Source organism: Parvibacter caecicola, assembly GCF_003725335.1.
GTDB lineage: Bacteria > Actinomycetota > Coriobacteriia > Coriobacteriales > Eggerthellaceae > Parvibacter > Parvibacter caecicola.
Window position 1 is genome coordinate 1 of sequence record NZ_QIBY01000011.1, and the last position, 57333, is coordinate 57333.

A 57333-nucleotide genomic window follows, 5' to 3' on the forward strand; every position below is an offset into this window, starting at 1 on the left:
TCGGCAGTTAAGCCCCTCTTCGCCGAAAGTACTGCGGCGCCAGGCCGTGGGAGGATAGGGCGTTCTGCTCGCAGGGGATGCTTTTTTGCGTTCGGGGAGGGCCCTCCGGGGCCCTTCCTGGCTTTTTAGGGGGCGGCCTCAATGAGCCGGCGGCGTAGCGCCTGGAAGCCCCGGGCTCAGCCCCGTCTGCGGTTGCCAATGCGACCGCGCTGCCAGTTCTTCGCTCTTGCACCGAATGCCCCCTTCAAGGGGCTTTTTTGTTTTGGGCGGCAGCCTGGTGTGCCGTCAGTCTTCTCCATAAAGGCCGAGAGCTTTGGTCAGATGGGATTCGGCCAGCTGATGGCACTGCTTTCGAGCTGGAACAGGCCGTTGATTCCGAGTTACCTCCATGATGCACCACGCGTAGCTGCACCAGGCGGCCAGCCCCACCATGGCCCAGAAGTGCCGCCACTCGCCTGGGCTGGGGGCGCGATCGAGGTATTCCTCTAAGACGGCGCGGGCTTCATCGTCGCTGAGCTTTCGCGCCACCGTATAGGTTCCCAGGTCGGTGCCGTAGTCGGAGCTGCGCAGGCCGCCATTGGCCTGGCGGGCAAGTTTATCGGACTCTAGCCCCGAATCTGCCAAGAGGAAAAGGCGGTGCGATAGGGTGAGGGAGGAATTGTCGCGGCAGGCGTAATCGGCCACTTCGGTAGCCAGGTGCTTCAGTTTGGCGAACTCCTCGGGCGGTTTTGGATTGAAGAGCAGCAGCTCCTCTTCGTATGTGCGGGCAATGGCCAAGAGATCGAGAAGTTTGGCATTGTGGACGGGCAACTGGTGAGCCGCCGCCAGGACGTGCATGTCGCGCGAGATGAGGGCGCGGCCCTGGAGAGGCGGGGCGTCAGCGCCAGCCTCATGGAGCAAAGGTTTTTCGGAGCCAATCTTGAAATGGGAATCGCTCATATCGCCTCCTTCCGCGGCATTGTCCTTCGATGGCGCGAGGAGGGGATCGAGCAGGGGGCCGGCTTGAAGCGAGGCCCGTGGTGGTGCCCAGTGCGCAATTTCGATATCCCGCCCATTGCGAACTGAAGGACAGAAGTTCTCTGTCTTCAAGCCGTATTGTACTGACGCAGGGATTTTTTTCAACAATGATTTACTTGCATGCAGATACGGGGTAAATGCACCGTGAACCGTCGGGTGCGGGGATGGGGACTGGGAGGGCGCGCGGCGTCTGCGCCCATGCGCTGGACGCAAATGCTTCATCGGGACGGGCGGTGGTGCCCTACTCGGCTAATTGCTCCAATGCTGCCAGCTTGACGCAGGTTACGAACACGTCCATCGCCTGGTCCAGTTCGTCCAGTGGCGGCATGGAAGGGGCGATGCGAATATTGGAATCCTTCGGGTCTTGGCCGTAGGGCCAGGTGGCTCCGGCTCCGGTAAGCTGAACGCCGGCGTCTTTCGCCAGTGCAACGATGCGCTTTGCGGTTCCGGCGGGCGCTTCAAAGGAAATGAAGTAACCGCCTTGAGGCGAAGACCAGCTGCACTCCACCGTGCCTTTCAGTCCCTCGGACAACTTGCGGTCCACCAGTTGGAACTTGGGGGCCAACAGTTTGCCATGGGAGGCCATGTGGTTTTGAAGCGCCTCGTCGGTGGAGAGGAACCGCCCGTGACGCAGTTGGTTCAGCTTGTCGGGTCCCACCATTTGGATGCCCATCACCTTCAGAGCCTCCTGAATGTTGGAGGGGCTGGCGGCCAGGCCAGAGATGCCTGCGCCGGGGAAAGTGATTTTCGACGTGGAGGCGAACTTCAAATAGCGATTGGGATTGCCGGCAGCGACGCATGCGGCAGCGATGTCGGCAACCTGTACCGGATGCTGGGGATACAGGTGATGCACGCTGTAGGCGTTGTCCCAGAAAATGCGGAAGTCGGGAGCGGCGCAGGCCATGGATGCCAGCCGGTTCACCACCTGGCTGCTGTACACGATGCCGGTGGGGTTGGAGTACTGGGGCACGCACCAAATGCCCTTGATGGAGGGGTCGGCCGCAGCCAGCTGTTCCACCATGTCCATATCGGGGCCCTCGTCGGTGAGGGGAACGGGAATGAGCTCCATGCCGAAGGTTTCACAAATGGCGAAGTGGCGGTCGTAGCCAGGGGAGGGGCACAGCCATTTCACGCGCTCCAACGTGCCCCAGGGGGCATTGCCCTCAGTGCCGAAGGTCCACAGTCGCGCAATGGCGTCGAACATCAGGGTGAGGCTGGAGCTGCCGCCGGCGATGATGTTCTCCGGATCGTCGTCGAGCAGGCGGGCGAGCAGCTGCTTGGCCTCGGGGATGCCGCTCAGACCGCCGTAGTTGGCGCAATCGGTGCCGTCGCTGCTGGTGAGGCTGGCCTCTTCGCCCAGTACATCCAGCATGGGGCGCGAAAGGTCCAGTTGCTCGGCCGAGGGCTTCCCGCGGGCCATGTTCAGCTTCAGGCCCTTCGCTTTGAAGCCCTGGTAAGCCGCGTTCACTGCGGCCAATTCGGCCGAAATCTCCTCAGAGGTGAAGCTGTTGTAGCGAGCCATGTTCGTCCTTTCGCCGCGACAGGCGCTTTATTGCCCTGGAGTACATGAGCATAGCGCAAATCACCCCTATAATCGATGAATTGAAGAGAAAAGGGGGCTTTGGCTCTGACTGGCGGCGGCGCGCTGCGCGGGCGGAGGTGGGTCCCAGGTTTCCGGAAAGGCGTCACATGATCAACAACGACTGGCTGGTGATGCTGGCCATGCTGCTCTACTTCGTGGTAGTGGTGGTAATTGGCTTCATTTATACCAAGCGTTCCAACTCCTCGTCGGAAGAGTACTTCCTTGGCGGCCGCGGCCTGGGGCCGTGGTTGACGGCGCTTTCCGCCGAGGCCTCCGACATGTCCGGCTGGCTACTGATGGGGCTTCCCGGCGTGGCCTATTTCACCGGCGCATCCGATGCCATGTGGACGGCCATCGGCTTGTTCATCGGCACCTACCTCAACTGGAAGTTCGTGGCGAAGCGGCTGCGGAAGTATTCGGAGGTGGCAAACAACTCCATCACGGTGCCCGATTTCTTCTCGAACCGCTTCCATGATAAGAAGCACATCTTGATGACCATGGCCGCCATCATCATCCTGGTGTTCTTCTGCATCTACACCGGCAGCTGCTTCGTTACCTGCGGCAAGCTGTTCGCAACGCTGTTCGGCTGGGATTACACCACCATGATGGTACTGGGAGCCCTCATCGTGTTCTTGTACACCTTCATGGGCGGTTACCTGTCGGTGTGCACTACCGACCTCATTCAGGGCGCCATCATGTTCTTCGCCTTGGCCACAGTGTTTATTGGGTCGGTGACGGCGGCCGGCGGCGTGGAGAACACCGTGCAGTTCTTGCAGAGCATTCCCGGGTTCCTGTCGGGCACCGAGATTGCCGCCCCCGTCACCGACGAGCTGGGCAACCAGATAATGGAGGGCAACGAGCCTCTGTTCGGGCCCGCGGGCACTTACGGGCTCATCACCATCGTGAGCGGCCTGGTGTGGGGCCTCGGCTACTTCGGCATGCCCCAGGTGCTGATTCGCTTCATGTCGGTGCGCCACTCCAGCGATATCAAGAAGTCCCGTATCATCGCCATGATCTGGCTGTTCGTGTCCCTTTCCAGCGCGGTGTGCATCGGCCTCATTGGCCGCGCCGTCATCCCCACCGCCTTCGCCACTCAAGCGGCGGCGGAGAGCGTGTTCATCGTGCTGTCCCAGATGCTTCTGCCCTCGTTCTTCTGCGGCCTGGTGGTTTCCGGCATCTTTGCGGCGGCCATGAGCTCTTCTTCTTCGTACCTGCTGATTTCCGGTTCCGCGGTGGCCAACAACATCTACAAGGGCCTGTTCCGCCGCAACGCCACCGACCGTGAGGTGATGATTGTGGCCCGCATCACGTTGGTGTGCGTGCTACTGTTCGGCATTTTCATCTCCCTGGACCAAAACTCTTCCATATTCAACATCGTGTCCTATGCGTGGGCCGGCTTCGGCGCCTCGTTCGGCCCGCTGATGCTGCTATCGCTGTACTGGCGCCGTACCACCATGCAAGGGGCGGCTGCCGGTATGGTTGCCGGCGCACTTACCGTGGTGGCGTGGAAGAACCTCATCGCCCCTCTGGGCGGCTGGTTCGCCATCTACGAGCTGGCGCCTGGCTTCTTGGTGTCGCTGCTGGTAATCGTGGTGGTGTCGCTGCTGACGAAAGAGCCCAGCGAAGAAGTGCTGCACGAGTTCGATACCTACATGGACGCCGACGTGTAAGGTTCAGGCATGCTCCTCGAAGGCCGCGATGCGCATCGCGGCCTTTTTTATGAGCTTTGGGGAAGATTGGGTAACAAGATGGGCCTCCTATGCTAGAAAGCGGCGCCAGGGTAATATGCTGCGAAGAAACGTTGGAGTGAAGATGAGGAAGGATGATGGCCATGTTGCGAGCTGCCGAGGTGAAGCCAGACGTTTGGTGGGTTGGGGGAATTGATTGGAATGAGCGCAACTTTCACGGATACACCACCGAGCGTGGGTCTACCTATAATGCCTATTTGATTTTGGACGAAAAGACAACTCTGGTGGACACTTGCAAAGGGGAGTTCGCGCAGGAAATGATGGAACGTATCCGCACCATCATTGACCCGGCGGAAATCAGCTACATCATCGCCAACCATGTGGAAATGGACCACTCCGGCGCGCTGCCAGTGGTGGCCAAGGCGTGCCCCAACGCCCAAATCGTGTGCAGCGGCCCTCAGGGGCTGAGGGGGCTTTCAGCCCATTACGGCGAGAACTTTAACTTCTTGCCAGTGAAATCGGGCGACACCCTTTCCATTGGCAAACGCACGCTGCAGTTCGTGCACACCCCCATGGTGCATTGGCCCGACAACATGGTTACCTATTCCGCCTACGACAAGGTGCTGTTCTCAAACGACGCCTTCGGACAGCACTTCGCCTCTTCCAAGCGCTTCGACGATGAGGTGGGGCTGCCGGAGGTGATGGCCCAGGCGAAGAAGTACTACGCCAATATCGTGATGCCCTACGGCAAGAACGTGCGGGCGGCGCTAGACGGGCTTGCAGGGCTTGAATTCGACATGATTGCCCCTTCGCACGGGGTAATTTGGCGCAGCCATGTGAAGGACGTGCTGGAGAAATACGCCCTGTGGTGCTCGGGGGAGGCGGAAGAATACGCGCTGGTGATTTACGACAGCATGTGGCACACCACCGAGGCCATGGCCCGCGCCATCACCGAGGCTTTCATGGAGATGGGAATTCCCGCGCGGCTGTTCGATTTGAAGGCGAATCACATGTCCGACATCATGACTGAGGTGCTTTCGGCCCGCTACGTCGCGGTGGGTTCCCCTACGCTGAACAAGCAGATGATGCCGACGGTGGCGGCATTTTTGTGCTACATGAAGGGGTTGGCGCCAGAGGGGCGCGTGGGTATTCCGTTTGGCTCGTACGGATGGATGCAGGCGGGGCCGAAGGATGTGGCCACCGCTTTGGAGGCCTGCAAGTTCCAGCTTCCCTGCGGGGTGATTACTCATCAGTGGGTGGAAACCCCCGAAGGGCTGGACGCGGTGCGCGATGCGGTGATGGCTGCCATAGGGCCGCTGCATGACGAGGCCCGCTAGCGATTGTTCGACCAGGGAAATGAGAAGGGGCGGCCCCGCGGAGCCGCCCCTTCTTTATGGTTCTTGCGCGCGGGCTCTTAGCCGCGGTAGCGCACGTAAATCATGTCGCGGAACACCGACCCCACCTTTACCACGTCACCGCGTTGTGGTGCGTGCACCATCTGGCCCCCGCCGATGTAGATGCCGCAATGGTAGCTGTTGGTAACCACGTCACCCGGTTGCGGGTTGGAAACCCGGGGCCAGCCCATGAAGGTATAAGTGGTGCCAATGCGGCTGTGGTGCCCGGTGAGGGCATAGCCCACGAGCCCGGAGCAGTCGTAGCTGTTGGGGCCGGTGGCGCCCCATACGTAGGGCTTGCCCATCTCGGCGTAGGCGCGCGCCACCACGCTGTTGCTGGCGGCGGGCAAATCGTCGCCGCCGTAAGTTTTCTTGGCTTCCTCGGCCGCTTGGGCCGCTCGCTCGGCTTCCTGCTGGCGCCGGCGCTCTTCTTCCGCTTCGCGCCGCTGCCGCTCTAGCTCCTCTTCCGCGGCCAAACGTTCCGCTTCCTCCTGGGCTGCCTGCTGTTGGGCCAGGAGTTGGGAAACCTCGGCGCTCAGACTGTTGTAGATGGCTTCTTGGGCGTCTTGAGCCGCCTGGGCCTGCTGCGCGATGCGCTCGCACTCCTCCGCTTTTTCCTCGGCAATCTGCTCTTGCTTGATGAGCTCTTCGTGCTGGGCCTCCGCCTCGGCTTTGAGGTCTTTGGTCTGCTGCACGGTGTCGGCATCTTGCTGGTTCATTTTGTTCAGCAAATCCCAGTTCTGGGTAAAAGCGCTAAAGCTGGTGGCCCCGAGCAGCAGGTCGAGGAAGGTGAGGCTGCCGGAGCGGTACATGGAGCGGGCGCGATCCCCAAGCCGCTCTTGAAGGGCGGCCAGTTCGCCGGAAATCTCTTCGATGCGCGCCTGGCAGGCATCCATGCGGTCCTGAGCCGCTTGCTGCTCATCCAATGCGGTGAAATAGTCGGCCGATGCTTTGTCGGCTTCTTGGGCCAGGGCGGTGAGCTGCACCATGGCCTCGTTGGCTTCGGCTTGCTTCGACGCGGCCGCTGCGGCGGCTTCTTCGGCTTCTTTCTTCTTGTCGGCAGAGGTGGGTTCGCCAAAAGCGGCGGTGGGGGAGAACAGGATAGCGGTACCGAATATGGCCGCAGTGCCCCCGATGAAGGCCCGTCTGCTGAGCTGCGTTTGTTGCTCTCTCATGAGGAAAACCTTTTCTGTTCGAGCGTGTGGTGTGATTAGCAAACTTGTTGGTAATGGTAGCACCGGAAAGCCCCCGCGCAGGCGGCTGTTGGCGCGGTTTGCCTATATTACTTGCCAAAAGGGGAAAGAGGAACCGTGCCTACAGGATGTTCAGAAACTTTTAACAGGGAAAGGGTTTCTCTAGGGTCTGGCCTTGGGCTGCAACGGAAAACGGCCCGCCGTGAGGGCGAGCCGTCGGAAAGCCGTGGATGGTGCGGGTTATCACCATGGGGGGCGTACAAAGAACATGCCCTTGTGGTACTGCACGCCGCCCACTTTCACGTTCTGGCCCGGTTGCGGCGCGTGAATCATGTTGCCGCCGCCGATGTAGATGCCGCAGTGGGTGGAGTTGGTGCAGATGTCACCCGGTACCGGGTTGGATACACGGGGCCAACCGATGAAGGTGTAGGTGGTGCCCACGCGCTGATGCTTGCCGGTGATGCAGTAGCTCACCAGGCCGGAGCAGTCGTAGCTGTCGGGGCCCACGCCGGCCCTCACGTAGGGTTTGCCGATTTCCGCCTGTGCGCGGTTGACGGCCGCCTGGCCCGGACTGGGATATTTATCGCCGGCGTAGCTGCCGCCGGAGGAGCCGCCAGAGCTGCTGCCGCCAGAGGAGCTGCCGCTAGAAGAGTTGGATCCGCCGGAGGAACTGGAGCCGCCAGAGTTGGAACCGCCGGAAGGGTTGCCGCCGCTGTTGGAAGAGCCGGAATTGCCGGAGTTGGAGCCGCTGCTTCCGGAATTGCTGGAGTTGCCGGAATTCGAGTTGTTGGAATTGTTCTGGGACGCCTGCTGCTCTTCGCGGCGCCGTTGCTCTTCGGCCTCCCACTGCATGCGGGCCACTTCCTCCTCGTGGGCCAAGCGATCGGCTTCTTCGCGAGCAGCTTCTTCTTGTGCAAGCAGATCGGATACCTCGGCGCTCAGGCCGTCATATACCTGCTGCATGGCAGCGGCGGCGGCGTCGGCCTTCTTGCTGTTCTCTTCTGCTTCGGCCGCTTTCTGGGCAGCGATTTCCTCTTGCTTCGCAAATTCCTCGTGCTGGGCTTCAGCCTCGGCTTTGAGGTCTTTGGTCTGCTGCACCAGTTTGGCGTCGTTCTCGTTCATCTGGTTCAGCAAATCCCAGTTCTGGGTGAAGGCGCTGAAACTGGTGGCCCCCAGCAGAAGATCGAGGAAGGTGAGGCTGCCGGAGCGGTACATGGAGCGGGCGCGGTCGCCCAGTTGCCCCTGCACGGTGGCTATTTCGCCGGAAATCTCCTCAATGCGGTTGGCGCAATTGTCCATGGCGGTCTGGGCCGTCTCTTGGGCCATTTGGGCTTCCACGAAATCGGCGGCCGCCTTATCGCTTTCGTCGCGCAGGGCGTCCAGCTGCACCAAGGCGTCCTGGGCCTCGGCCTTCTTGCTGGCCGCCGCCGCCGCGGCGGCTTCCGCTTCTGCCTTTTTGTCGGAAGCGGAGGGCGTGGCGAAAGCCACGGCAGGGGAGAAGAGGATGGCGGTGCCGAAGATGGCGGCACTGCCCCCTACGAACGCGCGCCTGCTGAGTAAGGTTTGATGCTCTCTCATTAAACGAAGATCCTTTTCTGTTCGAGCACGGAGTGTGTATGCAAACTGCGTATCATCCTATCACGGCCCCGAGGCCTTCACAGCTTGTCCGCGATGCCTACATATATTACTCCTTATTAAAATCAGGTTTTTGGTAATTCAGTGATTAGGGGCTCGCCAAACTCCTCGCCGCCAGCGCCTATACATATATATAAGCAGGAAAAGCGGGCTCGAAAACCGCCATATACGCCGTTGACCTGCCGTTGAAAACCGTTGATATGGGAATTGTGGATAAGATACGCCCGGTGGCGTGTCGGGTGTTGACAGCGTTTTGGGGGTAGCGTATTATTCTTTCGCTCACTTACCCCGCCTGGGGAATTTGAGCGGCAGCTTGAAAAGTACACATGAATTTCATTGCCGAAATGGGCGTGTGCCCGAGTGGTTAAAGGGGACGGGCTGTAAACCCGTTGGCTCTGCCTACCTAGGTTCGAATCCTAGCGCGCCCACCATTTCATCTTTGAAGCTTTTTAATCTGCTTCGCCTCATGCCTGTGTAGCTCAGTCGGTAGAGCACTTCGTTGGTAACGAAGAGGTCACCGGTTCAAGTCCGGTCGCAGGCTCCATTTATTTTTAATGCTTCCGCAAGCGATTGCTGTTCGGTTGCATCGGGCCTTTAAGGTTTCCAGGTGTGCCGAATGCAAGGAAGGCGAAGCCGCGAACGAGGGAGCAGCCTTCGCGCTGTGACCGAGTGAGTGGCGAAGCCTGACGCGGCAATCGGTGCGCATAGGAGCCTTAAAGATGGCGGTGTAGCTCAGTTGGTCAGAGCACACGGTTCATACCCGTGGCGTCACTGGTTCAAATCCAGTCACCGCTACCATACCAATTCAAGCGTCCTTCGTGGGCGCATTTATTTTGTTTGTTTTTTTAAGTTGTGAATTCATTCTAAGGAGGATGAAACATGGCCAAGGAGAAGTTCGAACGCTCGAAGCCGCATGTAAACATCGGTACGATCGGACACGTTGACCACGGCAAAACCACCCTGACCGCCGCCATCTCCAAGACCCTGTCTGAGAACGACGGCTCTCACGGCACCGCTACTGCTGACTTTACCGCCTTCGATCAGATCGACAAGGCTCCCGAAGAGCGCGAGCGCGGCATTACCATCTCCATCGCTCACATCGAGTACCAGACCGACACCCGTCACTACGCTCATGTTGACTGCCCCGGCCATGCCGACTACGTGAAGAACATGATCACCGGTGCTGCTCAGATGGACGGCGCCATCCTGGTTATCGCCGCCACCGACGGCCCCATGGCTCAGACCCGCGAGCACATCCTGCTGGCCCGCCAGGTGGGGGTCCCCTACATCGTGGTGTTCCTGAACAAGTGCGACATGGTGGACGACGAGGAGCTCATCGAGCTGGTTGAGATGGAAGTTCGCGAGCTGCTGGACAGCTACGAGTTCCCGGGCGACGACACCCCGATTATCCGTGGCTCCGCTCTGAAGGCCCTGGAGGGCGACAAGGAGTGGCAGGAGAAGATCTGGGAGCTCATGGACGCCGTGGACAGCTACATCCCCACCCCCGAGCGCGACGTGGACAAGCCGTTTCTGATGGCTGTGGAGGACACCATGACCATTACCGGCCGCGGCACCGTTGCCACCGGTCGTGTGGAGCGCGGTGTGCTGCACCTGAACGATCCGCTGGAGATCGTGGGCATCAAGGAAACCCAGAAGACCACCTGCACCGGCATCGAGATGTTCCGCAAGCTGCTGGACGAGGCCGAGGCTGGCGACAACATCGGCTGCCTGCTGCGCGGCATCAAGCGCGAGGACATCGAGCGCGGCCAGGTTCTCTGCAAGCCCGGTAGCGTGAACCCGCACACTGAGTTCGAGGGCCAGGTTTACATCCTGACCAAGGAAGAGGGCGGCCGTCACACCCCGTTCTTCGATGGCTATCGTCCGCAGTTCTACTTCCGCACCACCGACATCACCGGTGTTGCCCACCTGCCCGAGGGCACCGAAATGGTTATGCCTGGCGACAACGTGACCATCACTGGCGAGCTGATTCACCCGATCGCCATGGAAGAGGGCCTGAAGTTCGCTATCCGCGAGGGTGGCCGTACCGTTGGCTCTGGCCGCGTTACCAAGATCATCAAGTAAATTAACTGGTGATTGCCTTCTAGGGAGCCTGCCCCACAGGCGGGCTCCCTTTTCATGGCAGCTCTCTTCATGTGTATGAAAAGGAACTGTCTTACCCTATTGGCATAAAGGAGTATTCATGCGTACTTTGGTCACCCTGGCCTGCACCGAGTGCAAGCGCCGCAACTACACGACCAAAAAGAACAAGCAGACCCATCCGGACCGTATGGAGCTTAAGAAGTACTGCAAGTGGTGCCGTCACCACACGGTGCATCGCGAGACCCGCTAGGTTCGAGTGATTCATAAACAGGCATAGGCCAGTAGTTCAATTGGTAGAGCAGCGGTCTCCAAAACCGCAAGTTGAGGGTTCGAGTCCTTCCTGGCCTGCCAGCTTGTTTGACGAGCAGCCGTGTGGCTGCTTGTTTGGCGTTAAGACATAAAACATTTAAGGAAGACCATGGCAAAAAAATCCAAGACCCAACGCGCTAAAGCCTCTGCTGCCCGGCAGCAGCGCAAGGCTACTCGTGAGGAGATCGGCGATCAGCCGGTTGCCGAGGTAGTTGAAGCCGAGGAGAAGCCGAAAAAGTCTCTTTTCAAGAAATCGGATGCTGCCGATTCCGATGACGAGGCGGCCAAGAAGCCTGCTAAGAAAGCGGACGAAAAGCCCGCTAAGAAGCGCTTCCAATTCCTGCGCGACGTGAAAGCGGAAATGAAGCGCGTCACGTGGCCCACCCGCGTTGACGTTCTGCGCTGGAGCGGCGTCGTCATCGTTGCCCTTCTTTTCTTCGGTATCTTCGTTGCCGTCTTGGACAACCTGATCATCACCCCGGTGCTGGTCGGTATTTCCGGATTGTAGGTTCACAATGGCTAAGAAATGGTATGTGCTTCACACCTATTCCGGCTACGAGAACAAGGTGAAGAAGAACCTGGAAATGCGCATCGAGGCGCTGGGTCTGGAGAACAACATCTTCGCTATCGAGATTCCCACCGAAATGGTTACGGAGATCAAGGATGGCGGCCGTCGCGTTGAGGCGGAGAAGAAGGTGTTCCCCGGCTATGTGCTGGTGCGCATGGAGCTGGACGATCGCAGCTGGGCGGCGGTGCGCAACACCGAGGGCGTAACCGGGTTCGTGGGAACCCAGGGCAACCCCTCTCCGCTCACTCGCGACGAATACAACAAGATCATGCGCCGTACCAACCACGAGGCCCCCAAGAAGACTTCCACTACCCTGGAAGTGGGGCAGTCGGTGAAGGTGGTTTCCGGCCCCTTGGCCGAGTTCGACGGCGTGGTGGCCGAAGTGTCGCCCGAAGCCGGCAAGGTTAAGGTTATGGTGTCAATTTTTGGGCGCGAAACCCCGGTGGAGCTTGGCTTCAACCAGGTGACGCGCATCTAAGCGTTCACGTGCCCTTCTTGGTGCCCGTGTGGACTCGGGGCTTCTCGCCAAGGCGAAAAGGGCTTTGTGATAAGGGAATGTAAACGGTTTATTTGAAAGGTAGTCAAGCTATGGCTGACAAGAAGGTCACCGGCTTCGTCAAACTGCAGATCCCTGCTGGCGCAGCCAACCCGGCCCCCCCGGTAGGCCCCGCGCTGGGTGCCAAGGGCGTCAACATCATGCAGTTCTGCCAGGCGTTCAACGCCCAGACGGCAGATCAGGCGGGTACGGTTATCCCTGTTGAAATTACCATCTACGAGGATCGTTCTTTCACCTTCGTGTGCAAGACCCCTCCGGCCGCTGTGCTGATCAAGGAAGCCCTGAACATCAGTTCCGGCTCCGGCATCCCGCAGATCCAGGCGGTGGGCACCCTCACCGAGGACCAGCTGCGCAAGATCGCCGAGACCAAGATGCCCGACCTGAACGCCAACAGCGTTGAGGCGGCCATGGAGATCATCGCCGGTACCGCCCGTTCCATGGGCGTGCGCATCGAGGGTCGTCCCATGAAGAAGAAGTACATTCCGTCCCGTAAGGTGGCGGCGATGCTGCAGGGCAAGACCATCGAAGAATAAGTGTTTAGCGCTTGGAAAGTCCAAGCGTTTGACAAGTGGAAGAGCGCAAGCGCTCGCCATTACCACGAAAGGAATTGATAGTCATGAAGAAATCCAAGAAGTACCGGGCAGCAGAAGCCCAGATTCCCGAGGCTCCGCTGGCTCCGCTGGCGGCCATGAAGCTGGTGCAGGAGATTTCCTCTGCCAACTTTGATGAGACAGTCACCTGCGACTTCCGTCTGGGCATCGACACCCGTCAAGCGGATCAGCAGCTGCGCGGCACCGTGAGCCTGCCCAACGGTTCGGGCAAGGAAGTGCGCGTGGCCGTGTTCGCCGAGGGCGAGGCTGCTCGCGTCGCCGAGGAGGCGGGCGCCGACATCGTGGGCACCGCTGACTTGATGGAGCAGATCCAGAAGGGCGAGTTCAACTTCGACGCTGCCGTTGCCACTCCCGACCAGATGGGCAAAGTGGGCCGTCTGGGCAAAATCCTGGGCCCTCGCGGCTTGATGCCCAACCCCAAGCTGGGCACCGTGACCAACGATGTGGCCAAGGCCATCAAAGAGCTGAAGGGCGGCCGCGTTGAGTACCGCGCCGACCGTTACGGCATCGCTCACGTGATTATCGGCAAGGTGAGCTTCACCCCCGAGGCGCTGGCCGAGAACTACGGCGCTGTGTACGATGAGATTCTTCGCATGAAGCCTGCGGCTGCCAAGGGCAAGTACGTGAAGTCCATCACCGCTTCTTCCACCATGAGCCCTGGTGTTCCGGTGGATTCCTCGGTGACCCGTGCTTATACCGAGTCGGCCGAATAAGCCAGATTCCCTTATCGGAGAAGCGCCCCGCCTGTGCGGGGCGCTTTTTTTATGCGGCAAAGCGGTTGCCGATTGCTTAGGCGAAGAAGTCTTGGGCGATGGCCTGGTAGAAGGTGTCGGGGCGGGGGCGCAGCAAGGTGACCGACTGATCGGCGCGGGAGGCGATGACGGTTTGCACGGGGCCGGGCAGAAGCACCAGTTCCCCATCGATGAACAGTGCGATGTCGCGGAATTCGTCGGTTTGCCGGGCGGTAACCTCCAACACGTCGTTGGGGTCGGTGACAATGGCCCGCGCCCGCAGGGTATGGGGGGCGATGGGCACCGCCAGGAGCCCGCTGTAGCGGGGCGACACCAAAGGCCCGCCGCTGGAAAGGGCGTAGGCGGTGGAGCCGGTGGCGGTGGACAGGATGATGCCGTCGCCCCGCTCTTTGAACACGGGGATGCCGTTCACTGCGAGGGATATCTCGATGATGCGTCCCATGGCGCCCCGGGTGAGGGAGGCTTCGTTCAGGGCGGTGAAGACTGTCTTTCCCTCCAGCCCTTCGCTGTTCACACCGTAGTCGTCGGCCTGGGCGGCGCCGTTGTGCTCGGGGCCGCCGTCTTGGCAGGTGACCTCCAGCTGCAAAAGGGCGCGGCGGTCTTCCCCCAGCTCGCCTGCCAGGGCAGACGCCGCCAGCGGGATGATGCCGTCCTCGTCGTCGTTGGTGAGAAAGCCCATGCGCCCGAAGTTGATGGGCAGAATGGGACACAGCCGCCCCTCCAGCAGGTGTACGGTGTGCAGCACGGTACCGTCGCCCCCCAGCACGAAGGCCAGTTGCAGCTGTTCCGGCAGCTGCTGGGCGATTTGGGCCCGGCGCCGGCTGTTGCCCAGGTCTGAGGAGTCGGCCATGTAGGTGCTGGCCCCCACCGAGTTGAGATAGGACATCAGCAAAAGCGAGGCGTCGAGGGCTTTGGAATTGGAATTATTCCGCACGATGAGTATGTGCATGAAGGGGGCCTTTCGGGTTTGGTATCATGGGCAATTATATCCGATTAAGAAAAGGTTTCCCCTATGGCAGACAAGCTGTCCCGAGCGCGTCATGCTCGCCCGGCTGCCTCCGAGCCCTGCTCGGAGAATCCCTCGGTGGAGCGCCCGGCTACGCGCGGACGGCATGCCGGGGTTCAAAAAACCTCCCATGAGGAATTTGCCCCCGGAAAAACGGGGCTCATTCCAGTGGTGGGGGGCCATGCGGGGCTGGACCGCACCAACCCTTCCTGGAGTTTCGAGCAAGCGGCCCAAGGGCAGATGCTGCTGGAGGAAGAGGAGGCGCAGCTGCGGCGCCTGTCGCGCTACGGAGGTGCGGCGGCGAAGCGGGCAGGGGCTGGCGTGCAGGCCCAGGCCCCGGCCCAAAAGAGCGCGGCGTCTTCGGCAGCCCTCATAAGCATCTGCGTCATCATCTCCCGCATCACCGGCTTCGGCCGCACCTGGGCCATGGCCTTTGCCTTGGGCTCCACCTTCACCTCCAGCGCCTACCAGGTGGCCAACAACCTTCCCAACATGCTGTTCGAGCTGGTGATGGGCGGCATGCTGGTAACCGCGTTTTTGCCGGTGTACGTGTCCACGAAAAAGAAGCTGGGGGAGCGGCGCGGCAACGATTATGCCTCCAACCTGCTTACCATCGTGGTGCTTTTGCTGGGAGCGGTGAGCGTGCTGTGCATGATCTTCCCGGCGCAAGTGATCTTCACCCAAACGTTCTACTCCGACCAGCAGGAAATGGCGCTGGCGGTGTTCTTCTTCCAGTTCTTTGCCATCCAGATAGTGTTTTACGGCGCCTCCACCATCGTTTCGGGGTTGCTGAACGCCAACCGCGAGTATTTTTGGTCGTCCATCGCGCCGGTGTTCAACAACGTCATCGTCATTGCGTCGTTTTTGGCCTACGCCTTCGTGGCCCAGCACAACCAGCAGATGGCGTTCTTCGTCATCGCCATCGGCAATCCCTTGGGGGTGTTCGTGCAGATGGCCATCCAGGTGCCGGCGCTGGCGAAGCAGGGCATCCGGTTGCGGCCGCGCCTCAACTTGCGCGACCCGGCCCTGCGGGAAACGGTGTCGCTGGGAGTGGGCGCCCTGTTCATCACGTTGTGCGCGTTCGCTACGGTGTCGGTGCAGAACGCCGCCAGCTACTGCTTCGCCGACAACGGCCCTTCCGTCATCGCTTACGCGCGGCTGTGGTTCACGTTCCCGTATTCGTTTCTGGTGGTGCCGGTTACCACTTCCATGTTCACCGAATTGGCCGACATGCAGGCGGAAGACGATGTGGACGGCGTGGTGCGGGGCATCATGGACGGCGCCCGCCAGGTGATATTCCTCATGGTGCCCATGACCATGTACCTTATCGTGTTCGCCACCCCGCTGGTGACGCTGTACCACGTGGGGGCGTTCACTCAGGATGCCATCGGCCAGATTGCCAGCTACCTGGCGGTGATGGCGGTGGCGCTGCCCTTCTACGGCCTTAGCTGCTACCTGAACAAGGTGTTCAGCAGCATCCGCCGCATCGGGCTGTTCTCGTGGATCAATTTCGCTGCCGTGGTTGTGCAGGTGTTGCTCACCCTGGCGGCCGCGTGGGGGGTGCAAAACGGCTATCCGGTAACCATTGAGTCCATCGCGGCGGTGACCATCGTGTCTTACCTGCTGGGGGATGTGGCGGCGTTCGTGTACCTGAAACATCATTACGCGCAGTTCCGTTTCGGGCCTTTGGCCCTCAGCACGCTGCGGGGCCTGGCGCTGGGGGCCGTCGGCGCCGCTGTGGGCTGGGCCGTGCTGGCGGGGCTGCAGTTTTTCCTGGGGCCGCTTGACGGCAGCATCGGCAAGTCGCTGCTGTTTATCTTGGCCGGCGGCCTGTTGGCGCTGGTGGTCACCTTCGGTCCGGCCGTGGCCGCTCGCTGGCCCGAGGCGTCGCTGGTGATGGCCGCCACCGATAAGGTGGCCCGCCGTTTGCGGCGATAGCGCGGCGGCATGGAGTTTTCGAAAAGGAGAGCAGCCATGAGAAGGCGTCGCGAGTGGCCCATTTTGAAAAGTCCTGGCGAGATTGAGGCCATGAAGGAAGCAGGGCGCGTTTCCGCTTTGGCGTTGCGCCAGGTGGGACGGGCGGCAAGGCCCGGCGTGAGCACGTGGGAGCTGGACCTGTTGGCCGAAGAGGTAATTCGCAGCGAAGGGGGAGTGCCGGCTTTCAAGGGCTATGGCGGCTTCCCCGGATCCATCTGCGCCTCGGTGAACGAGCAGATAGTGCACGGCATTCCGTCCCGGGCGGTGAAGCTGGCGGAGGGGGACGTGTTGTCCGTTGACACCGGGGCCATTGTGGACGGTTGGGTGGGGGACAACGCCTGGACCTTCCCCATTGGCGTCATAGACGAGGAAAAGCAGCGGCTGCTGGACGTGACGGAGCGCTGTATGTGGGAAGGCATCGCCGCTGCCCGGTCCGGCAACCGCCTGGGGGACATCGGGCACGCGGTGCAATCGCTGGCAGAAGCCAACGGGCTTGGGGTGGTGCGCGAGTACGTGGGCCACGGTGTGGGCCGTGCCATGCACGAGCCCCCCAACGTGCCCAATTACGGCCGCCGCGGCACCGGCATCGAGTTGTGCGCCGGCATGGTGCTGGCCATCGAGCCCATGATCAACCTGGGCACCCACAAAACCCGCCCCATGCCGGACGGCTGGCTGGTGTGCACCCGGGACGGGCGCCCGTCGGCCCACTTCGAGAAAACCATCGCCATCACCGAGGACGGCCCCGTTCTGCTGACGGTGGAACCGGGTCGCGAAAAGCCGCTGTAGGGCGGCGGCGCTGTTTTGGGGCAAAAGAAAGCCGCCCGGACGGGGCGGCTTGAACGGGCAACGGTGATGGCGGCTCTCTACTTGTGGTAGAAGCGATGCTGCTCGTATTTCGGCTCGCAGCAAACGTTGATGCCCAACGTGCGATACAGCTTTTCATCGGCGGCGGAAATAATCACCGAGAAGTAGGCGTCGCAGCCCCGTAGCTTGTCGGCGTTGTCGATGAGCTTTTCCGCCAGCGGGTTGTCCACCGAGGAAATGGAAAGCGCCAGCAGCGTTTCATCGGAGTGCAGGCGCGGGTTGCGGCTCTTCAGGTGCGCTGTCTTCAGGTGGCAGATAGGCTCCAGCACCTCGTCGGAAATCACCCGCAGCTCGTCGTCCACGTTGGCCACTCCCTTGAGGGCGTTCATCAGCAGGGCCGAGGCCGCTCCCAGCAGGTTGCCGGTTTTGCCGGTTACCACGCGGCCGTCCGGCAGCACCATGGCGCCGGCGGGGGCGCCGGTGGTTTCCTCTTTCAGCAGCGCCGCCGAGCGGGCAGGGGAGAGGTTGGGGGTGATGGCCGCCTTGTTCATTAGCCGCTCGATTTTCTCCAACGCCGCTTCGCCGTTGCCGGTGCGCTTAAGCTCTTCGGCGGTGGCGAAGTAGCGGCGCACGATTTCGTTGCGGCCGGCATCGCGGCAGGCCTCGTCGTCGCAGATGGCCATGCCGGCCATGTTCACGCCCATGTCGGTGGGGGACTGGTAGGGACACTGGCCGGAGATGCGCTCCATGGTGGCCCGCAGCACCGGGAATATCTCCACGTCGCGGTTGTAGTTCACGGTGGAGGTGCCATAGGCTTCCAGATGGAAGGGGTCGATGATGTTGTCGTCGTCCAGGTCGGCCGTGGCCGCTTCGTAGGCGATGTTCACCGGATGCGACAGCGACAAGTTCCAGATGGGGAAGGTCTCGTACTTGGCGTATCCCGCCTGCACGCCCCGCTTGTTCTCGTGGTAGAGCTGGGAAAGGCAGGTGGCCATCTTGCCCGAGCCGGGGCCTGGGGCGGTTACCACTACCAGCGGGCGGGTGGTTTCGATGAATTCGTTTTTGCCGAAGCCCTCGTCGCTCACAATGAAGTTGATGTCGTTGGGGTAGCCGGGGATGGGGTAGTGCAGGTAGCTGGTGATGCCCATGGCGGTGAGCCGTTTGCGGAACAGGTCGGCATCCGGCTGGTTGGCGTAGCGGGTGATCACCACGCTGCCGATCATGAAGCCCATGGAGCGGAAGATGTCCATCAGCCGTAGCACGTCCTCGGCGTAGGTTATGCCCAGATCGCCGCGCACCTTCGAGCGCTCGATGTCATTGGCGTTGATAGCAATGACAATCTCCACGTCGTCTTTCATGGAGCGCAGCATGGAAATCTTGGTGTCGGGTTTGAAGCCTGGCAGCACGCGGGAGGCGTGGTAGTCGTCGAACAACTTGCCGCCGAACTCCAAGTACAACTTGCCGCCGAACTGGGCAATGCGCTCGCGGATATGCTCCGCCTGCAACTCGATGTACTTGTCGTTGTCGAAACCTTGGCGCATGGGCGTCTCGCTTTCTAGTGCTGAAATTTACCTTGGGGATTATATCCCACCGGCGGTGAGGACAGAAGGCCGCAGGTGAACCGTATGCCCCAAAGGTTTTTAAAGCTGTTGCGCACGGGCGGCTTTGATGAAGCCGCAAAACAGGGGGTGGGGGGAGGTGGGACGGCTTTTGAATTCCGGGTGCGCTTGGCTGGCCACGAACCAGGGATGGTTTGGCAGCTCCACCATTTCCACCAGGCGCCCATCGGGCGAAGTGCCGGAGAACTCGAGCCCCGCCTCTTCCAGCTGGCTCCGGTAGCTGTTGTTCACTTCGAAGCGGTGGCGATGGCGCTCGGATATGAGCGGGGAGCTGTAAGCGGCCGCGGCGCGGGTGCCTTCCTGCAGCACGCAGGGGTAGGCCCCCAGGCGCATGGTGCCACCCTTGTCTTCCACCCCTTCCTGCTCCGGCATGAGGTCGATCACCTTATGGGGCGCCCCTTCGTCGAATTCGGCGGAAGTGGCGCCCTCGAGTCCTGCCACATGGCGGGCGAATTCGCACACCGCCGCCTGAAGCCCCAGGCAAATTCCCAAATAAGGCACGTTGTTCTCGCGGGCAAATCGGGCGGCCTCTATTTTGCCCTCGAAGGCGCGGTTGCCAAAACCGCCGGGCACCAGGATGCCGTCCGCCTGCCCCAGCACCTCTGCCGCGTTGGCGGCGGTTAGCTCTTCGCCGTCCACCAGCCGCACGTTCACCGCCACCCCGTTCGCGGCGCCGGCATGGTGCAGCGCCTCAATCACCGAGAGGTAGGCGTCGGGCAGCGAAACGTACTTGCCCACCACGGCGATGTCCACCTGCCCTTTCACGTTGCGGCTGGCGTCGATGAAGCCGCGCAGGGGGGCGAGGTCTATCTTGCGCGGCGGCAGGCCCAGCTTCGCCAAAGCCGACACATCGAAGCCCTGCTCGTACAAGCTGATGGGCACCTCGTAGATGGAATCGCAGTCCTCGCAGGCCAGCACGTCGTCGAAGTCCACGTCGCAGAAGGAGGCGATCTTGCGGCGAACGCCGTCGGTTATCTCGTGGTCGGAGCGGCAGATGATGAAGTCCGGCTGCACCCCTAGGCTGCGCAGTTCCTTCACCGAATGCTGCGTGGGCTTGGTTTTCACCTCATGGGCGGCGGCGATGTAGGGCACCAGGGTCACGTGCACGAACAGCACGCTGCCGGCAGGTTGCTCTTTTTTGAACTGGCGGGCCGCCTCGATGAAGGGCAGCCCCTCGATGTCGCCCACGGTGCCACCGATTTCCGAGATGACCACATCGGCTCCCGTCTGGCGGGCGATGGAGCGCAGCTTGTCCTTGATGGCATCGGTCACGTGGGGGATAACTTGCACAGTGCCGCCCAGGAAGTCGCCGTGGCGCTCGCGGGCGATGAGGGTTTTATATATGGAGCCTTGGGTGAAGTTGGAGTCGCGGGTGAGGTTCTCGTCGATGAAGCGTTCGTAATGGCCCAGGTCCAAGTCGCCCTCGTGGCCGTCTTCGGTTACGAACACCTCGCCGTGCTGGAACGGGCTCATGGTGCCCGGATCCACGTTCAGGTAAGGGTCCATCTTCTGCATGGTCACCTTGTAGCCGCGGGCCTTCAGCAAATGCCCCAGCGAAGCGGCGGTAATGCCCTTTCCCAGCGACGACACCACGCCTCCCGTTACGAAAATGTGCTTGGCCATGCGGGCTCCCCTTTCCGGTTTCGGGCATAAAAAATGCGCCTGACCTGGCTTGCAAACCGTTCTCAAACGCTTGTCTATGATACGCCCCGCCAATGCGCGCCGCTGCTGGGGCCCCTCTGATTTAACGGAGGCGAAACAGAGAGGACCCACCGGCGAAACCGCCCCTCGGGCGGGAAAGCCCCCGCGGCTTTCCGCTTCAGCCGACCCTGTGCACTGGGGGCTTTTTGGAGTTTCTGCGAAACCGGACAAGGGCATTGGCGGCGGCCCTCGGGGTCCCCTCGTGAGAATCGACGGCGAGTGCTATACTTTGCCGTTGCCAAACGTCATAGAGGCGACACTTGCCTTGCCGTATATTTTTCGACTCAAGAACCTAGGCTGAAGGGCGCCTGCCCGCAAAGGTTCTTGGTCTGCGCGTTCTGCGCTGCTATGGCTTTTGACGTTTGGCGACGACGGGTGGGTGCCTTTCATCTTGCGGCTCTCTCAAATGGGGTTCTTTCCTACAGCCATCGTCATTGCTTCTTTGGTCCTGATTCCAATCTACTCCGATTTCCGAGCCGCAGGCAGTTGCCTCTAGTTTTCCGTTTGTCCCTCAGCGGAGGCATGCTATACTTCCGAATTGCCAAACGTCATAGGGCCTGGTAATCGGGCCTACCATAGTCATAGCTTATTGCTCACCCAACTTTTCAGGCGACTCGTTTCGCCTGTCCGAGCATTCATGCCCCCGCATGTCGCCATGCCTATCTATGCCGTTTTGCAGCGAGGGATGGGGTGCCTTTTTGCACAGCCTTCCCTTACCGAATGCGATGAACGGTCCGGTCGAGGCGCCGGGGGAAGGGTGTGTACGATGAAGGCGCAGTTTGGTTGTGGCAAAGCGCTGTGTTGTGCGCCGCTTAGTTGCGCGCAAAAAGCTTGTTTTGTCCTTGTCTGTGTGGCTCTTTTTGCTGCAATAGCATGCTTGTCGAGTTGTGGCGGCGGCCTAATGACATCTCAGTTGTCGGAAGATGAAATCCTTGATAGCGTTGATGCTGAAGATGTTGCTGATCATGTGATTCTGCCCGACGAATGGTGTTCCAGTGAAGTGCCTGCGGTTGTATCAAAAACCCTTGAAGGGGTGGAAGACCAGAAGCTTGATGATGCCTTGTACAAGGAGGCGACGGTGATGGTGGTGTGCGAGACGAGCCAGTTTCGTATATCGTCCGATTGGGTGACCCAATTCAAGCTAGTTGGAAACCAATGGCAACATCTTGATAGTTATCCAATGGATGAAAGCATCGAGTGGGTTGGTGGCATTCCGAATGATTTGCTGGCATCCCGGGCAACGGCGTTCATGCAAATGGTTGACGAGAATTCTGAATCGTCAAAGAGGGACACGAGGCTTCTTGATTTATACAAGGAGGGCTTTTCCGCCGAGGTGATCGACAATAAAACAGCAGAGGATGGTACTGCTCTTTTGGCTGTATCGGCCCAGCAGGGTCTGACGAAATACCAAGGTACCCTTGCGGCATCGTTTGCGTGGACGGGTACGGATTGGCAGGTGACTTGCACTGCTGACAAGGGCGCTTACCAGGCGGACTATTCGCCATACGAGGGAACTTGGATCGGAAGCTTTGTTGAGACCTCCGGATGGTGGGATGCGGCCGGCCATGAAGGAAAATGCTATGCAGCAAAAGAAACGAGTCCGTCGATTACATTCAAAGAGGTCGATCCCGTGTCGCTGACGGCAAAAGCGGACCTCTCGTTTGTCGTGCATGCTCACGACGATACGTTGGACAATGACGTTGCTTCGGTTGAGGGCGATACGACCATAGAACTTAAAGATGCCCTTATTACCCTCGAGCCAGACAATAGCAATTCTTACAAAATACTAGATAAAGACTACGGAGACTATAACTATACGGTCTATCTCGAGAATGACGATTCGGGAAATCTGAAGCTCATGGTCAAGGTATTCAATTTCTTGGTTGCCAATGTTTCTGACTCATATTCCCTTTCGAAGCTCGAAGAGGCGTGATTGTCCTCTGTTTGGAGGGATTGTGATTACAGGGCGAGATGGCAAAGGAGAAGCTTGGATGGGAATACTCGATAACGTTAAAGGGGCAGCAAACCGCGGGACGGCTACTGCCGGTCGCGCGGCTGAGCGTTTGAAGATCAATACGCAGTTGAGCGATTTGGAACGAAGGCGAAAAGGTCTCGCGGCGCAGCTGGGTGCTGCGCTTTATGTCGCAACGAAGGATGATCCGGCGTTTTCAGGAGGTGAGCAGAAGTCGCTTTACGAAGCGATAGGGCGCTGCGATGCCGAACGTGCGGTTTGCCAAAAAAGACTGGACCAGATAGATGCTGCAGAACGGGCGCAAGCGCTTGAGGCAAAGACTTTCACGTGCGTGCTGTGCGGCTCTCAAATGAGCGAGAGAGATTTGTTCTGCAGCGGATGCGGCGCGTCTGCCGACAAGGCTCGCCCAGCGCTTTCTGTTCCGAAGACGACTATCTCGGCTTGCCCCAACTGCGGGGCGGCTGTCGGAAAGGACGACCTGTTTTGCTTTGATTGCGGGTTCCGCCTCGCGGCACCTGCCAATGAGGGCAAGGCGAATCTCCCGTCTTCTGACTCAGACGGTGGGGAGATGCAATTGGTCTGCTCCGACTGTGGAGAGCCATTCGAAGAGGGAGACGCCTTCTGTATGCATTGCGGTCGCGCGTTAGCCGTTGGGCATGGCGATAAAGCCGCAGCGGAATAATAGAGGGGAGTCGGTATAGTGTTTTGCGAGAAGTGCGGAAATGGTCTTGCAGAAGGCGCGTCTTTCTGCTCTGCCTGCGGCGAGAGAGTGTCCGCCAAACCACACAATTCGGAATCGACCGTAATATGTGACGTTTCCAAAGATGTTCGGCGACATGAAAGCGACATTCACGCTGCTGGGCCGGAATCTACATCCTCCGATAACGCGAAAAAGCCTGTCTCAAGGAAAAAACTGGCTTTGATTGTTGTGGCGATTGCGCTGGCCGTAGTGGTTATTGCTGTGATAGTTGTGCGTGCTTTGACGGGGTCAGACACCAGTCAGTCAGAGCAAGACCCAATAGTGGGCGATTGGACGGTAGTCGTGAACCAGTCAGATGTTGAAATCTCTTTCGAGGTGAGAGAAGACGGTTCTTTTGCTCTGACGAAGCCTTTGCCTGGCGGAAAGTTTCTGGGGATCCCCATGGATGGGGACGGTTGGAATGATTTGGTGAGTGGGCTGAGGTGGGAAAGGGGACCGTTTGAAGAGGGAGTGCAGCGATATCGTTTGCGTTTCGATGGCGACTTAGCAAGCGTGCTGGGTTCGGCTGCGGTTTTCGAATCTACGGCCATCGGTTTAGACATTAATGCTTTCGTGCGGGACAGTACGCTTGAATTCTGGGTGCCGCTTGGTTTTCCGGAGTCAGCCGACGGGGAGTGGGGATTTTGTTTTGCTCCCGCGTTTCATGACGCTTCTTGGGATGGATTGCTCGAGTACGCGGAAATTGAAATGCGGTTTGACTTGGATTCGCAAGGAGAAATTAACTGTTGGCGCAAGTTTGAGCCGTCCGATGGTGCACCACCCGAGGAAAGCCAGTTTGCGCTTGGCAAATGGAGCGAGACTGCGAACCATGACGGCACTTCGGACGCTGCTCTTTCAGTGAAGCTGAATCATGAAGAAGCCTATGGCGTAGAGGTCGATTTTTCCCCGAAGCAGGTGAGGTAGGCGATGGGCATAGGGGTTGCGAGTCGGATTCCGGCCTCTTTTGTGTCAAGGGGTCATGAGGTTGGGAAGGCTGCGGTACGTTGTTTGATGGCAATTGCACTGGTTCTCGGCGCTGCACCGTTCATGGGAGGATGCTCGCACGACGGCTCCGTTCCTGTTGGCGCTGCGTCAAATGTATCCAATGAAAAAGAAGTTGCAGCTCCGGCTGAGCCGCCGAAGTGGCTCCTTGTGGCGAAATACACGGACGACCTCCCACCATTTCACGATAACTGGACAACTTACGAATACTCTGAAGAGGGATTGCTGCTTCGCGAGTATTGCATCAGGGAAGGCAACGAGGAGGTGGGGAACGACAACCTTGTTACCAATTATGGCTACGACGATTCGGGTGCGTGTACGGAGCGCATCTTTGTCTCGCCACACGACAATGGCTCGGAGTTTACATACTGGGGGTCGCGAATCGGAGCTTATGACGATTTGGGTCGTCCATGTGGGCTGATCGATCTGGCGGGAGACGAATCAGGGGAAAGCAAATCGGTCCTAAACACCTGGGAATATGTTTCTTCTGACACCAATCCGCTTCCTGGCTATACGGCCTATGGTGAAGACGGCAGCCTCAAATCTCAGGTGACTCGCGAGTACGACGCCAATGGCAACAAGACCTATGAAGAAGTCTATGTTGATGACGAGAATTACCGTACGTACGAATACGAGTACGATGAAAACGGAAACATGATTTTTGAGAAATACGAAAACGTTCTTTCTGGGCGCCAGCAGTACTATCACGAGATTTCGTATTGGTACGACAATGCAGGGAATCTTGTGTTCCAGGGCAACCGCGAAGACCCATCTTCGGGTTGCTACTACGCATACGATGACAGGGGAAATAGGCTGCAGGAGCTAACGTTCGATAAAGGCGTGATTGTTGGGAACACTATTAGGGTCTTTAATCCGGATGATCTCCTTCTTATGGAGCTGGAGTGCAGCAGCAATGACGGCTTGGGTGGTAGCTACCTTCCGTGGTCTTTGACGACGTATGAGTATGTGGACGAGGGACGCTCTCGGATTGTCTCGGGGGCTAGGTACTGTCGCGACAAATTCCACACAGGGTTTGCGGTCGAATATCCGTGGAATACGGAATCGTTGGTGGACGTTGCAAGTGTTTATGAAGGGCTGTTTGGAGAAGACGCCTCGTTTCTCCAGGAGCAGTATGACTATGTTCCAGATGGGGGCTCTCTTGTTTTCGATGCGACCATTTCTACCGACCTCGATACGGATGTCTTGCCAAAGAGAATCGTCGACTATTTGTCGGTGGGCGATTGCGGATTGGGCCGAACTGGCTATCCGTTCGAGTTGGACGGAAAAGGATGGAATGAACTGAAAAAGGCTGTGGACGACGGGCGCCCTGAAAATGGGACTGCCGAAGTTCCTGGGAACGCATACGATGTTCAGACAGGGCTCTTTGCTTTCAACCTCCCTGATTCGTGGAAGGGCAAAGTGGATGTGGATATACGGGATGCCGATGGGGAGTATCCGGTTGTCATCATTTCTCTTAAGTTGGGTGATTGCCCACCCATTTTGTGCGCAAGCGTTCGGGATTCATCAGAGGAACTCCTGGGGGGAGATATTTCTAGCTCGATTTTTGAGCGGCTGGAAATACCTAATGGGAAAAGAATAGATTTCAGCACGTGCTATTTTCTCGCAACGCTCATGGAGGCGCGGGAGTTCGGGGCGGATTCGCCCTTTTCTCTTACGGATGGTCAATATGAAGACATATTCGAAATGACTCTAGGAAGCTCTTTCGAATATGACGCTGTTTCCGAGGAACAGATTGAGGAAATCAGGCTCGCATCCTTTGATGTGCAAACGGATCACCTGAAAAGCGAGATCGTTGACAAAGTAATTGTGGGCAACTTTGCCTAGTGGGGCCGCAAAAAGAGAGGAAAGGTGAAATATGTCATTTTGTAGTAACTGCGGAAAACAGGTGCCAGGTGAAAGCCGTTTTTGTCCTGGGTGCGGAACGGAAGTGAGGAGCGCTCAACCGGCGCCAGCGTCACCGGCCGCTGCTCCAAGCCCGAAAAAAGGTACTGCGAAGACTGGGGTTCTTGGGACGGAAGTGGGGAAGGCTCGTCGGATAATTGGCTGCATGGACGTGGCTCTTATCGTCCTTACGCTCTTTCCCTGGGTGAAGATAAACCTCTATCTTTGGTCAGGAGAGTACTCTCTGCCGTCTCTGATTCAGTTGATTGGAAATGCTCAGAGCCAGGCGTCGTCTCTGCTTGGTTCATATTGGAGTGGAAGCGAAATCGGTGCCAATGTAACCATGTTCGTTGTCGTTCTCGCTCTTGCATGGGTGGGACTGGTTGCTTCACTTGGATTTGATGCGTATAGCTATCTTGCTTCGGGTACGCGCAAATTTCGATCCGTGGGCCCGGTTGTGGCAATCGTTTTGGCCTTGATTGTCTTAGTGGCCTGTTTCGAGTTGGACGTGACCATTTCGGGCGGTTCCGGTTCGGGCCTTGCTGGGATGATTACTGCAACTGGATGGGTGTGGTTGACGCTCGGAGTTGCGGCTGTGGAGCTTATTTACATTGGTGCCACCGACCCTGCGCGAGCTTAACCGGCGCCCTTTTTTATAGAAGCATTAAACAGGGAAAGGAAGTGAAGATCAATGGCATTTTGTAAGCAATGCGGTGGCCGTCTTGATGGGGGGATCAAGTATTGCCCTGCATGCGGTAAGGAGGTGGGGGGCGCCGTTCCCACATCGGTCCAGATGTCGGGTCGGGACAGCGGGCTGACCGCCGCATCGCCTCGATGGATTTTCGCTGCCATTTATGCGCTTCTAGCCGCTACCATGCTGTTTCCCTGGGTGGAGGTTGGCTTCTTTTTGGGGACGAATGCTTACTCGCTGCCGATGTTGGGCGCGCGCCTGTGGTCTCTGGTCGACTCTGCGGGCGCCTACTTGGACGAAGGAACCGGTGTTGTTTTTGCTGTGACTGTTTTTGCGATCGTTGTTGCATGGGCTGTCGTCTTCGTGCTCTTGATGAAGGGGATTTACGACATCGTGAAGCGCCCTGGCCAGAGCCCAGAGAAACCGGTGACGTTCCTTATCGCCCTCGCGAGCATGACGGGGCTTGTGTGCTTGATGCTGGGCGCGTCAGGGCAAGATTTGGGACTTGGGCAAAGCGGCCTTATTTCGGTCGGAGCCAGCCCATGGCTCTGGGCGTCTTTGGGGCTTTCCGTGCTTGCGCTTTTCGTGATTGAGCTTCTTCCAAGTGAAAAATGATTCTTGGCGGCTTTGCGTGTTTTTTCGTCAGAATAGGGATTGGAGAAAAAGCTATGTTTTGTAAAAAGTGCGGAACCAAAGTTGAGGAAGGGGCCTGGTTGTGTTGTGGATGCGGTGCCCAAGTTGGCGGGAGGCCGGTCAATGCCCAGGCGGATGAAGAGGGGAATCCTTCTAAGAAAGTGGTTTTAATCGTTGGTGCCGTGGTGATTGCTGTCCTGCTTGCGCTGCTTCAGCTCCATATTTGCGATTTGTGCGGGAAGCTATTTTTTGGTGAGCCCTCAAGTTTGTTTGGGCAGGGGACGCTTTGTTCTGACTGTGGGTCTGGAAAGACGCTTATGCAGGGCCTCAGTTCAATGTTTGCATAAGCCTCTGTCCGCTCCGGGTGAGCAACCCTCGGGGGGTTTCCCGTGAAGTAGAATGGGGGCATGACTGAAATCGAGGAGTACATACGGGAGTTTCTGGACTACCTGCGCATCGAGCGGGGGTCGAGCGGGAACACCTTGGACGCCTACGGCCGCGACCTGAAGGCTTTTGCCGAGTTTGCCGCTGCCCAAGGGGTGGCCGTGTGGCGGGACGTGGACCGGGATTTGGCGGAAGCGTTTCGGGAGGCGCTGTTCGCGGAGGGCTACAGTGCCTCCACGGTGAAGCGGCGCATCTCGGCGCTGAAGAGCCTTTCCCGCTATTGCACCCTGGAGGGCTATGGCAAGGGCAACGTGGCCTCGGCGGTGCCGCTGCCGAAGCTGACGGCTCAGCTGCCCGATGTGCTGACCATACCCCAAGTGGAGCTGATCATGGAGCGCAGCGACCGGGACGACGCGGCCGGCCTTCGCGACAGGGCCCTGCTGGAAACCTTGTACGGTGCCGGGCTTCGGGCCAGCGAGGCTTGCGGGTTGAACATGGACGACCTGTTTTTGGAAGAGGGTTTTTGCCGGGTACGCGGCAAGGGGGACAAAGAGCGGTTCGCGCCGCTTTCCGGCAGCGCCCATCGGGCATTGGAGCGCTATTTCGCCGAGGGGCGCCCCCATTTCCGCAACGGCCGTGGCGGCCAGGACCGGGCAGTGTTTCTCAATCGCCGCGGCGGCCGGCTGAGCCGCCAGAGCGTGCACCGCATCGTGGAGGAGGCCGGCCAGATGGCCGGCATCGAGCATTTGCACCCCCATACGCTGCGCCACTGCTGCGCCACCCATCTGTTGCAAGGGGGCGCCGACCTGCGCCTCATCCAAGAGATACTGGGGCATTCCGACATATCCACCACCCAGATCTACACCCATCTCGACCGCGAGCACGTGCGGGCGGAGTACATGGCCGCCCATCCTCGGGCCCGCCGCCGGTTCTAGCCCAGGCGCCGTTTACCGCCCACGGGTGGGCGAATGGGGCGAAGTGGGGGCGCGGGACACCCAATCGTTGATTTTCCACCGATTTTGCACGGGCCACTTTATATAGGGCTAAGCCATCAATGTCTACCACAACATTTAGGTGCACTGTTTTTTGACCCCAGCCTGACCTGGGGTTTTATTTTTGTCTGAAAGTGGGACGGTGGTGGGAAAAGTGGGTGCAAGTGGGGGATTGTGTGTTGCGTTGTGGGGTGTTGTGGGGTACTATGCAAACCACGAATTCGGAGAAAGGCCAAAGGACCCGTGGAGGAAACCCAAGCCACAGAGCCACAAGAGGAGCGGGCGAAGGAGCCCGTGAATCTGTATGGGGAATACCCTTACAAGGTGGACGGCAAGGGCCGCGTGGGGCTTCCGGCGGCGTTTCGTCGAGTTCTCAGCAAGGATCTTCTGATCGTTCCCGATCTGAAGCAGGACTGCGTTTTGGTATTCGAGAAGGCGGACTACGATAAATGGTGCGAGAGCATGTTTGTGCAGCGGTTCGGCGGATACGAGTCCAACAACAAGATGCACATCGACCTGCATCGCCAAATGCGTGCACGGGCGAGGGCTGCGGAAGTTGACGCATCGGGTCGCATCATGATTCCCGGCGACATGCGGGGCAAGTGCGACATCGACAAGGACGTGGTGCTGGTAGGAAACGGCGACCGATTCGAGATCTGGGATGCAAAGCGCTACCAGCAGGTGGCGGAAGAAGCCGATCTGAGCATCTTCCTCGTCTAGGTAGGCGTGAGTACCGTGACAAGCGAATACCGGCACATTCCCGTCTTGCTTACCGAGTGCCTGGAACAACTCGAACTCAAAACGCACCCCACGTTCCTGGACTGCACGCTCGGTTTTGCGGGACATTCTTTCGAAGCGGCGAAGGAGCTGGGCTCTTCCGGCCTGCTGATAGGAATCGACCAGGACGAAGTGGCGCTGACCAGCGCCGCGGAGAAACTGGAGCGCATTCCGGCAGCCGAGCGCCCTGCTCTCGAGCTGCTTCGGGGAAACTTCGGCGATTTGGACGACCTTCTGCTTTCGGCGGAAGTGCCCGGGGTGGACGCGATGCTGTTCGACCTGGGCGTGTCGTCTGTGCAAATCGACACCATTGAGAGGGGCTTTTCCTTCAAGGAGAATGCTCCACTGGACATGCGGATGGATCCGGGGAAACAAACCCTAACCGCAGCAGAGATCCTTAACACCTACAACGCAGCAGATCTCACTCGGATCATCCGCGGCAACTCGGACGAGAAATGGGCCTCGCGCATTGCCGCCTTCATCGTGAAGGCGCGCGAGGAGCAGCCGTTCTCCATGAGCGACCAGTTGGTGGAGGTGATAAAAGCGGCAATTCCCTCATCGGCCCGACGGGCCGGGGGGCATCCCGCGAAGCGCACGTTCCAAGCCCTGCGCATAGAGGTCAACTCGGAGCTTACCGTTTTGCGTCGCGGTCTCGACGCGGCGGTTCGCTGGCTGAATCCGCAGGGGAGAATCGCGGTCATAAGCTATCACTCGCTGGAAGACCGCATTGTGAAAGAGACCTTCGCCTCCTTCGCCGACCGTTGCACCTGCCCGCCGGATTTGCCGGTGTGCGTGTGCAGCCGAGCCCCTGTGCTGGACATCGTGAATCGCAAGCCCATACTTCCCACTGCTGAAGAGATTGCCCGGAACCCCCGGGCGCGTTCGGCGAAGTTGCGCGTGGCCCAGAAGCGCGGCTGACAAGAGAAAAAACCATGGGCCCTATAGTGAAAATCCGCAATCAACTCCCGTGATGGGCGTTGATTTTTTATCCTAAGGAGGGATGCCCGTGAGTGCGCAACCGGCATATTCGCGCCCGCGCTACAATGCGCAGCCCTCTTACACCCCCTCCATCACCGTTGTGCGGGGCAAGGGGAAGTCCCAAGCCCCTCAGACCTTGCCGTCGGTGCTGGTGCAGGCGGCCGTGGTGGCGGTTGTGGTGTTCGTGCTGTTGTCAGCGGTGGGCTTTTGCCGCGTCACTTTGACGTCTGCCAGCGCCAGCGCCGCCATCCAGGCGAAGAACCTCGATTCCGAGATTTACGACGCCCGTACCTCTGGCGCCGATTTGGAGGTGCTGCAAAGCTCGCTTTCCAACCCCTCCCGCATCCGCATTCAGGCGGCTTCTTTGGGGATGGTGGAACCGGAAGTGGTGACCAGCATCAATCTGGCCGGCGACGTAGTGACCGTTAACGAGCAGGGGGCCCTCTCCCTGTCGGGCAGCGCTCAGGCGCTGTTGGCCCTGTAGGCGCGCGCCATGGCCAGGCAGGGATCGGGAAAGCGCCCCGGGCGCCCGCGGGCTGCGGCCCGCAATAGCGCGCGCGGCTTCGCTTCCCAGCGCTTACCTCGCAAAAACGATTTCAGCATCGGCCGGCGCTCGTTTCTGGCGATGGCCTCGTTTGCCGCTTGCTCGGTGGTGTTCACGGGGAAGATCTTGTTCCTGCAGGTGATCGACGATGACCGCTACCTGGCCCGCGCCGAGGCCACCCGCGAGCGCAAGTACCCAGTTCCCGCCAAGCGCGGCACCATTTACGACCGCAACGGCATTGTGCTGGCCACTTCCACCGAAACCCGCAACGTGTACGCCGACCCCCGCTTCGTGGAGGACCTCACGGCGGTGTGCGCCAAGCTGGCCCAGCACCTGGGTGGCTCGGTGCAAGAGTATGAGCAGCTGATCCGCAATCCCTCTTCGGAGTCGTTCGTGTACCTGAAGCGTCAGGTGGACATGGCCGTGGTGGATACCCTGAAGGCCGACTTGGCGGAGCTGGAGCTGACCGGCGTGTTCTACGAGCAGAGCTACCGGCGCGATTACCCCAACGGCCAGATTGCCGGCCAGGTGGTGGGGGTGTGCGACGTGGACGGCAACGGCATCACGGGCCTTGAGCTGCAATACAACGAGCAGCTCAAGGGCAAAGACGGCTACTACTGGGGCGAGGTGGGCTACAAAGGCACCCCCATCCCCGATGGCGTGATTGAGGAAACCGACGCGGTGGACGGCGCCGACATCATGTGCACGTTGGACGTGAAGATGCAGGCGGCGGTGGAACAGGCACTGGCCGAGGGCTGTGAGAAACTGGACGCCAAAGACGGCAGCGCGGTGCTGATGGACGCCGCCACCGGCGAGGTGTACGCCATTTGCTCGCTACCCTACATGGACCCCAACGACCTTGCCCATGCCGACAAGGAGTCCCCCAGCATCAAGGCCATCACCCAGGCCTATGAGCCCGGTTCGGTGTTCAAGACGGTTTCCGCCCTCACGCTGCTGGAAACCGGCACCATGACCCCCCAGAGCGAAATCTACTGCCCCGAGACTATCGACGCGGACGAGTACACGGTGAAGGACTCCCACGATCGTCCCGCCGCCACCATGACGCTGCGGGAGATCCTGAACCAGTCTTCCAACGTGGGCATCTCGCTTTCCGTGGAGAAGATGGGGTTTCGCCCCCTGTACAACAACATTTTGAAGTTCGGCCTGAACGAACCCACCGGCATCGATTATCCGGGCGAGTCGAAGGGCTACATGGCCGAGTTCAAGAACTGGAGCCGCATCGCCGGTTACAACATCACCTTCGGCCAGGGCATTTCGGTGACGCCGCTGCAGCTGACCCGCTTCTACGCCATGATCGCCAACGACGGCGTGGCCACCACCCCGCACCTGTTGCTGGAGTATCCGAAGACCCAGGAGATGCCGGAGTACGAAACCAAGACGGTGGTGACCGACGAGGAGGCGCTGGCGAATATCAAGTCGATGCTGCGCACCGTGGTGACCGACGGCACCGGCAAGGTGGCCAACATCGACGGCTTCGACGTGTGCGCCAAAACCTCCACGGCCGAAATTGCCGACCCGGAAAAGGGCGGCTACAAGAAAGAGGTGTACAACCTGGCTTACGCGGGGTTCATCGATAATTCTACGAGTAAATTGGTTTGTTTTGTTGGGGCCAACAACGTTTACGGCATGCGTCAGACCGGAGATATTTTTAAGGCTATAATGACCACTGCAATCGATCAGTACAGTATTACTCCGGAATAGGACGGCAGGGCAATGGCTAAAACGTGCGCAGAACTGATGGCGGGACTGGACTGCACTATTCTGGGAAACTCCCAAGAGGCGGTTGAGGGGCTGGCCTACCGCAGCGACAAGGTTAAGCCCGGCGACGCCTTCTTCTGCATCGTGGGCCTGGCCGTGGACGGCCACTCGTTTGCCCAGGACGCCATCGACCGCGGCGCGAAAGTGCTGGTGGTGGAGCGCAAGGTGTACCTGGCGGACGCCACCGACGTTACCGAGATTGTGGTGGCCGACACCCGCAAGGCCATGGCCCAGGCGGCCGCCAACTTCTACGACCATCCTTCCCGCGCTTTCCAGCTGGTGGGGGTAACCGGCACCAACGGCAAAACCACCACCACCTACCTGGTGGAGCACATTGCCCGCGTGGCCGGGCGTCGCACCGGTGTCATCGGCACGGTGGGCAACTCCATTGGCGATGTGCACGAGAAAAGCGAGCACACCACGCCGGAGTCTCCGGATCTGGCCCGCATTCTGGCGCGGATGCGCGATGCCTCCTGCGACGTGGTGGCCATGGAAGTGAGCTCCCACGCGCTGGATTTGAAGCGCACCTGGGCGGTGGACTTCGCCGTTACCGCGTTCACCAACCTCACCCAAGACCACCTGGACTACCACCACACCTTCGAGGACTACTTCGAGGCGAAGGCCTTGCTGTTCTCGAGGGACTACCCGGCGAAGCGGGTCATTTCCGTGAACGACAAGTGGGGCCGCGAGCTGTGGCGCCGCTGCTCCGAGCGGGGAGATGCGGTGATAACCACCGGCATGGATTCCTCGGCCCAGATTTACCCGGTTGTCGTGGAGCTGGGCCCCCGTTCCACCACGGTGGAGCTGGAGGTGCGCGGCCAGCGCTACCGGTTCAGCTATCCGCTGGTGGGGCGCTTCAACGTGGAAAACGTGATGACCGCGTTCGGCATCGGCCTCGCGCTGGGGTTTGAGCCGGAAGTGATCGTGAAGGCGTTGGCGGACGTGCCGGCCCCTCCGGGCCGCTTGCAGCGGGTGGAGGCGGCGGCCGACGGCGGCGTTTCTGTGTTCGTGGACTACGCCCACACCCCCGACGCCCTGGAAAAGGCCATTTCGTCGGTGCAGGCGCTGTCCGAGGGCCGCACCATCGTGGTGTTCGGCTGCGGCGGCGACCGCGACGCCGGCAAGCGCTCCATCATGGGTCGCGCCGCCCAGGCGGCTGATTTCGCCGTGGTGACCTCGGACAACCCCCGTTCGGAGGACCCGCTGGCCATCATCGCCGACATCACCTCCGGCATGGAGGAGGGGAAGGGCAACTTCGCCGTATGCCCCGATCGCCGCGAGGCCATTGCGTCGGCCATTCGCATGGCGCGCCCGGGGGACTGCATCTTGGTGGCCGGAAAGGGCCACGAGGACTACCAGTTGGTGGGAGGCAAAACCCTTTCCTTCGATGACCGCAAGGTGGCCGCAGAGGAATTGGAGGCCGCTTTCCTTACCAGCAACGGGGGCGAGTAGTCGGTGCGCCTGAACGCCAAGCAAGTTTGCGCTTACACGGGGGGAACCATGGTGGTTCCCCCGTTGGCATCGAAGGAGCTGCTGTGCGGCGTCACCTGGGACTCCCGCGAAGTGGAGCCCGGTTGCTTGTTCGTGGCGCTTATGGGCGAGAAGGTGAACGGCCACAGTTTCGTGGGCAGCGTCCTTTCCGCCGGTGCCGGCGCCGTGCTGGTGATGGAGCCTTTGCCCCAAACCGATTTGATGCTGGCCCGCGAGCTGGGGGCCGCCGTGATAGAGGTGGCCGACACCGCCAGCGCTCTTACCGACTTGGCCTGCGAATGGCGTGGGCACTTGAAGGGGCACGTGGTGGCCATCACCGGTTCCACCGGCAAAACCACTACCAAGAACCTGGTGCGGGACGTGTGCGCCGCCGGCAAAACGGTGGTGGCCACCAAGGCCAACCAGAACAACGAGCTGGGAGTGCCCCGCACGCTGCTTTCCGCTGACGCCGACACCCAAGTGGTGGTGGTTGAGATGGGCATGCGCGGCCGGCGCCAGATTGCCGCCCTGTGCGATTTCGTGCGCCCCGACTGGGGGCTTATCACCAACGTAGGAGAGAGCCACATCGAGCTTCTGGGGAGCCGGGAGAATATCGCCCGCGCCAAGGGGGAGCTGTTGGAGGCGCTGCCCTCCGGCACTGGGGTTGCCTTTCTGAACGGCGAAGACGACGCCACCGCATTCATGGCGCAGCAGACGCAGTTCGCCGCCCGCGGGGTGGAAGAGGTGCGCTTCAACGGGCGCCCTGCCGCCGATTGCCTAGCGCCGGGCCAGGTGCCCGCCGCGGTCGTGTGGGCCGAGGATGCTTCCCTTGACGAAGAGGGGCATCCGCTGTTCACCCTGTGCGCGCAGGGGTTCGAAGGGCTTGAGCCGCTGGACGAGGTGCACCGGGTGCCGGTGGCCATGGCGTTGCGCGGCTATCACAACATATGCAACGGATGCGCTGCCGCGGCCGTGGGGCTGCGGTTGGGGCTGGGGCTTCAGGCCGTGGCAGAGGCGCTGGGGGCGTCGTTGCCGGAGAGCGGCCGCCAGGAAGTGCTGAAAACCCGCGACGGCGTTACCGTGGTGAACGACGCCTACAACGCAAATCCCGACTCGATGCGGGCGGCGCTGCGCACGTTCGCCGCCATGGAAACCTCCGGCCGCCATGTGGCGGTGCTGGGGGACATGGGGGAGCTGGGCGATTTCGCCGAAAGCTGCCACCGGGGCGTGGGGCGGGCCGCCGTCTGCTGCGACCGGCTGATTTGCGTGGGGCCGCTTTCCCGCTTCACTGCGCAAGGGGCGCTGGAGGCGGGGATGGACGCCGCTGCCGTTACGGCGGTGGATTCGGTGGGGCAGGCGCTGGCGCTGCTGGAAACGGAACTTTCCCCCCATGACGCCCTTTTGGTGAAGGCCTCCCACTACATGGGCCTTGGAAGAATAGCCGATGGATTGGTGAATTAAACATGCTGGGATCTTACGCCGCTTATCCGACGTTCATTGTGTTTTTGGCCGTGGTGGTGACCATGGTGCTGACCATGGTGCTGATGCCGGGGTTCATCCGGTTTCTGCGCCGCAGCGCCATCGGGCAGCAAGTGCGCGACGACGGTCCGGAAACCCATTTGGTGAAACAGGGAACCCCCACCATGGGGGGCCTGGTGATGCTGGTGGCGGTTATCGCCTGCACTCTTTTGGTGGGAGTGCCCACCCCTGAGATGTTCCTGCTTTTGGGGGCCACAGTGGCCGCCGGGCTGCTGGGATTGGTGGACGACGCCTCGAAGGTGATGCACGAGCGCTCGCTGGGGCTCACCCCTTCCGCCAAGTTGCTGGGGCAGTTTGCCATCGCCGCCATCTTCGTGCTGGTGGCGGTAAACGTGATAGGCATCAAGCCCACGGTTACCATTCCCTTCGTCTACACCTTCGACCTGGGTATTCTCGAAACGGTGCTGCCGGTTGGGGAAGGGATCTCCATCCCGTGGCTGTACGTGCTGTTCGTGAACATCCTCATGGTGGGCATGTGCAACGCGGTTAACCTCACCGACGGCCTGGACGGTTTGGCGGCGGGCACCGTGATGGTGGTCATGATTGCCATGGCCGGCATCGCGTTTCGCTCCGGCGTGCTGGAACCGGCGGTGTTCTCGGCGGCTTTGGCCGGCGCCTGCGTGGGCTTTCTGTGGTTCAACTCGTATCCGGCCGACATCTTCATGGGTGACACCGGATCGCTGGCGCTGGGCATGGCCTTCGGCGGCTTGGCGGTGCTCACCAAAACCGAAGTGCTGTCGCTTATCATCGGCGGCCTGTTCGTGGCCGAGGCGCTTTCGGTGATGATTCAGGTGTTCTACTTTAAGAAAACCCACAAGCGCATTTTCCTCATGGCCCCACTGCATCATCACTTTGAGAAGAAGGGATGGAGCGAGACCAAAGTGGTGGTGCGCTTCTGGATTGTATCGGGCATGTTGGCCGCTGTGGGCTTCGCCCTGTACTTTGCCACAACGGTGGCGGGGTAGATGGCGGCGGGGCCGGAAGGCCCCTTCTTTTTGCGATGGAATTGCTGGCGCGCGGGCGGCGGCGGATGGGTGGACATGGTGGCGAACACGGTTCAGCAAATGATAGAGGGAAGAAAGCAGGCCCCGGCGCAGCTGGGGCGCGTTGCGGTTTTGGGGCTGGGGAAGAGCGGCCGCGCCGTAGCCGAGTACCTGGTGCCCCTTCTGGGGGGCCGCTTGGAGCAGCTGACGGTGTACGCTGGCCCTTCCAACGCCGATGCGCAGGCGTGGGCCGAGGGGGTGCGCCGGGCGGGGGCCCAGGTGCTCTTCGACACCGAAGAAGTGGCCGGCCCCTTCGAGCTGTGCATCGCGAGCCCTGGCATTTCCCAGTTCAGCCCGTTTTACCAGGCGGCGAAGCGGGCCTCTGGCGAGGTGGTGAGCGAGGTGGAGTTCGCCTGGCGCGAAAGCCGAAGCGACGCCGTGTGGGTGGCGGTGACCGGCACCAACGGCAAAACCACCACCACCGCCCTTGCCCGCCACCTGCTGCAGCAGGCGGGGCTTGCCGCATGCGCGGTGGGCAACATCGGCGACACCTGCATCCAGGCGGTGGCCTCGGGCCGCTACAGCCATTACGTGGCGGAGGTTTCCTCTTATCAGCTGGCTTCCACGGTGAACTTCGCCCCCAACGCGGCCGTAGTGCTGAACATCACCCCCGATCACCTGGCGTGGCACCGCAGCCACGAGGCCTACGCCGAAGCCAAATGGAAGCTGCTGGCAAACCTGCCCTCCGTGGAAGGGGCCGTGGCGGTTATTGGCGCGGTGAACGATGAAACGCGAACGAAAGTGCGTCAGCTGAAGGCAGAAGGCAGCGCTCGCGGGTTTTCCTATGTGCCCATCGGGGCCAAAGGGGGCCTGGGGCAGGACATGCGGAAAGCGTGCGGCTCGGAAAACGCCGCCTTTTTGGACGGGGATGTTCTCACGGTGGCGCTGGACGGCGCCGAGCATGCCCTGATCCCCCGGAACCGGCTTCAGCTGGAGGGCATTCACAACTGCGAGAACGCTCTGGCAGCGGCGACGGCCGCGCTGGCGGTAGGGGTTTCGGCGCAGAGCGTGGCGGCGGGGCTTGCCACCTTCACCGCGCTTGCCCATCGCATCGAGCCGGCGGGCACCGTGGCCGGCGTGGCCTGCTTCAACGACTCCAAGGCCACCAACGTTGACGCTACCCTGGCCGCCATCGGCGCCTTCGATCCCAAGCGCCCCGTCATCTTGCTGGGGGGCCGCGACAAGGGCACCGATTTGGAGCCGTTGGTTCGGGCCTGCAACAGCCATGCCAAGGCAGTGGTGTGTTTCGGGGAGGCGCGGGAGCGTTTCCTGGAGGCGTTCCGGGCCCAGGGGGTGCCGCAGCTGCAGGTGCTGGAGGCACCGGGGATGGAGACGGCGTTGGATGCGGGGCTTAGCGCGGCGGTGCCCGGCGACGTGCTGGTGCTCTCTCCCGCCTGCGCCTCCTTCGACGAGTTCTCCTGCTTCGAAGAGCGCGGCGATGTGTTCAAGGCCCTAGTGGCCCAGCGCGCGGCCGCGAGGGGGGAGTAGCGCCCGTGGCTTCCCGTTCCGACAACTCCGCCCAGTTGCAGGGGCCGCGCATCCTCATGCTGGTATGCGTGGCGGGCCTCACGCTGATGGGGCTGGTGATGGTGTATTCCACCTCCTCCATCGATGCGGTGGCCGGGGGCCGCAACATGTTCCGCGACGTGGGAATGCAGGCGCTCTACGCCGTCATCGGCATTGGGATGGGACTCATTGTGTGGAAGGCGCTGCCCTACCGGCTGTGGGCCACCAACTTCGTGTGGGTGGTGTGGGCCATCTCGGTGGTGCTTCTGGTGCTGACGGCGGTGGTAGGCGTTGATGTGAACGGCGCCCAACGCTGGCTGAAGATCGGCATCGTGCAAATTCAGCCCTCCGAGTTCGCCAAGATAGGCCTGCTGCTCACTTCCATCTACATCTACTACATGTACGACAGCGGCGCCTTCGATCCGAAGGCCACGGCCCTCGCCTTCATCGTGGGGGTGTTGGTGCCGTTGATGTTTCTGTTCTTCACCCAGTCCGACTTGGGCACCACCGCCGTGCTGGCGCTGGCCATCGTGGCGGTGCTGTGGTTCGGCGGCGTGCGGGCCTCCATCGTGGGGGGCGTGCTTGTGGCGCTGCTGGTGTTCGCCGCCTTCGCCATCCTGCGCAGCGGCTACCGCAGCGACCGCTTGGTGTTCCTCGACCCCTTCAACGACGGCAAGGACGGCCTGGGCAACGGGTACCAGATGACCCGCTCTTACATCGCCATCGTGAGCGGCGGCCTGTTCGGACGGGGGCTTGGCGGTTCCCATGAGAAGTTCCAGTACCTGTTCGCCTCCGATTGCGACTTCATCTACTCCATCATCATCGAAGAGCTGGGGCTGGTGGGCGGCTTGGTGGTGCTGGCGCTGGTTTTGGGGCTGCTGGTGTCCGGCTTGCGTATTGCCGAAAGCGCGCCGGATGGGCTGGGGGCCATGATTGCCGGCTCTGCCACCATCATGCTGGTGGGCCAGGCGTTTTTGAACATGGGAAGCGCCATCGGCGCCCTTCCCACCACCGGCAAGCCGCTGCCCTTTGTGTCCAGCGGCGGTTCTTCGGTGATGGCCTCGTTCATTTTGGTGGGGCTCATCCTGTCGGTTTCCCACGGAAGCCGCAGGGCGTCCGTGTACGAGCAGCGGCGCGACAACCTGCGCGTGGTGAAGAGCGCGCCGGCGCCCTCGCGGGCCAGGCGCAGGAGGTAGAAAGGCGGTAGCGCAATGGTGATAGTGCTCTCGGGCGGGGGGACCGCTGGCCACATCAATCCGGCTTTGGCGCTGGCGGAAGAGCTGAAGCGCCGCGGCCACCAGGTGCTGTTCGCCGGCACACCCCAGGGGGTGGAGGCGCGGCTGGTGGGGCAGACCGACATCCCCTTCACGGCCTTCGAGGCCAGCGGGTTCAATCGGCGCCATCCGGCTTCGCTGGCGAAGGGCGTGGCGAAAATTGCCCGGTCCACCGCTAAGGCGAAGAAGTGGTTCGCTGAAGTGAAGCCCGATGTGGCGGTGGGTTTCGGCGGCTATGTGTGCATCCCCGTGGCCCGCGCCGCCGAGCAGCTGGGCATCCCGGTGGTGCTGCACGAGCAGAACTCCCACATGGGCATGGCCAACCAGTTCCTGTCGAAAAAGGCGGCCGCCGTGGCTCTTACCTACGGCGAATGTGCCGGCCAGGCCAAAGGGGCCGGCCGTGTGACGGTTACCGGAAACCCGGTGCGCCGCAGCGTGGCGGAGGCCAGCCGGGCGGAGGGGCGCAGGATGCTGGGCATCCCCGAGGACGATTTGATGCTGCTGGTGTTCGGGGGCAGTTTGGGGGCCCGCTCCATAAACGACGCGGTGGTTTCCCTGAAGCAGCAACTGCTGGGGCGCCCCAATCTGTCGGTGGTGCACATCGCCGGCCCCAGGGAATACGATCGCGTGGCCGAGGCGCTGGCGCTTACGGAAGACGAGAAGCGCCACTGGCAGCTTTTGGCCTATCAGGACCGAATGGGGGAGACGCTGGCGGCGGCCGATGTCATCGTTTCGCGGGCCGGCGCCACGTCGCTGGCGGAGATTTCCGCCTTGGCCATTCCGGCGCTGTTGGTGCCCTATCCTTATGCCACCGAAGACCACCAAACGAAAAACGCCCGCTCCTACGTGGAGGCGGGCTGCGCCGATTGGCTGGCGGACGACCAGCTGGCCGGGGCGGAGTTCGCCGCCAAGCTGAACCGGTTGCTGGACGACGGGCAGCTGCGGGCGCAGATGACGGAGGCGGCGCGGCGCCAGCCAACGGTGAATGCGGCGCGCAACTTGGCCGATGTTGTGGAGGAGTCCGCCAAAGCCTAGCCGATAAAGTAAAATGGCTCATTCGATACGAACGGTACGGCGCGGCGCGAACGGAAAAGGTGCATTGACTATGGAATTTGGCGGCAAAGGGGCCCTTCACTTCATTGGCGTGGGGGGCGTTGGTATGAGCGGCATCGCGCGGGTGGCCAAAGACCAGGGCTTTCGCGTGTCCGGTTCCGATTTGCGCGGCAGCCGCTACACCCAGCAGCTGGAAGAGGCGGGCATCGACGTGTTCATCGGCCAAAGAGCCGAGAACATCCCCGAGGGCGATGTGACTGTGGTGGTTTCCACCGCCATTTTGGACAACAATCCCGAGCTGATGGAGGCCCATCGCCGCGGCCTGCCCATCGTGCACCGGGCCCAGATGCTGGCGAAGCTGGGAGAGGGCCTGGACACCCTGGCGGTGGCAGGCACCCATGGCAAAACCACCACGTCCTCCATGTTGGCCCATACGCTGGACGCTCTGGGGCTTTCGCCTACGTTTTTGGTGGGAGGCATCGTGCGCAGCTGGGCCACCAACGCCCATAGCGGTTCCGGCCGCTATTACGTGGTGGAAGCGGACGAGAGCGACAAATCCTTCACCTACCTTTCCCCTGCGGCGGTGATTGTCACCAACATCGAGGCGGATCATCTGGACCATTACAGCGGCCTGGAGGAGATTTACCGCAAATTCCGCGAGTTCATCGCATCGGTGCCCGATGGGGGCCCGGTGGTGGTGTGCGCCGACGACGCGGCGCTGGTGGAAACCGCCCGCGAAACCAGCAAGCGGGTGATCACCTATGGCTTTGCCGAAGACAGCGATGCCCGCATCGTGGCCGCCAGCGCCGCGGGCGTGGGCAGCCGGTTTACCTTGGCGCTCCCGGACGGCACTCTGGTGGAGGGCAGCGTGAAGCAGAACCCCGGCATGCACAACGTGGCCAACGCCGCTTCGGTGCTCACGCTTCTGTGGGCGCTGGGGGTGGACGTGCGGGCGGCCGCTGAAAAGCTGGCCGAGTTCGCCGGCGTGCGGCGCCGCTTCGATTTGGTGGGGCAGGCCGGCGGCGTTACGGTGGTGGACGACTACGCCCATCATCCCACCGAAATCCGCGCCACCATCCAAGCTGCGAAGGCGCTGGACTTCAACCGCGTGCACGTGCTGTTCCAGCCCCATCGCTATTCGCGGGCCCCGCTGTTCACCGAGGTGCTGCGGGACGAATTCGGCGCTGCTTTCGACGAAGCAGATTCGGTCACCTTCATGGACGTGTACCCGGCCGGTGAAGCGCCGGTGCCCGGCGTGAATGGCGCCACCTTCATGGAGGTGGTTACCAGCCACGGCTATGAGATGGCCCGCTACGTTCCCCGCCGCATCGATGTGGTGCCGGCCATAGTGGAGACGGCCGAGCCGGGCGATTTGGTGATAACCATGGGTGCGGGCGACGTGAACGCCATTGGCCCTCAAATTGTGGACGAGCTTTCCTAAGGGGCGGCAGTGGCACGGCACGCGTCTCCTTTGCAATCGCTTTTAGTGGACGACCGCCTGGATGCGGACGTTTACCCCAACGAGCCCATGGCCCGTCATACCACGCTGCGCATCGGCGGTCCGGCCCGCTTCTACGTGCGGGCGGGGTCGGTGTCGGCGCTGTCGGCGGTGGTTTCGCTGTGCACTCGGGAGGGCATTCCCTGGACGGTGGTGGGGCGCGGCTCCAACCTGCTGGTAGCCGACGAGGGCTTCAGCGGCGTGGTGATCAGCCTGGGGCGCGATTTCCGCAGCATCCAAGTGGATGAAGACGATTGCTCCATCGTGGCCGGCGGCGGAGCGCTGCTGTCGGCGGTGGTGCAGGAGACGTTTCGCCGCAATTGGCAGGGGCTGGAATTTGCCGTGGGCACCCCCGGCACTGTGGGGGGCGCTGTGGCCATGAACGCCGGCACCCGGGAGGAGTGGATGAGCTCGGCGGTGCGCTCGGTAACCGTGATGGATGCCGAAGGGCACCTGGGCAAGCTGCCCGGCAGCGCCATCGCCTGGGGCTACCGCACGTCGGGGATTTCCGGCGTGGTGGTGGAATGCGAGCTGCAGGCCCATCAGTGCGACCCCTTCTACATCCGCGGAAAGATGGAGGCGGCCTTGGCCCGCCGCCAGCAAAGCCAGCCGCTGGGGCAGATGTGCTGCGGCAGCGTGTTCAAAAACCCCGAGGGGGCTTCGGCCGCCCAGCTGATAGAGGGCCTGGGGCTGAAGGGCGTCGCCTGCGGAGATGCCCAGGTTTCCGACAAGCATGCGAACTTCATCGTGAACAACGGTGCCGCCACTGCCGCCGACATGGCGTCGCTGATGCGGGACATCCAGCAGAAGGTGAGGGAGGCTCATGGCATCGAACTCGCGCCAGAAGTCCGCTTCCTCGGCTTCTAGGGCATCCCGTCCTGCGGCATCGAAGCCGTCTGCACGCCGCAGCGCCGGCGCCTCCCGGCCGTCTTCGGCCCGCGGCGGTTCGGCCCGCTCTGCGACCTCGCGGCGCTCCGGCGCGGCGCGCCCTGCTCGCAGCGACTCGCCGTCGGCGCGCCCTGCTCGCGGCGGCGCCCCCCGCTCCGGCACCCCTTCCACCTACCGGCCCAACATAAGCTCCCGTTCCATCGGCGACATTCGCCGCTCCGAGCGGGAGATGCGGCTTCGCCAGAAGGCTCAGAAATCCATCAGCCGCCTGGTGGCAGCGGCGGCAGTGGCGGCCGGCCTCTTGGCCCTGGGGTTGGTGCTGTACTTTTCTCCCATCTTGAAAGTGGAGGACGTGCAGGTGAGCGGCTCTACCCACCTCACCGATGCCGACATCCAGGCGTTGGTGAGCATCCCGGAAGGGGCCACCCTGCTCAGCGTGGACGCCGGGGGAGTGGCTCGCAGCCTTGAGCGGGACGCCTGGGTGGAAACCGCAACGGTGCGGCGGGTGTTTCCCCATACGCTGGTGATAGACGTCACCGAGCGGGACATCGCCGCCGTGGTGGAAGTGATGACCTCCGACGCCAAAGCGGTGCAGCCTTGGGCCATCGCCTCCGATGGCGTATGGCTGATGCCCATCCCCGAGAAGGATTCTGAGCTGGGGGCTTCCATCAGCCCGCAGATTTACGAGGACGCCGAATCGGTGCTCACCATTACCGGCGTTCCCTTCGGGCTCATCCCCGAGATCGGCTCCACCTGCACCGACGAGAACGTGGAAAACGCCCTTTCCATCTTGAACGGCCTTACCACCGACTTGGCGGACGCCATTGTGAAGGTGCAGGCCACTGACGCTGAGTCCACCCTGCTCACCCTGAGCAACGGCATCCAGATCGCCTTCGGCACGGCCGACGACATCCGCGAGAAGGAGCGGGTGTGCCTGCAGATCATGGAGCAGAACCCCGACAAGGTGGCCTACATCAACGTGCGCGTGGTGAGCAAGCCTACGTGGCGTGCGGTGTAGCCCCATCCTGCGAGAGCTAAGCGCCTGGCGGGCCCCGGCTTTTTCCGGCGGTCGCCTTTTGGGTTGAGTTTTAGGTGCCAGATTACTAAATATTAGCGTTTTGAGTTGAATACAAGGCCACTTCTTGTAAAATGCACTTTCACGTGGGCAATGTTCCAAATAGGGGCATATGCCAAAGCAAGCTATCTAAAACGCAGCAGTTAAACGCAACAGGTGTGGAGGAAACAATGCCAAACAATATGGGTGCGGATCACTTGGCGGTTATCAAGGTGGTCGGAGTTGGCGGAGGCGGCACCAATGCCGTGAACCGCATGGTGGAAGCTGGCGTTCGCGGGGTTGAGTTCATTGCCATCAACACCGATCGCCAGGCCCTTCTCATGTCCGACGCCGACAAAACCATCCATATCGGCGAAGAGCTCACTCGCGGCCTGGGCGCCGGCGCAAACCCCGAGGTGGGCTGCCAGGCGGCCGAGGAGAGCCGCAACGAGATTCGCGAGGCGCTGGCCGAGGCCGACATGGTGTTCGTCACCGCCGGCGAAGGCGGCGGCACCGGCACCGGTGCTGCCCCCATCGTGGCCGAAATCGCCCGCGAGGAAATCGGCGCCCTTACGGTGGGCATCGTCACCAAGCCTTTCTCCTTCGAAGGGCGCGTGCGCCGCAACCAAGCCGATCAGGGCATCGATCTTCTGGCCCAGAAGGTGGACACCCTCATCATCATCCCCAACGACCGTTTGCTGGAAATCGTGGACAAAAAAACTTCCATGATCGACGCTTTCCGCATCGCCGACGACACGCTGCGCCAGGGCATCCAGGGCGTTACCGACCTCATCACCATCCCCGGCCTGATCAACCTCGACTTCGCCGACATCCGTTCGGTGATGAAGGACGCCGGCACGGCCATGATGGGCATCGGCATCGCCACCGGTGAGAACCGCGCGCTGGACGCGGCGCAGCAGGCCACCAACTCCAACCTGCTGGAGTCTTCCATCCAGGGGGCCTCGCGGGTGCTGTTCTCCATCGCCGGCGGTCCCGACCTCACCCTTACCGAGGTGTCCGAGGCGGCCCGCACGGTGGAGTCCTGCGCCGACGAGAACGCCAACATCATCTACGGCCAGATTATCGACGAGGGCATGAAGGACGCGGTGCGCATCACCGTCATCGCCACGGGCTTTAAGGCCAACAACGCCGCCGCCCAGAGCTCCTTTGACTTCAGCCCCCGCAAAGACCTGTTCGCTTCCACCGCCGAGCCGGCCGCTCCCGTTTCCACGGTGAGCACCTCCAGCTCCGCCACTTATAGCAGCACTACCACTACGGCGTCCTCTTCGCAACGTTTCTCCGACGAGGACTACATCCCGGACTTCCTGAAGCGTCAGCGCTAAGCTGCTTTGATGCGTGGCTTCATGAAGCTGCCCGAACCTGCACTTCAGGCCTGCACTCGTGCGGGCCTGTCTTTTTTGACCGACGAGCCGCTGTTCGCCGCCACCGGCGTGCGCATGGGCTTCACCCGCCGCATGGGCGGGGTGAGCGAACCTCCCTATGATTCGCTGAACCTGGGGTCGCACGTGGGGGACAGCCTGCCGGCTGTGGAGGAGAACCGCCGCCGGCTTTTGGCGGCGGCCGATTTGGACGCCACGGCGCTGCTCACCCTGAACCAAGTGCACGGTAGCCGGGTGCTGACGGTTTCCAGCGCTGCCCCCGCCGTTCTTGAGGCAACGGCGCGGGCCGGGGCCGAGGGGGCCGACGGGCTTGCTGTGGGGGTGCCGGCCGTTACGGCCCTGCTCTGCTTTGCCGACTGCGTGCCGGTAGTGGTGGTTTCCCCTTCCGGCGCCTTCGCCGTGGCCCACGCCGGTTGGCGCGGGGCGCTGGCGGGCATCCCCGCCAAAGCGGTGCGGGCGGTGGCGCAGTTGGACGCGCAAGCGGCCCGGTCGGATTTTTCTCCATCTGATTACAACGGCTACATCGGCCCCCACATCATGGCAAAATGCTATGAATGCGGTGAAGACGTGATTTCCCGGTTCGTTGACGGCTACGGCAAGGCATGCGCCCCGCTGCCCGGGCATCTCAGCCTGGAGGCCGCGGTGCGGGCCAGTTTCGCAGAGGCGGGGCTGGTGCCGCAGCGCATCGCGTCGGCGGGGGAGTGCACCGCTTGCAGCGCCGATGAGTACTTCTCATACCGTGAAAGCGGTGGGCGCACGGGCCGCCACGGGGCGTTCGCCGGTAGAAAGGAAGAATAGAAATGGGCATTGAGCAGCGCTATCGGGACATGCGCCAAGAGGTGGCCGAAACGGCGGCCGCTTGCGGCCGCGCTGCGGGCGACGTGGCCCTGATAGCGGTTTCCAAAACCGTGGGGCTGGAAGGAGTGCAGGAGGCCATCGAGGGCGGCTGCACCGTGTTCGGCGAGAACCGGCCCGACCAGATAATGGAAAAGTACGCCGCCTTCCCCGAGGTGCAATGGCACTTCATTGGCAACATCCAATCGCGGCGTATCCGCGACATCGTGCCCTGCGCCACTATGATCCACTCTCTCAACCACCTCGATCATGCCGAGAAAATCGGCCGCGTTGCCGAAGGCCTCGGCAAGGTGCAGGACGTGCTGGTGGAGGTGAACGTTTCCGGCGAGGAGTCGAAGAGCGGCATTGCCCCGGCGGACGCCGTCGAGTTCGTGCAGCGCTGCTGCAGCATCGAGGGGCTGCGGGTGCGGGGGCTTATGACCATGGCCCCGCAGGGCAGCCGGGAAGCGGCGCGCCAAACCTTCCGGGGGCTGGCGCGGGTGGCAGATGAGGTGCGGGCGCAGCTGACGCCTCCCGAGGCTGTGGCCTTCGATCAGCTTTCCATGGGAATGAGCGAGGATTGGCCGGTGGCAATTGCCGAAGGAGCCACGATGGTGCGCATTGGTCGTGCTATTTTCAGCGATAATTTCACGGAATAGCCGCGGTATGGTACCGTGGACACAACAGGCCTCTGAATACAGGGTAAACGCAGCAAGGAGGTTGGCCTCATGAGAGACGGAAGAAGCATGTTTGGCGGCATCAAGGCCCGCTTGGGCTTCGCAGACCAACAGGGCGACTACGACGACGAGTACTACGACGACGACTACGACGATTACGACGAGGGTTACGCCGAGTACGACGAGTACGCCACCGCCCCCGATGACGGCTACCTGTCTTCCACATCGCGTCCCACCACCCGGGTGTCTTCTACGCCGCGCCTGGTTTCCTACGAAGACGTGCGCGCCAACACCACGGTGCCCCAAAGCCTGAACCGCGATCCGCTGCCGCCGCGCCATGTTACCAGCGCGGCCGATGCCCGCGTCACCTTGCGTGGGGGTTCGGTGGGGGGCCGCACCATGGTGGATTCCACCCTGCCGCCCCAGATGACCCCCGAGGGCACTGCCGCCGAAGCCGCTGCCGCCTCGCGACGCCGTGGCTCTGAAGGCGTGAACGCCCTGTTTTCCTCTACGGTTCCCGACGGCCGCGCCTCCGGTGGCGAAAGCGCCTCCCGCGGTGCGTCTTCGCTGTTCGGCGCCCCGTCTTCCGGTCGCAAGATGGTGGTTATCACGCCTTCCAGCTATGCGGATGCCGAAGAGGTGGCCAAGGGGCTGAAGGTGGGCAACGCGGTGGTGCTGGTGCTGCGTAACACGGCGCCCGACCTGGCCAAGCGCGTGCTGGACTTCTCGTTCGGCGCCGCCGCCGCCCTGGATGCCTCGGTGGACGTGGTGGCCGAAAAGGTGTTTGCCCTCACGCGGCTGCAAGACCTCACCGATGGCGAGCGGGACAGCCTGCGCGCCCAGGGCCTTCTGTAGCTGAACGGCGTTCTGGCAAGGAGAAAAGATGCTCACGTACCTGCTTATCCGTTTGGTGGACCTGTACTCGATGCTCATTTTCGTGTACGTGCTGATGTCCTGGCTTCCCGTGCACAACGGGGGGCTTTTGGGGGACATTTACAAAGTGCTGGGACAGGTGTGCGACCCGTATCTTAACCTGTTCAAAAAGCTTATACCGCCCCTTGGAGGAATGGTGGACGTTACCCCCATCATCGCCTTGATTGTATTACAATTGGTTGCACGTCTGATTGTTGTCATCCTGTAGCCCCTTCGGGCTGCTCGATGCAAAACCGGCCAAGCTCACCGTGAAGGGAAAAAACATGAGCATTACTTCCAACGATATCCACAACCAGAGCTTCTCCATCGACCGCAAGGGTTACGATGTCGATGAGGTGGATGTGTTCCTTGAGCATGTTGCCGACGAGATTGACCAGCTCAACGACATCATCACCCGTTTGCAGAATCAGCTCTACGATGCCCAGGAAACTTCCGCCGTTGCTCCGGTGGCCATGCAGGCGGCCGTTGTGGAAGAGGTTGATACCTCGCACTTCGACGTGCAGATTGCCGACCAGGCCTCCCGCATCAACGACCTGGAACGCCAGCTGAACGAGAAGCGCGCCGACGACAATGCAGTGGCCCAGGCGCTCATCATCGCCCAGCGCACCGCCGACGAGGTGATCATGAAGGCCAATGCTCAGGCCAGCGAGACCATCGCCGATGCCCGCGAAGAGGCCCAGCGCATCATCGACCGCGCCAATGTGGATCGCCAGAACGTCATCGATTCCATCCGTCGTCTGCAGGACGACCGCGAGACCGCCCGCGATGCCTACAGCGTGATGCTGAAGGACATCATCACCGACGCCTCTCGCAAGCTGGCCTCCATCAGTGCCGACAGCCGCGCGGTGGAGCCCGCCGACTTCGTGCCCGCCGCTGCCCCGGGCGTTACCAACGAGTTCGAAATCGATGAGTACGTGAACCCGGCCCCCCGCCAGGTGAGCTACACCACCCCGCAGGCCACCGACGCCGTTGTGGCGGCTGAGGCGGCTGTGGCCTCTCCTTACGAGAAGGACCTTTCCGGTTTCGGCGATGCCGACGCCTTCGAATTCGAGGACGTGGACTAACCCTGCACAGATCGGCAGCCTTGACGGCCCCCGCCTCGGCGGGGGCTTTTTTGTGTTTTCGCGTCGATGCAGGTACTCCAGTGCTTACGCTCCTTTTGCTTCTGGTGGAGCATTGAACTATCAACCCCGTTTTCGCCATGGGTGTGCTGTTCGGGCTCGTCTCAAAGCCGCAAGTCATTGGGCAACCGGGTTAGAAAGGGGGGCGTTATCCTACGATAAGGTTTTAAGTGGAAGGACGCGTTTTGGGCGAATTTAATAGCGGCAATCAGCAAGAATCATCTTTTGTGACAAGGTTTTGGAGGTCGTTGAAATTTCCGGGAAAGGTTCTTGCCCTGCTTGTTGTGCTTTGGATAGCTAACTGGGTTCTAATTTGCTTTTGGGTAATTCGGGGATATTCGGGCGTTGAACCAAGCAGTCCGACGGCAATCGCCTTTGGTTTCTTCGCCTTTCTTCCGATTGCAATTGTCGTCCTTGTCGTTTCTACGGACAAATTAGCGGTGCATGGTGTTTTTGGCGGCGTGCTCATTCCTATAGTCCAAGTAGCTGGTGCTTTTGCAGATTGGAGAACCGGAAGATCTGCATCGCTCTCCTTTAGAGGAATGGATCCCCTGTGTTTGGCGTATTGATTGTTTTTCGCTGCCTTTATGACGCGGGCTAACGCTTTTCGTCTTGTTCTTAGTCGAATCGTCGATGTTGTCATGTGTCTCTATTGAGCTCAAATAGTCTTGGCATTGAAAATACAATCCGTGGTTTCAACTTCGAGTCAAGGTTTAGCCCAAGGGAGGCTGGGGGGAAGAGGCGTCGCTGGACTTTTTGCAGCACCATCTGCTGAATGGATGAGCGGCTTCGCCGATGGCGGGCAAGAGCACTACGGCGACCGCTTCTACGGTGCCATCGCCTCCATGGCCGCTGCTTACCTGCAAAGGGACAAGGCGGTGCTAGAGGAGCTGTTAAACTGACGCTAGCCAGCCGTGCGAAAGGCGAACGGGCCGCTCCCTTGGGGGCGGCCCGATTTGGCTTGCGGCGGCTTAAAGGCGCACCGGACCGCATTTTGACAGCCTGGCCCAAGCAAAGAAAAAGGTCAGAACCGAAAGTGGTTCTGACCTTGTAGTTTCTGGTAGCTCCGACCGGATTCGAACCGGCGACCTCCGCCTTGAGAGGGCGGCGTCCTAAACCGCTAGACGACGGAGCCACGTTTTAGCGCCAAGCTATTATACACAAACTTATCGCTGCTGCAAGAATGGCTGGGGTGGAAGGAGTCGAACCCTCACATACGGCACCAGAAACCGCTGTCCTGCCATTAGACGACACCCCAAAAAGCATCTTCTTGCGTTTTGCAGTAGCTGCAAGCGCGACTAAATACTTTACTGAAGGCGCCTTTGCCCGTCAAGAAATTTTTTGTCACTGTGCGAAAAATCCCTTCGGGCGCCACCTCTTAGTAGCGATAGAAGCCCTCGCCGGCATTGATGCCCGTTTTGCCCTCGTCAATCTTGGCCTTCAGCAGCGCGGCGATGCGCTGGGCAGTGGAGCCCGGCTCCTGCGCGGCGGGGCTGGCGGCCACGATGTTGTAGGCAGTGGCAAGCCCCACGATGTCTAAAATGCGGAAGGGGCCCAAGGGCGCGCCGGTGCCCAGCATCCAGGCCTTGTCGATGGTTTCCACATCCGCCACGTCGTTGGCCAGCAGCGCCTCGGCCGCATTCAAAAACGGCACCAGCATGCTGTTCAGCAGGTATCCCGGCTGCTCCTTCTTCAGTTCCAGGGGAATCATCCCAATGGCGCGGGCGAAATCCACTACCGCTTGGTACGATTCGGCGCTGGTTTTGGCGGTGCCCATCACTTCTGCGGTGTTGTTCTTCCAAATGTTGTTGGCGAAGTGCAGCGCCAAAAAGCGATCGGGGCGCCCTGTGAACTCCATCATGGCGCTGGGCAGCAGCGTGGAGGAGTTGGTGCAGAGGATGGCCCGCTGCGGCAGCAAGTTGCGGATGGAGCCATAGAACGCCTCCTTCTCCCCAATCACTTCGGCGATGGCCTCAACAACCAAATCGGCAGCGGAAAAGGCCTCTTGCTCGCTGGTGAAAAACCGGATGCTGTCAGCCGCTGCATCCACTTTCGCGATGAGGGCGTCCAGCTGTTCTGTCGGCGTGTCGGGGGAATCCGCCAGGCCGCGGCAATAAGCGGCGGGATTCGTTTTCATCGCTTGCAGCGTTTGCTTGTATATGCCGCGCAACCGCTCCAGTTTCGGTCGCGCCCGCTCCGCAGAAGCTTCGCTGCGCAGCCATACGGACACGTTGAAGCCCTTGTAAGCGCTCTGCAGCGCAATCTGGCTGCCCAGCACGCCGCCTCCGGCCACAACAACGTTCTTGATTTCCATAGTTCATCCTCCAGTGACGTTTGCCGATATTCCGATGGCGATAACTGTAGAGCACGCCGGCGCTCGGAGGCTTTTTCTTTGGGGAGCCGTTGCCCGATTGCCAGTAGTTCTCGACAATGAGGGCTGAGAACCAAAGGAAGCGCTGGTGTCTCTCGGAATTAAGCCCCGTTTTGTCACGGCGGATGAGTTTTGTGCCAAAAAGGACCTTTCTTCCGAGCAGGTCGGTGACAAGAATGCCGGTTTTCCGAGAATCGGGGGGGGGTCGGGCCGATTCGCTCTGAATAACGCCTTCTTTTGCCAGATGCTCCTCGGAAAAACGGAGGTTTTTGACGGGAAAAGCTCGAGGCGTGACAAAACGGCCCTTTATTCAGGGAGGGTTCAGGGGGCCCGAGGGGTGCGTGGTGCCCGGGGCTGCTGTGCCGCCGTTGAATTCGCGCCGCAGGGGGAGCCGCACCGGGCTCGCTGCGAGATTTTGCGGTGCAGGGGAGGCACTGAGGCTCGCCATGGGATTTGCAGCGCAGGGGGGCACGCCGAGGCCCGCTGTGGGATTTGCGTTGCGGGGCTTGCGCCGCGGGTGGAGCCGCTCGAGATTCGCTGCGCGGTTTGCGCCGCAGGGCGCGCGCACCGGGGCTCGTTGCGGGGTTTGGGCTGCAGGGCGGCGTACGGAAAACGTGTGCAATGGGTGAGGGGGCATATTCGCATGTGGTGCGAAGTGAAAATGCTTACAATTAGGAACCGCACCGGGCGGGGCGTGTTGGCTCGGTGCGTTTGTGTGGGAACTGCATAACGACAGACAGGAGAGCTTCGTGAACGAAGTCTTGGAGAGCAGCAAGATCATCTTCGATCGCTCGACGAGGCCCTTTGGCATTGCCCGCGTGCACTTAGACGCCGAAGGGAACCCTGCTGATGTGACCATTGAGTACCTAAACTCGGCGATGGCAGCAACAGCCGACTGCGCCCCCGACGATCTGCGGGGTCGCAACATTTATGAGATATGGCCCGATGGCGATCGCGCATGGCTTGATTACTTCTACCGCGCTGCATATCAAGGCGAGGCGGTGGAGTTTGAAACGGTATCGGTGGCCTATCGCACATTCCAAAACGTGGTTGTCTTCCCTATCATGGAGGGATATTGCGGCTACGAATTGCAAGACATAACCAATTGGATGACCCACTCTCATTCCGCAATGGAAAGCGTGGCGGCGGGTATGTTTTTCTACGAAGCCCGTACCCGGCTTTTGCTGCTCACCGAGCCTGCGCGGGAATCGTGTGGGCTGGACATCAGTTACCTGAGCGTCGAGGAATTCGCAACCGCTTTGTTCGACGGCGATGCGGTTCGGCGGGTGCGTGAGGGCATAGAGGAGCTCCCGTCCCATTGTGCGAAGGTGCTGTTCGAGGAAGAGTTGCGCGATGGCCGCTGGATTCGCATCAGCCTCTCGCGGACAACAGCCGCTTCCCGGTTTGCCACGGGGTTTTTAGAGGACATCACCCAATTGAAGGAGACGCAGGCCGCCAGTGCCCGTCGTTCGGAGATAATTGAAGGCCTGAGCGCAGAGTATTTCATTCTTTACAACGTTGATCTGACTCAGGACAGGATAGAGCCCTATCTGGTGCGCACCGAGGTGGCGGCGTACTTCGCCAAGGTCATTGAAGGGGGGATGGCCTATGGGGACTGGCTGGAGGACTACTGTGCCAACTACGTGGCGCGCGAACACAAGGCAGAGGTTTTTGCCCATCTGAACCTGGAAGCACTGCGCCGTTATGCCGAGGGTGGCCCTGGGGCGCCGGCTGATTTGTCGGTGGTGTTCAAGCGGTTGTTTGGCAGCGAAGAGCAGTTCATCGAGTTGCGGGTGATTAAAACTGGCGAAGGAGCCCGCGGCGTGGTGCTGGCGGCCCGCAACATCAACGATGAGGTGCAAAAGAAGATGGACCAAAGCGAGGCGCTGGAAACGGCACTGGCGGTGGCCAAGCATGCCAACGAGTCGAAGACCACCTTTCTCACCAATATTTCTCATGACCTGCGCACGCCGCTGAATTCAATCATGGGCTATTGCGATTTGGCTCTGGCCCATCTGGATGATTCGGACAGCATGGTTAGCAGTTTGGAGAAAATTCGGCTTTCCAGCAATCATCTGCTGAATCTCATCAACGACATTTTGGACGTGAATCGCATCGAGAGCGGCAAAATGGTGCTGAGCGAACAGGCGATTGACCTGGTGCAGCTGGTGGCAGAGGTACGCGATGTGTTTGCGGGTCAAGCAAAGGAAAAGGGCATCGCCTTTACGGTGGATGCATCCAAGGTGAAGCATCGTCACGTGCTGAGCGATCCTTTGCGGCTTAAGCAGATCATGCTGAACACGGTGGGTAACGCTCTCAAGTACACCGACGAGGGCGGGTGCGTGGACTTGCTGGTGCTGGAGGGGGCGGTTTCCCCCAACGGCGCCGGCATGTACGAAGTGGTGGTGCGCGACGACGGCTGCGGCATGTCGACCGACTTCCTCGACCGCGTGTTTCTGCCTTTCGAACGGGACAGCATGGGGCGTGCGCCACAAACGGAGGGCACTGGCCTTGGCATGACCATTACCAAGAACCTGGTGGACTTGCTGGGAGGCACCATCTCGGTGAAGAGCAAACTGCGGGCTGGCACCCAGTTCGACATCCTGCTGCCGCTGAGGCTGAACCGCTCGAAGCCGGTGGAATCGCCGGGGGCCGCGGGGGAGGGGGATTACCGTTCCATCCGCTTCGACGGCCTGCGAGTGCTGATTGCCGATGACGACGAGCTGTCCCGTGAAATGATGGGGGCGATCCTGGAGGATTTCGGGTTCAGCTTCCAGTTGGCGGAAGACGGCGACGAGGCGGTGGAAGCGGTAGCGGAATCGCCCGAAGGCTATTTCGATGTCGTGGTGATGGACATGCGCATGCCCCGTATGGAGGGGGACGTTGCCACTCGCGCCATCCGGGCGCTGCCGCGGGCCGACGTGGCTCAGATGCCTATTATCGCGCTCACTGCCGATGCTTTCGAGGAGATGTACCGTCGCTCGCGGGAAGCCGGCATGACGGCCCATGCCACAAAACCTCTGAACACAAAAGAGCTTATACTCCTGCTTGATCGATTTTTGCACGGCGTCGGTGAAAACCCGTGGCCGACCGAAGGAGGCAACGCATGACCCAAAGTTATCCCATGCAAATGAAGGAGCGCGAGCTTTCGTGCGAGGAAGCGCTGGAGATACTGGAAGCGGGGGAGTACGCCGTGGTGTCTACGGTAGACGCCGACGGTACCCCCTACGGCGTGCCGCTGTCTTACGTGATGATGGACGGCAAGATGTACATCCACACGGGCAAGCGCCCCGGGCACAAGATTGACGACTGGCAGCGGGATGCCCGTGTGAGCGTGGCGGTGGCCACCGAGGTGGAGCCCATTTACGAGGAAACGTTCTTCACCACCCGCTTCGCATCGGTGGTAGCCGGCGGCACCATCGCGAAGGTGACCGATGCGGTGGAGGTGCGCCAGGCGCTGGTGGCCCTGTGCATGAAGTACTGCCCTCAGTTCAAGCATGAAATCGGCGGCGCCATTCAGCGGGAATGGGACATCACCGACGTGTGGGCTATCGAGTTTTCGGAAATCCGCGGCAAGGCGGGGCGTCGGCTGAAGGGCGGCTCCACTGCCTGAGGACGCCCTAAACCGGCAGAAAAATGGCTAGCGTGCCCTTCTCAACGCCTACCACGGCGGCTTCCCCGTGCAGTTCGTTGGAAAGCCCCAGCGAGGTGCGGTTGGTGAGGGTGCACTCTTCGAGCGGATAGGCCATGCCCACTTCAAACGCCCCCCGGCAGCGGTCGTTCATGGCGAACACCGACACCGTGCCCGCCTCCAGCGCCGGTATCTCGAAGGTGCCGGGCCCGGTGAGGAAGGCAATCTGTTCGTTCAGCCCCACCGCAGTGATGGAAAGCCCCTTTTCGGAATAGGCGGCGAACAGTTGCAGGTTGGCCAGTGTATGGTCCAGCCGCCCGCCCAGGCCGCCGTAAATTACCGCTTCGTCCATTTTGCGCCGCTGCACCCGTTTGAGGGCCAACTCCATGTCGCTTTCGTTCTTGTGAGAAGGGAACACGCAGGTGCGCACGTCTTTGGGGGTGTAGCCCAGCGAGTCGAAGTCCCCCAGCGCGAGGTCGGGCGCAACGCCGATGGCTTTCAGCGCCCCGTAACCGCCATCAACGGCAATCACGTAGTCGAACAGCCCACCCTGGGCCGCTTCGAGGAAGTGAGTGCTGTTGAATTCGGAGGCCCCAACCAGTGCACAGGTGGTCATGATGTTGCTGTTCCAATCTCGGGAGAAACCGTGTTCGATTGATATAAAATACCACAGGCGAGTGGGCCAGGCGGTCGCGCGCTATCAAAGCGTGAGGAAAGTCCGGGCTCCTAAGGGCAAGATGCCAGCTAACGGCTGGGCGGGGCAACCCGACGGATCAGTGCCACAGAAAAGAAAACTCCCTTGCTTTCGGGCGAGAGAAAAGCTGAAACGGTGCGGTAAGAGCGCACCAGTGCGTCGGTAACGGCGCAGCTTGGCAAACCCCATCTGGAGCAAGCGCAAATAGGAACGCCATACGGCTGCCCTTCCGTGCGTTCGGGTTGCGTGCTAAAGGCGGGCGGTGACGTCCGTCGCAGATAAATGGCCGTCCAACGACAGAACCCGGCTTATCGGCCCGCTCGCCATTGGCTGTGAGCTACCAAAACCGACAAAACGTGCATTGCCAATCGCAATTCTGCAATTTTGGTAGGTAGGTTGGTTCAGGGAGCCGAGGGCCGCAACCGGTACAGGCTGTTGAACAGGGAAAACGCAGGCTCCATTCTGGACATTGTGGCCGAGATCGCTTTTTTCCTACCAAAGTTGCTAAATTGTGTCGAAAAACCCTACCAAAGCTGCCAAAACGCGGTACACAACATGTTTTGACGGCTTTGGTAGGGGGGCGCTGTCTGGGGGCATCGATTTGGTGGGGCACCGTCACTTCCCGTGCCGACAGCGCTTACACCACTCCGGTGGGGTGCTGCATTGGGGAAGCGGGGGCGCCGGCGGGCTTGACCGGCGCGGCCCCTGTGAGTTTAGACGCTGTCGGTGCGCAGGGCTTCCACCAGGTTGGCGGCTTTGCAGCGGTGCATGCCGTAAGCCACCGACGCGAGGATGGTGCAAGCGGTGAGGGCCGCCGCTAGCGCTACATAGGACCAGGGCAGGAAGAAGGCCAATCCCTTCAAGGAACCGGCCACCTGCTGGTAGAGCAGGTAAGCCACGGCCAGGGAGATCAGGCTGCCGGGAATGAGACCCCGCAGGCACCAGGTGGCGCACTCGCTGGCAATCATGCGACGGAACTGGCGGTTCGCCAAGCCGATGGAGCGCATGACGGCGAATTCTCTTTGGCGCAGGATAAGGCCGTTGGTTACTGTGTTGAACACGTTGGCCATGGCGATGAGGGCCAAGATAACAGTGAACAGCAAGCAGAACACGTTCACCACTGTGGCCATTATCTGGTTTTGGTTCAGCCCGGTCGCATAGTCGTTCATATACAGGAAGCTCACCGTGAATTGGTCCTGGTCGGCCAGGGTGTCGCCGAGGCGGTCGATGAGCGCCTGCGCCACCTCCGCCGACTCGCCTTCGGGGGTGTTGAAGAGTCCGTGGAACGAGGGGTCGTGGAGGAAGAACGCGTGGGATGATGCCATGGACATGGGCAGTACCAGCTGCACCCCTTCGCCACCCCCGCCTAAAGCGGCTGGTGCCTCGTCGGCAATAGCGGCGATCTCCACGTCGTAGGTGGCCACCTGGGTGCCGGCCAGCAT

50 protein-coding genes, 6 tRNA genes, 1 other RNA gene and 2 pseudogenes (1 of these 59 only partly in view) are annotated in these 57333 nt (G+C 60.9%); 47 read left to right on the plus strand and 12 right to left on the minus strand.

Annotated features, from left to right (window positions below; genetic code table 11):
* Positions 1–285: 285 nt before the first annotated feature.
* The gene (locus tag DMP11_RS06840) at positions 286–939 is read right to left on the minus strand and encodes a hypothetical protein (protein WP_123185769.1); all 654 of its coding nucleotides are present in this window, start codon (positions 937–939) and stop codon (positions 286–288) included.
* A gap of 319 nt (positions 940–1258) precedes the next feature.
* Positions 1259–2539 (minus strand): aspartate aminotransferase type Ic, encoded by a 1281-nt coding sequence (locus DMP11_RS06845; RefSeq protein WP_123185770.1) that lies wholly within the window; start codon positions 2537–2539, stop codon positions 1259–1261.
* 167 nt (positions 2540–2706) lie between these two features.
* Between DMP11_RS06845 and putP the strand changes: the two genes are divergently transcribed.
* Together putP and DMP11_RS06855 are read left to right on the plus strand one after the other, a co-directional pair.
* Complete coding sequence (gene putP / locus DMP11_RS06850; protein ID WP_123185771.1) at positions 2707–4269, plus strand: sodium/proline symporter PutP; 1563 nt, start codon at positions 2707–2709, stop codon at positions 4267–4269.
* 161 nt (positions 4270–4430) lie between these two features.
* Complete coding sequence (locus DMP11_RS06855) at positions 4431–5624, plus strand: FprA family A-type flavoprotein (protein ID WP_123185821.1); 1194 nt, start codon at positions 4431–4433, stop codon at positions 5622–5624.
* A gap of 77 nt (positions 5625–5701) precedes the next feature.
* Here DMP11_RS06855 and DMP11_RS06860 read toward each other — a convergent pair whose 3' ends face one another.
* Both DMP11_RS06860 and DMP11_RS10405 read right to left on the minus strand, forming a co-directional pair.
* The gene (locus tag DMP11_RS06860; RefSeq protein WP_123185772.1) at positions 5702–6856 is read right to left on the minus strand and encodes a coiled-coil domain-containing protein; all 1155 of its coding nucleotides are present in this window, start codon (positions 6854–6856) and stop codon (positions 5702–5704) included.
* Positions 6857–7117: 261 nt separating this feature from the next.
* Positions 7118–8452, minus strand: coding sequence for a coiled-coil domain-containing protein (locus DMP11_RS10405; protein WP_214646949.1), 1335 nt, complete (start codon positions 8450–8452; stop codon positions 7118–7120).
* Positions 8453–8855: 403 nt separating this feature from the next.
* Here DMP11_RS10405 and DMP11_RS06870 point away from each other — a divergent pair.
* The 10 genes and pseudogenes from DMP11_RS06870 (at position 8856) to rplA (ending at position 13366) form a co-directional block, all read left to right on the plus strand.
* Positions 8856–8940 (plus strand) — tRNA-Tyr (locus tag DMP11_RS06870).
* 37 nt (positions 8941–8977) lie between these two features.
* Positions 8978–9053, plus strand: a tRNA-Thr gene (locus DMP11_RS06875).
* A 177-nt stretch (positions 9054–9230) separates the two neighbouring features.
* A tRNA-Met gene (locus DMP11_RS06880) sits at positions 9231–9307 on the plus strand.
* 81 nt (positions 9308–9388) lie between these two features.
* Complete coding sequence (tuf, locus tag DMP11_RS06885) at positions 9389–10591, plus strand: elongation factor Tu (protein ID WP_123185773.1); 1203 nt, start codon at positions 9389–9391, stop codon at positions 10589–10591.
* Between the two features lie 118 nt (positions 10592–10709).
* Positions 10710–10859: a 50S ribosomal protein L33 gene (gene rpmG / locus DMP11_RS06890; protein WP_123185774.1), complete on the plus strand. Its 150-nt coding sequence runs from the start codon at positions 10710–10712 to the stop codon at positions 10857–10859.
* A gap of 25 nt (positions 10860–10884) precedes the next feature.
* Positions 10885–10960, plus strand: a tRNA-Trp gene (locus tag DMP11_RS06895).
* A 67-nt stretch (positions 10961–11027) separates the two neighbouring features.
* A complete protein-coding gene (secE, locus tag DMP11_RS06900; RefSeq protein ID WP_123185775.1) occupies positions 11028–11426 on the plus strand; it encodes a preprotein translocase subunit SecE in 399 nt (132 codons plus the stop codon).
* A gap of 7 nt (positions 11427–11433) precedes the next feature.
* Positions 11434–11964 carry a transcription termination/antitermination protein NusG gene (gene nusG / locus DMP11_RS06905; protein ID WP_123185776.1) on the plus strand — a complete coding sequence of 177 codons (531 nt, stop codon included), beginning with the start codon at positions 11434–11436 and terminating at the stop codon, positions 11962–11964.
* A 110-nt stretch (positions 11965–12074) separates the two neighbouring features.
* A pseudogene (gene rplK / locus DMP11_RS06910) lies at positions 12075–12494 on the plus strand (50S ribosomal protein L11); the annotation flags it as partial.
* A gap of 164 nt (positions 12495–12658) precedes the next feature.
* Positions 12659–13366: a 50S ribosomal protein L1 gene (gene rplA, locus DMP11_RS06915; RefSeq protein ID WP_123185778.1), complete on the plus strand. Its 708-nt coding sequence runs from the start codon at positions 12659–12661 to the stop codon at positions 13364–13366.
* Positions 13367–13442: 76 nt separating this feature from the next.
* Here rplA and DMP11_RS06920 read toward each other — a convergent pair whose 3' ends face one another.
* On the minus strand, positions 13443–14354 hold the full coding sequence (locus tag DMP11_RS06920; protein ID WP_123185779.1) for an NAD(+)/NADH kinase: 912 nt from the start codon (positions 14352–14354) through the stop codon (positions 13443–13445).
* Between the two features lie 63 nt (positions 14355–14417).
* On the opposite strand from DMP11_RS06920, the gene murJ reads away from it, so the two are divergent.
* Together murJ and map are read left to right on the plus strand one after the other, a co-directional pair.
* The gene (murJ, locus tag DMP11_RS06925) at positions 14418–16349 is read left to right on the plus strand and encodes a murein biosynthesis integral membrane protein MurJ (RefSeq protein WP_123185780.1); all 1932 of its coding nucleotides are present in this window, start codon (positions 14418–14420) and stop codon (positions 16347–16349) included.
* Between the two features lie 36 nt (positions 16350–16385).
* Positions 16386–17174, plus strand: a complete 789-nt coding sequence (gene map / locus DMP11_RS06930; RefSeq protein ID WP_123185781.1) for a type I methionyl aminopeptidase — start codon at positions 16386–16388, stop codon at positions 17172–17174.
* A 77-nt stretch (positions 17175–17251) separates the two neighbouring features.
* On the opposite strand, the gene DMP11_RS06935 is transcribed toward map, so the two are convergent.
* Both DMP11_RS06935 and DMP11_RS06940 read right to left on the minus strand, forming a co-directional pair.
* Positions 17252–18733, minus strand: a complete 1482-nt coding sequence (locus DMP11_RS06935) for a DUF1846 domain-containing protein (RefSeq protein WP_123185782.1) — start codon at positions 18731–18733, stop codon at positions 17252–17254.
* A 99-nt stretch (positions 18734–18832) separates the two neighbouring features.
* On the minus strand, positions 18833–20434 hold the full coding sequence (locus tag DMP11_RS06940; RefSeq protein ID WP_123185783.1) for a CTP synthase: 1602 nt from the start codon (positions 20432–20434) through the stop codon (positions 18833–18835).
* 844 nt (positions 20435–21278) lie between these two features.
* Here DMP11_RS06940 and DMP11_RS06945 point away from each other — a divergent pair.
* From DMP11_RS06945 to DMP11_RS10620, 30 genes and pseudogenes are all read left to right on the plus strand, one after another.
* The gene (locus DMP11_RS06945) at positions 21279–22445 is read left to right on the plus strand and encodes a hypothetical protein (RefSeq protein WP_148041105.1); all 1167 of its coding nucleotides are present in this window, start codon (positions 21279–21281) and stop codon (positions 22443–22445) included.
* Positions 22446–22503: 58 nt separating this feature from the next.
* The gene (locus tag DMP11_RS06950) at positions 22504–23166 is read left to right on the plus strand and encodes a zinc ribbon domain-containing protein (RefSeq protein ID WP_161555327.1); all 663 of its coding nucleotides are present in this window, start codon (positions 22504–22506) and stop codon (positions 23164–23166) included.
* A 237-nt stretch (positions 23167–23403) separates the two neighbouring features.
* Positions 23404–24147 carry a hypothetical protein gene (locus DMP11_RS06955; RefSeq protein WP_235869420.1) on the plus strand — a complete coding sequence of 248 codons (744 nt, stop codon included), beginning with the start codon at positions 23404–23406 and terminating at the stop codon, positions 24145–24147.
* Between the two features lie 84 nt (positions 24148–24231).
* Positions 24232–26070, plus strand: coding sequence for a toxin-antitoxin system YwqK family antitoxin (locus DMP11_RS06960; RefSeq protein WP_148041106.1), 1839 nt, complete (start codon positions 24232–24234; stop codon positions 26068–26070).
* Positions 26071–26101: 31 nt separating this feature from the next.
* Positions 26102–26170: pseudogene (locus DMP11_RS10705) on the plus strand (zinc-ribbon domain-containing protein); the annotation flags it as partial.
* A gap of 123 nt (positions 26171–26293) precedes the next feature.
* Positions 26294–26767, plus strand: coding sequence for a hypothetical protein (locus DMP11_RS06965; protein ID WP_235869422.1), 474 nt, complete (start codon positions 26294–26296; stop codon positions 26765–26767).
* Between the two features lie 51 nt (positions 26768–26818).
* A complete protein-coding gene (locus tag DMP11_RS06970) occupies positions 26819–27433 on the plus strand; it encodes a zinc ribbon domain-containing protein (RefSeq protein WP_123185789.1) in 615 nt (204 codons plus the stop codon).
* A complete protein-coding gene (locus tag DMP11_RS06975) occupies positions 27430–27798 on the plus strand; it encodes a hypothetical protein (protein WP_148041107.1) in 369 nt (122 codons plus the stop codon). The genes DMP11_RS06970 and DMP11_RS06975 overlap by 4 nt, the downstream gene beginning before the upstream one ends.
* Positions 27799–27858: 60 nt before the next feature.
* A complete protein-coding gene (locus DMP11_RS06980) occupies positions 27859–28770 on the plus strand; it encodes a site-specific tyrosine recombinase (RefSeq protein WP_170155479.1) in 912 nt (303 codons plus the stop codon).
* Between the two features lie 351 nt (positions 28771–29121).
* On the plus strand, positions 29122–29547 hold the full coding sequence (locus DMP11_RS06985; RefSeq protein WP_148041108.1) for a division/cell wall cluster transcriptional repressor MraZ: 426 nt from the start codon (positions 29122–29124) through the stop codon (positions 29545–29547).
* Positions 29548–29562: 15 nt separating this feature from the next.
* Positions 29563–30522 carry a 16S rRNA (cytosine(1402)-N(4))-methyltransferase RsmH gene (gene rsmH, locus DMP11_RS06990; protein WP_123185824.1) on the plus strand — a complete coding sequence of 320 codons (960 nt, stop codon included), beginning with the start codon at positions 29563–29565 and terminating at the stop codon, positions 30520–30522.
* Positions 30523–30610: 88 nt separating this feature from the next.
* Positions 30611–31066 carry a cell division protein FtsL gene (locus DMP11_RS06995; protein ID WP_148041109.1) on the plus strand — a complete coding sequence of 152 codons (456 nt, stop codon included), beginning with the start codon at positions 30611–30613 and terminating at the stop codon, positions 31064–31066.
* Between the two features lie 9 nt (positions 31067–31075).
* Positions 31076–32848 (plus strand): peptidoglycan D,D-transpeptidase FtsI family protein, encoded by a 1773-nt coding sequence (locus DMP11_RS07000; RefSeq protein WP_214646950.1) that lies wholly within the window; start codon positions 31076–31078, stop codon positions 32846–32848.
* A 12-nt stretch (positions 32849–32860) separates the two neighbouring features.
* Positions 32861–34357 carry a UDP-N-acetylmuramoyl-L-alanyl-D-glutamate--2,6-diaminopimelate ligase gene (locus tag DMP11_RS07005; protein ID WP_123185793.1) on the plus strand — a complete coding sequence of 499 codons (1497 nt, stop codon included), beginning with the start codon at positions 32861–32863 and terminating at the stop codon, positions 34355–34357.
* Positions 34358–34405: 48 nt separating this feature from the next.
* On the plus strand, positions 34406–35836 hold the full coding sequence (locus tag DMP11_RS07010; RefSeq protein WP_194950420.1) for a UDP-N-acetylmuramoyl-tripeptide--D-alanyl-D-alanine ligase: 1431 nt from the start codon (positions 34406–34408) through the stop codon (positions 35834–35836).
* A gap of 2 nt (positions 35837–35838) precedes the next feature.
* The gene (gene mraY / locus DMP11_RS07015; protein ID WP_123185795.1) at positions 35839–36879 is read left to right on the plus strand and encodes a phospho-N-acetylmuramoyl-pentapeptide-transferase; all 1041 of its coding nucleotides are present in this window, start codon (positions 35839–35841) and stop codon (positions 36877–36879) included.
* 99 nt (positions 36880–36978) lie between these two features.
* Positions 36979–38445, plus strand: a complete 1467-nt coding sequence (murD, locus tag DMP11_RS07020) for a UDP-N-acetylmuramoyl-L-alanine--D-glutamate ligase (protein WP_214646951.1) — start codon at positions 36979–36981, stop codon at positions 38443–38445.
* A gap of 5 nt (positions 38446–38450) precedes the next feature.
* On the plus strand, positions 38451–39659 hold the full coding sequence (locus DMP11_RS07025) for an FtsW/RodA/SpoVE family cell cycle protein (RefSeq protein WP_214646952.1): 1209 nt from the start codon (positions 38451–38453) through the stop codon (positions 39657–39659).
* A gap of 15 nt (positions 39660–39674) precedes the next feature.
* A complete protein-coding gene (gene murG / locus DMP11_RS07030; RefSeq protein WP_123185796.1) occupies positions 39675–40772 on the plus strand; it encodes an undecaprenyldiphospho-muramoylpentapeptide beta-N-acetylglucosaminyltransferase in 1098 nt (365 codons plus the stop codon).
* 70 nt (positions 40773–40842) lie between these two features.
* The gene (gene murC / locus DMP11_RS07035; protein WP_123185797.1) at positions 40843–42231 is read left to right on the plus strand and encodes a UDP-N-acetylmuramate--L-alanine ligase; all 1389 of its coding nucleotides are present in this window, start codon (positions 40843–40845) and stop codon (positions 42229–42231) included.
* 9 nt (positions 42232–42240) lie between these two features.
* Positions 42241–43155 (plus strand): UDP-N-acetylmuramate dehydrogenase, encoded by a 915-nt coding sequence (gene murB, locus DMP11_RS07040; RefSeq protein ID WP_214646953.1) that lies wholly within the window; start codon positions 42241–42243, stop codon positions 43153–43155.
* Positions 43112–44194: a cell division protein FtsQ/DivIB gene (locus tag DMP11_RS07045; protein WP_123185798.1), complete on the plus strand. Its 1083-nt coding sequence runs from the start codon at positions 43112–43114 to the stop codon at positions 44192–44194. Before murB ends, DMP11_RS07045 begins: the two co-directional genes overlap by 44 nt.
* A 227-nt stretch (positions 44195–44421) precedes the next feature.
* Positions 44422–45573, plus strand: a complete 1152-nt coding sequence (gene ftsZ, locus DMP11_RS07050; RefSeq protein ID WP_123185799.1) for a cell division protein FtsZ — start codon at positions 44422–44424, stop codon at positions 45571–45573.
* 21 nt (positions 45574–45594) lie between these two features.
* Entirely contained in the window at positions 45595–46428 is an 834-nt protein-coding gene (locus DMP11_RS07055) for a purine nucleoside phosphorylase YfiH/LACC1 family protein (protein WP_214646954.1), read from the plus strand.
* 2 nt (positions 46429–46430) lie between these two features.
* The gene (locus DMP11_RS07060; protein WP_123185801.1) at positions 46431–47123 is read left to right on the plus strand and encodes a YggS family pyridoxal phosphate-dependent enzyme; all 693 of its coding nucleotides are present in this window, start codon (positions 46431–46433) and stop codon (positions 47121–47123) included.
* A 69-nt stretch (positions 47124–47192) separates the two neighbouring features.
* Positions 47193–47996: a cell division protein SepF gene (locus tag DMP11_RS07065; RefSeq protein WP_123185802.1), complete on the plus strand. Its 804-nt coding sequence runs from the start codon at positions 47193–47195 to the stop codon at positions 47994–47996.
* A gap of 28 nt (positions 47997–48024) precedes the next feature.
* Positions 48025–48282, plus strand: coding sequence for a YggT family protein (locus DMP11_RS07070; protein ID WP_123185803.1), 258 nt, complete (start codon positions 48025–48027; stop codon positions 48280–48282).
* Between the two features lie 55 nt (positions 48283–48337).
* Positions 48338–49138: a DivIVA domain-containing protein gene (locus DMP11_RS07075; RefSeq protein WP_123185804.1), complete on the plus strand. Its 801-nt coding sequence runs from the start codon at positions 48338–48340 to the stop codon at positions 49136–49138.
* 242 nt (positions 49139–49380) lie between these two features.
* A complete protein-coding gene (locus DMP11_RS10235; RefSeq protein WP_148041110.1) occupies positions 49381–49764 on the plus strand; it encodes a hypothetical protein in 384 nt (127 codons plus the stop codon).
* Between the two features lie 210 nt (positions 49765–49974).
* Positions 49975–50097 (plus strand): hypothetical protein, encoded by a 123-nt coding sequence (locus DMP11_RS10620; protein ID WP_257432221.1) that lies wholly within the window; start codon positions 49975–49977, stop codon positions 50095–50097.
* Between the two features lie 156 nt (positions 50098–50253).
* On the opposite strand, the gene DMP11_RS07080 is transcribed toward DMP11_RS10620, so the two are convergent.
* From DMP11_RS07080 to DMP11_RS07090, 3 genes are all read right to left on the minus strand, one after another.
* Positions 50254–50330 (minus strand) — tRNA-Glu (locus DMP11_RS07080).
* A gap of 49 nt (positions 50331–50379) precedes the next feature.
* Positions 50380–50453: transfer RNA gene (locus tag DMP11_RS07085), tRNA-Gln, on the minus strand.
* A 120-nt stretch (positions 50454–50573) separates the two neighbouring features.
* Complete coding sequence (locus DMP11_RS07090) at positions 50574–51509, minus strand: 3-hydroxyacyl-CoA dehydrogenase (protein ID WP_123185805.1); 936 nt, start codon at positions 51507–51509, stop codon at positions 50574–50576.
* An 806-nt stretch (positions 51510–52315) separates the two neighbouring features.
* Between DMP11_RS07090 and DMP11_RS07100 the strand changes: the two genes are divergently transcribed.
* Complete coding sequence (locus DMP11_RS07100) at positions 52316–54676, plus strand: ATP-binding response regulator (protein ID WP_123185807.1); 2361 nt, start codon at positions 52316–52318, stop codon at positions 54674–54676.
* Entirely contained in the window at positions 54673–55179 is a 507-nt protein-coding gene (locus DMP11_RS07105) for a pyridoxamine 5'-phosphate oxidase family protein (protein WP_123185808.1), read from the plus strand. The genes DMP11_RS07100 and DMP11_RS07105 overlap by 4 nt, the downstream gene beginning before the upstream one ends.
* 7 nt (positions 55180–55186) lie before the next feature.
* Here DMP11_RS07105 and DMP11_RS07110 read toward each other — a convergent pair whose 3' ends face one another.
* Entirely contained in the window at positions 55187–55813 is a 627-nt protein-coding gene (locus tag DMP11_RS07110) for a thiamine diphosphokinase (RefSeq protein ID WP_123185809.1), read from the minus strand.
* A 58-nt stretch (positions 55814–55871) separates the two neighbouring features.
* Between DMP11_RS07110 and rnpB the strand changes: the two genes are divergently transcribed.
* Positions 55872–56218: RNase P RNA component class A (gene rnpB, locus DMP11_RS07115), an RNA gene on the plus strand.
* 386 nt (positions 56219–56604) lie between these two features.
* Here the strand turns inward: rnpB and DMP11_RS07120 are convergent.
* Positions 56605–57333 carry the end of an ABC transporter permease gene (locus tag DMP11_RS07120; RefSeq protein WP_123185810.1) on the minus strand. It continues 2289 nt past the right edge of the window, so the window shows 729 of its 3018 coding nt (coding positions 2290–3018); its start codon lies off the right edge, out of view; its stop codon occupies positions 56605–56607.

Coding starts and splice junctions, on each gene's coding strand:
- DMP11_RS07010 (WP_194950420.1), top strand. CDS start 34,406: ATGGTGGTTCCCCCGTTGGCATCGAAGGAGCTGCTGTGCGGCGTCACC.
- DMP11_RS07065 (WP_123185802.1), top strand. CDS start 47,193: ATGAGAGACGGAAGAAGCATGTTTGGCGGCATCAAGGCCCGCTTGGGC.
- putP (WP_123185771.1), top strand. CDS start 2,707: ATGATCAACAACGACTGGCTGGTGATGCTGGCCATGCTGCTCTACTTC.
- ftsZ (WP_123185799.1), top strand. CDS start 44,422: ATGCCAAACAATATGGGTGCGGATCACTTGGCGGTTATCAAGGTGGTC.
- DMP11_RS07105 (WP_123185808.1), top strand. CDS start 54,673: ATGACCCAAAGTTATCCCATGCAAATGAAGGAGCGCGAGCTTTCGTGC.
- DMP11_RS06935 (WP_123185782.1), bottom strand. CDS start 18,733: ATGCGCCAAGGTTTCGACAACGACAAGTACATCGAGTTGCAGGCGGAG.
- DMP11_RS10620 (WP_257432221.1), top strand. CDS start 49,975: ATGAGCGGCTTCGCCGATGGCGGGCAAGAGCACTACGGCGACCGCTTC.
- DMP11_RS06920 (WP_123185779.1), bottom strand. CDS start 14,354: ATGCACATACTCATCGTGCGGAATAATTCCAATTCCAAAGCCCTCGAC.
- DMP11_RS07000 (WP_214646950.1), top strand. CDS start 31,076: ATGGCCAGGCAGGGATCGGGAAAGCGCCCCGGGCGCCCGCGGGCTGCG.
- DMP11_RS06855 (WP_123185821.1), top strand. CDS start 4,431: ATGTTGCGAGCTGCCGAGGTGAAGCCAGACGTTTGGTGGGTTGGGGGA.
- murD (WP_214646951.1), top strand. CDS start 36,979: ATGATAGAGGGAAGAAAGCAGGCCCCGGCGCAGCTGGGGCGCGTTGCG.
- rpmG (WP_123185774.1), top strand. CDS start 10,710: ATGCGTACTTTGGTCACCCTGGCCTGCACCGAGTGCAAGCGCCGCAAC.
- DMP11_RS07110 (WP_123185809.1), bottom strand. CDS start 55,813: ATGACCACCTGTGCACTGGTTGGGGCCTCCGAATTCAACAGCACTCAC.
- tuf (WP_123185773.1), top strand. CDS start 9,389: ATGGCCAAGGAGAAGTTCGAACGCTCGAAGCCGCATGTAAACATCGGT.
- DMP11_RS07070 (WP_123185803.1), top strand. CDS start 48,025: ATGCTCACGTACCTGCTTATCCGTTTGGTGGACCTGTACTCGATGCTC.
- DMP11_RS06965 (WP_235869422.1), top strand. CDS start 26,294: ATGGACGTGGCTCTTATCGTCCTTACGCTCTTTCCCTGGGTGAAGATA.
- DMP11_RS07045 (WP_123185798.1), top strand. CDS start 43,112: ATGGCATCGAACTCGCGCCAGAAGTCCGCTTCCTCGGCTTCTAGGGCA.
- murJ (WP_123185780.1), top strand. CDS start 14,418: ATGGCAGACAAGCTGTCCCGAGCGCGTCATGCTCGCCCGGCTGCCTCC.
- mraY (WP_123185795.1), top strand. CDS start 35,839: ATGCTGGGATCTTACGCCGCTTATCCGACGTTCATTGTGTTTTTGGCC.
- DMP11_RS07090 (WP_123185805.1), bottom strand. CDS start 51,509: ATGGAAATCAAGAACGTTGTTGTGGCCGGAGGCGGCGTGCTGGGCAGC.
- DMP11_RS06840 (WP_123185769.1), bottom strand. CDS start 939: ATGAGCGATTCCCATTTCAAGATTGGCTCCGAAAAACCTTTGCTCCAT.
- DMP11_RS06860 (WP_123185772.1), bottom strand. CDS start 6,856: ATGAGAGAGCAACAAACGCAGCTCAGCAGACGGGCCTTCATCGGGGGC.
- nusG (WP_123185776.1), top strand. CDS start 11,434: ATGGCTAAGAAATGGTATGTGCTTCACACCTATTCCGGCTACGAGAAC.
- DMP11_RS06980 (WP_170155479.1), top strand. CDS start 27,859: ATGACTGAAATCGAGGAGTACATACGGGAGTTTCTGGACTACCTGCGC.
- DMP11_RS06940 (WP_123185783.1), bottom strand. CDS start 20,434: ATGGCCAAGCACATTTTCGTAACGGGAGGCGTGGTGTCGTCGCTGGGA.
- DMP11_RS07075 (WP_123185804.1), top strand. CDS start 48,338: ATGAGCATTACTTCCAACGATATCCACAACCAGAGCTTCTCCATCGAC.
- DMP11_RS07055 (WP_214646954.1), top strand. CDS start 45,595: ATGAAGCTGCCCGAACCTGCACTTCAGGCCTGCACTCGTGCGGGCCTG.
- DMP11_RS06970 (WP_123185789.1), top strand. CDS start 26,819: ATGGCATTTTGTAAGCAATGCGGTGGCCGTCTTGATGGGGGGATCAAG.
- DMP11_RS07060 (WP_123185801.1), top strand. CDS start 46,431: ATGGGCATTGAGCAGCGCTATCGGGACATGCGCCAAGAGGTGGCCGAA.
- murC (WP_123185797.1), top strand. CDS start 40,843: ATGGAATTTGGCGGCAAAGGGGCCCTTCACTTCATTGGCGTGGGGGGC.
- DMP11_RS06950 (WP_161555327.1), top strand. CDS start 22,504: ATGGGAATACTCGATAACGTTAAAGGGGCAGCAAACCGCGGGACGGCT.
- DMP11_RS06945 (WP_148041105.1), top strand. CDS start 21,279: ATGAAGGCGCAGTTTGGTTGTGGCAAAGCGCTGTGTTGTGCGCCGCTT.
- DMP11_RS06845 (WP_123185770.1), bottom strand. CDS start 2,539: ATGGCTCGCTACAACAGCTTCACCTCTGAGGAGATTTCGGCCGAATTG.
- DMP11_RS06975 (WP_148041107.1), top strand. CDS start 27,430: ATGATTCTTGGCGGCTTTGCGTGTTTTTTCGTCAGAATAGGGATTGGA.
- DMP11_RS07005 (WP_123185793.1), top strand. CDS start 32,861: ATGGCTAAAACGTGCGCAGAACTGATGGCGGGACTGGACTGCACTATT.
- map (WP_123185781.1), top strand. CDS start 16,386: ATGAGAAGGCGTCGCGAGTGGCCCATTTTGAAAAGTCCTGGCGAGATT.
- murG (WP_123185796.1), top strand. CDS start 39,675: ATGGTGATAGTGCTCTCGGGCGGGGGGACCGCTGGCCACATCAATCCG.
- rplA (WP_123185778.1), top strand. CDS start 12,659: ATGAAGAAATCCAAGAAGTACCGGGCAGCAGAAGCCCAGATTCCCGAG.
- secE (WP_123185775.1), top strand. CDS start 11,028: ATGGCAAAAAAATCCAAGACCCAACGCGCTAAAGCCTCTGCTGCCCGG.
- DMP11_RS10405 (WP_214646949.1), bottom strand. CDS start 8,452: ATGAGAGAGCATCAAACCTTACTCAGCAGGCGCGCGTTCGTAGGGGGC.